Raw genomic sequence first — 57,230 nt, 5'->3', positions numbered from 1 at the left:
ACCCGCCGCACGTCGCCCGGATCGAGGAGGAGCAGCACGGAGCGGCCGGCGAGACGCATCAGCAGCGGGCCGGCGCCGTGCCGTTCACGCAGCAGGCGCACCGTCGCGACACCGCCCCGGTCGAGCTGGAGACGTTCGGCGAGTGCCATGACGCGGGGCCGCCGCTTGATCACCCCCACCGAGAGCAGCGGCAGCAGGACCTCGGTGGTGAAGCGCACCTGCTCCGCCGTACCGGCCTTCCGCGGTCCGGCGGAGACGGCGGGCTCGGGCGCGGGGGACGGCGGCATGGTGACTCCGGCTCGGTCGTGGGCGGACGGGCGGCGGTCGGTCATCGGACAGTCCGGCGGACAGTGGAACGCCGGACCGGCAGACCGAGGGCCGGCGGTCCCGCGGCTCCGCCGAAACCAGCCGAACAGACACGCGGTCAGTCAGCCGATCGGCCGAACGGGACGCCCGCCGGGCTTGTCCGGGTACCCGGCGGTTGGGCACGGAAACGACGCCGGACGAGGCCCGTCCGGTTCGAGAGGGTCCGTCCTTCCGGGCGTCTCAGCCTGCGGTCGCTCCGGCCGTGAGTCGTGCCACACGGGCCGGTTGGCCCTTCCGCGCACGACCCGCTCTGTGACCGCTCACAAAGATTCAAAAGCCCTGGTGTGCGCCTGATACGGGACCCCGTGCTCCCTTGCCCCGTGTGAGAACAGCGGGCTAGCCTGCCCACGCTCGAGACCGATCAGCAGGTTCCGCTGCCCGGATCCGCCCAGTTGGAGCCTGCCCGGCACGAAGCATTCCGGGCCCCGTCAACGACGACGTACGGCCTCCGCCAACGGACGACGCGGATCTCACCACGCACCCTTCGGCCACCCGAGTGCACCCGCACCGGGGAGGCCCGGAGGAACGTCACAGAAAGAGGTCGGATCGATGGTCCAACGGCTCGGTGTGGTCGCGGAGTCGGCCACAGGGGAGACGCGCGTCGCCGCGACCCCGGACACCGTGCGCCGGCTGATGAGCCTCGGCTTCGACGTCCTGGTCGAATCCGGCGCCGGTCAGCGGTCGGATTTCGCGGACGAATTGTACGCCGAGGCCGGCGCCAAGATCGGCAGCCGCGAGGACGCCTGGCGGTCCGATGTCGTCCTCAAGGTCGACCCGCCGACCGCGGAGGAGATCGGCCGGCTGCGGGACGACGCGACGCTGATCGGCATGATCGGCCCAGCTCTCCGCCCCGAACTCGTCGAGACGCTCACGCAGCGCTCGATCACCGTCCTGGCGATGGACGCGGTGCCCCGGATCTCCCGGGCCCAGTCGCTGGACGTGCTGAGCTCGATGGCCAACATCGCGGGCTACCGGGCGGTGATCGAGGCGGCCCACCGGTTCGGCCGGTTCTTCACCGGCCAGGTGACGGCGGCGGGCAAGGTGCCGCCGGCGAAGGTGCTGGTCGCCGGCGCGGGCGTGGCCGGCCTGGCGGCGATCGGCGCGGCGAAGGGCCTGGGCGCGATCGTCCGGGCGACCGACCCGCGTCCGGAGGTCGCCGACCAGGTGCGCTCGATGGGCGGGGAGTTCCTCGCCGTGGAGGTCGAGCAGGAGGCGAGCGCCGACGGCTACGCCAAGGCGACGTCCGAGGACTACGACCGGCGGGCCGCGGAGATCTACACCGAGCAGGCCGCCGAGGTGGACATCGTCATCACCACCGCGCTCATCCCCGGCCGCCCGGCGCCCCGGCTGATCACGGCCGAGCACGTCGCGAGCATGCGCCCCGGCAGCGTGATCGTCGACATGGCCGCCGCGCAGGGCGGCAACGTCGCGGGCTCCGTCGCCGGCGAGGTGGTCGTGACGGACAACGGCGTGACGATCATCGGCTACACGGACCTGCCGGGCCGGCTGCCCGCGCAGGCCTCGCAGCTCTACGGCACCAACCTGGTGAACCTGCTCAAGCTGCTGACGCCGGGCAAGGACGGGCAGATCGTCCTGGACTTCGACGACGTGGTGCAGCGGTCCATGACGGTGGTCCGCGCGGGCGAGAAGACCTGGCCGCCACCGCCGGTCCAGGTATCCGCCGTGCCCGCACCGCGGCAGCCGGACGCCGCCGCGCGGCCCGCGGGCGAGGGGTCCGCGGCCGGGGCCCGGGGCAAGCAGCCGATGCCGCGGAACCGCAAGCTGGCGATCGGGGGTCTGAGCGCGTTCGGCCTGTTCCTGCTGACGGCGTTCTCGCCGAGCCAGCTCGCCGGCAACTTCACGGTGTTCGTGCTGGCCATCGTGATCGGCTACTACGTCATCGGCAGCGTGCACCACGCGCTGCACACGCCGCTGATGTCGGTGACCAACGCGATCTCCGGGATCATCGTCGTGGGCGCCCTGCTGCAGATCGGGCACGGGAACACCGTCGTGACCGTGCTGTCGTTCGCCGCGGTCCTGCTGGCGAGCATCAACATCTTCGGTGGCTTCGCGGTCACCCGCCGCATGCTCGGCATGTTCTCCAAGGACTGAGGCCTCCATGACCGTCACCACGGCCGCGCAGGCCGCTTACATCATCTCCGCCGTGCTGTTCATCCTCAGCCTGGCCGGACTCTCCAAGCACGAGACCGCACGCTCCGGCGTCGTCCTGGGCATCTCGGGCATGGCGGTCGCCCTGGCCGCCACCATCGCGCTCGCCTCGCAGAGCATCTCCGGCACCGGCGCCGCCCTGCTGGCCGCCGCGATGGTGATCGGCGCGCTGATCGGGCTCTGGCGGGCCCGCATCGTCGAGATGACCGCCATGCCGGAACTCATCGCCATCCTGCACAGCTTCGTCGGCCTGGCCGCCGTACTGGTCGGCTGGAACGGCTATCTCGAGGTCGCGGGCCATTCCGCGGAGGACGGCGGGCTGACCGGGTCGCTCCTCGGCGTCCACCACGCCGAGGTGTTCATCGGCGTCTTCATCGGGGGCGTGACCTTCACCGGTTCGGTGGTCGCCTTCCTGAAGCTGTCCGCGCGGATCAAGTCCAGCCCGCTGATGCTGCCGGGCCGGAACGCGCTCAACCTCGGTGCGCTGGTGGCCTTCGCCGTCCTCACCGTCGTCTTCGTCGTCGGGCCGAACATCGGTCTGCTGATCGCCGTCACGGCGCTCGCCCTCGCCCTGGGCTGGCACCTGGTGGCCTCCATCGGCGGCGGTGACATGCCGGTGGTCGTGTCGATGCTCAACAGCTACTCGGGCTGGGCCGCCGCCGCCTCGGGCTTCCTGCTCAACAACGATCTGCTCATCGTCACCGGCGCGCTGGTCGGCTCGTCCGGCGCCTACCTCTCGTACATCATGTGCCAGGCGATGAACCGCTCCTTCCTCTCGGTGATCGCCGGAGGCTTCGGCATCGAGGCGCCCGTCGCCTCGGACGCCGAGCAGGGCGAGCACCGTGAGATCAGCGCCGAGGAGACCGCCGAACTGCTGCGCGAGGCGTCGTCGGTCATCATCACGCCGGGATACGGCATGGCCGTCGCCCAGGCGCAGCAGCGGGTGGCCGACCTCACCCGCAGCCTGCGCGACCAGGGCGTGGACGTCCGGTTCGGCATCCATCCGGTCGCCGGGCGCCTGCCGGGCCACATGAACGTGCTGCTGGCCGAGGCGAACGTGCCCTACGACATCGTCCTGGAGATGGACGAGATCAACGACGACTTCGCCGCCACCTCGGTCGTCCTCGTCATCGGCGCGAACGACACCGTCAACCCGGCGGCGCTCGAGGACGCGAACAGCCCGATCGCGGGCATGCCCGTGCTGCGGGTGTGGGAGGCGGAGAACGTCATCGTCTTCAAGCGGTCCATGGCGACGGGTTACGCCGGTGTGCAGAACCCGCTGTTCTTCCGCGAGAACAGCCGGATGCTCTTCGGCGACGCCCGGACGCGCGTGGACGAGATCGTGAACGCGCTGGGGGCTCGGGTGTAGCGGCCCCGCAGCGCACCGCGGCCGGCGGCCGGGCACCGTTCTGCACGGGCCCGGCGGCCGGCCTTCGCGCAGGCACAGCCCCTTCCCGCCGTCGCACGGCCCCGGGTTCCTCGCTCCGGCCACGGGGCGGGGTGCATTCAGCGGTCCGGGGACGAGGACCGAGCAGAGTGCGTTTTTCCTGCGGCGGAGCGCGCGCGGTGGCGCAGCAGGCGGTCGAAGCGGGTGATCAGCGGGGTGACCGAGATGCCGTGGACAACGACGGAGGCGACGATGGTGAAGGTCACCACCGCCCACAGTTCACCGGCCGTGGCACCGCCGAACTCGCCTTCCCCCAGCGCGTAGGCGAGGTAGAACAGCGAGCCGATGCCGCGGATGCCGAAGAAGGCCGTCAGGCCGCGCTCCCGGGCGCAGCTCCCGTCCCCCAGTTGTCCGAGCCAGCCGGCGGCCGGGCGGATCACCAGCAGCAGGAGCAGGCCGGTGGCGGCGCCCTGCCAGGTGAGCGGGGCCAGGCCGCCGAAGGCGACGAATCCGCCCAGCAGGAACAGCAGGATGACGGTGAAGAGCCGTTCGATCTGCTCGATGAAGTCGTGCAGGACCTTGTGATAGCCGTGGGCCCGTTCGGCGGCCCGGATGGCGCAGGCGGTGACGAAGACGGCGAGGAAACCGTAGCCGTGGAGGATCTCGGTGACGCCGTAGGAGAGGAACGTGGCGCCGAGGGCGACGAAACCCTCCTTGTGCTCGGAGAGCCGGAGGGCCTTGAAGGCGGCGCGGAAGAACATCCAGCCGAGCAGCCGCCCGACGGCCAGGCCGCAGACCACGCCGATGGCGCACTTGTAGAGAACGTCGACGAGCGCCCAGTGGCCGATCCAGTCCGCGGACCAGCCGGTGCCCGCGGCGGCGGCCAGCGCGATGGCCGCGCCGACGAAGGGGAAGGCCAGTCCGTCGTTGAGTCCGGCCTCGCTGGTGAGGCCGAAGCGCACCTCGTCCTCGTCGTGTTCGGCCTCGGTGGGCTCGCCCACCCGCACCTCGGAGGCGAGGACGGGGTCGGTGGGCGCGAGGACGGCGCCGACGAGCAGGGCCACGGCCGGCGGCCAGCCGAGCAGCAGCCATCCCGCGAGGGCGACGGCTCCGATGGTGAGCGGCATGGTGATGCCGAGCAGGCGCCAGGTGACGGCCCAGGTGCGGAGCCCGAAGGGCCGGTTGATCGCGAGCCCGGCACCCATTAGCGAGATGATCACGCAGATCTCGGCGGCGTGCTCGACCCAGCCGCGGTGCGCGACCGGGTCGAGGGCGGGGAGCGACACCGGCAGGACGTACGGGAGCAGGTAGAGCAACAGCCCTCCGCCGAGGAACACCATGGGCAGGGACAGCGGCAGGCGGGCCACGGCGCGCGGGAGGACGGCGGCGAGGAGGGCACCCAGCCCGAAGAGGGCGAAAATCCAGTCGATCAGGGTCACCGGGTGCTTGTGCCCCGTTCCGGGCTGCGGAAGACCACCGCGGCGGGTGTGACGTGCGGTGTCGCACGGTACGAGCGGCGCCGGGCGGGCCCGGCGCGGCACCGGTGAGGGCCGGTGGGCGGAACGGGCCGTGGCCCGCGCCTCACCGGACCGGCATTGATTGCCGATCCGGGCCCAAATAGGCTCCCCTTGAGACGTCCATCCGAATAGCGGCGTCAGGAGCCCCGGGGCAGGGGACAACGGGTGGCGCGCCCCCGGGGAGCGCGCCCCGGAGCGGAGCCGGGCGGACCGTGGAACTGCGGCATCTGATCTCTTTCGTGGCCGTCGCCGAGGAACTGCACTTCGGCCGTGCCGCCAAGCGGCTACGGATGGCGCAGCCGCCGCTCAGCCAGCAGATCCGGCAGCTGGAGAAGGAGCTGGGGGTGCAGCTGTTCGAGCGCAGCACCCGCTCGGTGCGGCTCACCAGCGCGGGGCAGTCCTTCCTCAAGCCGGTGCGGACGGTCCTGGACGATCTCGACATCGCGGTACGCGTCGCCAAGGCGGCCGGGGAGGGTGAGTACGGGCGGGTGACGGTCGGCTTCGCGGGCGCCTCGTCCCATGCCACGCTGCCGCTGCTGACCCGGGCGGTGCGGGCCGCGCACCCGGGCATCGAGCTCGTCATGAAGGGCCAGACCTACGCCACTGTGGCCCTCGACCGGGTCGCCGACGGCTCGCTGGACCTGGGGTTCGTCCGGCTGCCGGTGAACCGCCCCGGCATCGCCTCGCGCTTCATCGGCGAGGAGGAGTTGCTGTGCGCGCTCCCCTCGGACCATCCGCTGGCGGAGCGCGAGCGGATCGCGGTGGCCGACCTGGCCGCCGAGCCGTTCGTCACCTTCCCGGCGAACGCCGGGTCCACGCTGCGGGACGCGACCCTGCGGGTCTGCGAGGAGGCCGGTTTCCGGCCGCGCACCGTGCAGGAGGCGCCGGATTCGTACACGATCCTGGCGCTGGTGGCGGCCGGGGTCGGGGTGACCCTCACCCTCTCGTCCTGCCTGCACATCCAGCAGACGGGCCTGGTGCACCGCCCGCTGGACGGGCCGCCGGTGCGGCTGCGGTCGGCCCTGGCCTGGCGCAGGGACAACCCGTCGGCGGCCCTGCGCAGTGTGCTGGCGGTGGCGGAGGAGGCCCTGCCGACCCCGCCGACCCCGCCGGGCCCACCGGGCCCGGACGGTGGCGGTGCGGCACCGGACGGAGCTCACCACCCCACGCCGGTGTACGGACGGCCCGGCCGTCCGGGAGCGCCGAGGGATTGATACGGTCCGCGTCCGAATCTTTCCGAGATCGGATATTGGACCGGAACAGTCCGGGGTGAAAAGGTCGGGCATACGTTTGCCCTCCTCCCCGGAAAGGCCCCTGAGATGCCCGGACAGTCCTCCGACGTCGTCATCTGCGAACCCCTGCGCACCCCCATCGGGCGGTTCGGCGGCGGCCTGGCGGGTCTGCGGGCCGCCGGACTGGCCGCGCATGTCGTCGCCGAGGTCGTCCGGCGGACCGGCATCGACCCGGAGCGGGTCGACGAGGTGATCCTCGGGCACGCCTATCCGACCTCCGACGCCCCGGCGATCGGCCGGGTCGCCGCCCTCGACGCCGGGCTGCCGGTGTCGGTGACCGGCTCCCAGATCGACCGCCGCTGCGGCTCGGGCCTCCAGGCCGTCCTGGACGCGGCCATGCAGATCCGGGCCGGCTTCAGCGACGTCGTCGTCGCCGGCGGTGTCGACGTGATGAGCGCCGCGCCCTTCTACACCCACGACGCCCGCTGGGGCATCAAGGGACCGGGCCTGGAACTGCACGACTCCCTGGCGCGCGGCCGGGTCACCGCGGGCGGTGTCAACCACCCGGTGCCGGGCGGCATGATCGAGACGGCGGAGAACCTGCGCCGTGAGTACGCCATCAGCCGCGAGGACCAGGACGCCCTGGCGCTCCGCTCCCAGCGGCGGGCCGCCCGGGCGATGGAGACGGGTCTCTTCGAGGACGAGATCGTGCCGGTGCCGGTGCGGACCCGAAAGGGCGAGACGGTGGTCTCCACCGACGAGCACCCGCGCCCCGACACCACCGCCGAGCAGCTCGCCGGGCTGAAGCCGATCATGCTCAGGTCCGACCCGGAGGCGACCGTCACGGCGGGCAACGCCAGCGGCCAGAACGACGCGGCGGCGGCGTGTCTGGTGACGAGCGCGGAGACGGCGGAGCGGCTGGGCCTGACCCCGCTGGTCCGGCTGGTCTCCTTCGCCCGGGCGGGCGTTCCGGCCGGGACGATGGGCATCGGGCCGGTCCCGGCGACGCGGGCGGCGCTCGGCCGCGCCGGCCTGGAGCTCAAGGACATGGACCTGATCGAGCTGAACGAGGCCTTCGCCGCGCAGGCGCTCGCGGTCACCCGCGAGATGGGACTGACGGAGGCGGACCACGAGCAGCGCATCAACGTCAACGGCTCGGGCATCTCCCTCGGCCACCCGGTGGGCGCCACGGGCGCCCGCATCCTGGCCACCCTGGCCCACGAGATGCGCCGCCGCGAGGCCCGCTACGGCCTGGAGACGATGTGCATCGGCGGCGGCCAGGGCCTGGCGGCGGTCTTCGAGCGCGTGGGCGCCTGAGCGGGCTGACACACCGGCGCCGGAGGCGGGCCGCCGCCTCCTCCGAAGGGGCGGCCCGGCCGGGCCGGCGGGCGGGGTGTGGTGGGATGGGATGGGGCGAGGCTGCCGGGGTGAGGCCCCCACCGGCTCGCGGGCGGAGGGTTTATGCAATCCGTGTGTCCCAACCGCAGTATTTCCAGGGGCTCTTGACACTGTGCCAGGCGCCCCGTACACACTGTCCCACCCCCTCTCCACCCCCGGGATCACAGGGGCGGCATCGTTGGCCCAGTGGACGATGACAACGATGTCAGCAGCAGTAGCGGTACCGCACAGAGCGGTACCGGAACAGCACCGGGGCCCCACCACCGGTGGAGCACCGGCACAGCGGCACCACGCCCTCCCGGGGGTCCCCCACGTCAAGGAGTCGCACCATGAGCATGCGGACAGCCGCCATCGCGGCAGCCGTTCTGGGGCTGATGGCCCCCCTGGCGGTCACCGCCCAGGCCGCCACCTCCGAACCGGGCGCCCCCACCCGGGCCGCCGCCACCGGCATCCATGTCGGCGACGGCAGGATCCTGGAGCGCGACGGTTCCGACTTCGTGATGCGCGGCGTCAACCACGCGCACACCTGGTACACCTCGCAGACCACGCAGTCGCTGGCCGACATCAAGTCCCTCGGCGCCAACACCGTCCGTGTGGTGCTCAGTTCGGGCGACCGGTGGACGCGGAACGATGCACCGGACGTCCAGAACGTCGTCAGCCAGTGCAAGCAGAACAAGCTGATCTGCGTCCTGGAGGTCCATGACACCACCGGTTACGGCGAGCAGAGCGGGGCCGCCACCCTCAGCCGCGCCGCGGACTACTGGATCAGCGTCAAGAGCGCGCTGGAGGGCCAGGAGGACTACGTCATCGTCAACATCGGCAACGAGCCGCACGGCAACAACGGCTATGCCCAGTGGACGGATGACACCAAGGGCGCCATCTCCAAGCTCCGCAACGCCGGCTTCGACCACGCGCTGATGGTGGACGCACCCAACTGGGGCCAGGACTGGTCGGGCACCATGCGCGAGAACGCCCAGTCGGTCTTCGACTCCGACCCGGACCGCAACACCATCTTCTCGATCCACATGTACGGCGTCTATGACACCGCCGCCGAGATCCGGGACTACCTGAACGCCTTCACCTCCAGGCGACTGCCCATCATCGTGGGCGAGTTCGGGCACAACCACTCCGACGGCAACCCGGACGAGGACGCCATCTTCGCCGAGACCCAGTCCAGGGGCCTCGGTTACCTCGGATGGTCCTGGAGCGGCAACAGCAGCGACGTCGGCTATCTCGACATGGCCAACGGCTTCAACAAGAACTCGCTGACCAGCTGGGGCGAGCGGATCTTCAACGGCACCAACGGCATCCGGCAGACCTCCAGGGAAGCCTCGGTCTACTGATCCCGTCCACTGATTCCGCGGCGGCCCCCGGCGGCTACCGCACGGCCCGGCGCGCGGCTTCCTCCACCACCGCGCCGACGGACCGCGGAACCGGCCCCGGTACCGCCGCCCAGCGCCGCGCCCGGCACCGGCCCCGCCCGGTGCCGGGCGCACCCCTGTCCGGGCGAAAGTTCCGTCAAGCTGCGTCCAGCGCCGTCAGGCGCCACCGGCCGTCCCGGCCGCCTCCGCCGTCAGGCTCTCCAGCTCGGCCGCGAAGAGCCGCTCCGGATCGAAGCCCATCCCGCCGAACTGACCGGCGAGTTCGAGGGAGAGCACGCCGTGCAGCCGGGTCCAGAAGGCCAGGGCCCGGCGCAGCGCCGGGGCGGGGGCGGGGTGTCCGCCGTCCCACGCCCGGTGGCCCGCGAGGTGTTCCTCGAAGGACGCTGCGGCCGCGGCGGAGGCCCGGGGCTCCCCCGGCGCGCCCGCGCAGGCGTCGATCAGCACCGCCATGACCTCGGCGGCGATCTCCCTGGTGTCCTCCGGGGCCCGGTAGCCCGGCACGGGCGTGCCGTAGACGAGGAAGTAGCGCTGGGGGTCGTCCAGGGCCCACCGGCGCAGCGCGCGGGCCAGGCCCGCCAGGTCGGCGCCGTCCCCGGCGGCGCGGCGGAACGTGTCGGCGAGGCTGCGGTAGGCGTCCCGGACCAGTTCGGTGATCAGCTCGTCCCGGTTCGCGAAGTACCGGTAGAGGGCGGGGCCGCTGAGGCCCATGCGCTTGGCGATCGCGTTGAGGGAGAGCGCGGACACGCCCGCTGTGGCGATCTGCTCCCGGGCCCGCTCCTTGATCTCGGCCTTGACCTGCTTCCGGTACCGCTCACGCGGCGTTCTCTCGGCCGGGGCCATGGCCGGTCACGCTCCTCTCCCCGCTCGCCGCTCGCCGTGTCCTCGGGTGCGCGGGAGAACCGATCACCACCGGCGACGCCTGCTGACGGGAATCCTTCACCCTGCTTGACAGGAATGCAAGCCTCACTCACTTTGGTTATAGCTTCTAACGCAATCAAGCAGCTCTAACCGGAGGTCGTCATGCAGCGTGCCGCGCAACTCGTCAAGGTGGTCCTGCCGGGCCGGGTGGAGCCCGAAGGGCTCGAAGTCCGCTACGGGGCCGTCCCGTCGGCGGGGCCGGGTCAGGTCGCCATCGGCATGGAGGCGACGGGGGTGTCCTTCGCCGAGCAGCAGATGCGCCGGGGCCGGTACTTCGACCAGCCGCCGTTCCCCTTCGTCCCCGGCTACGACCTGGTCGGCACGGTGCTGGAGACCGGCGAGGGGGTGGACCACGCGCTGACCGGCAAGCGGGTGGCGGCACTGGTCAAGACCGGGGGGTGGGCCAGCCACGTCGTCGCCGACGCGGCGGATGTGGTGGAGGTGCCCCCCGGCGTCGAGGCAGCGGAGGCGGAGGCCCTGGTCGTCAACGGCCTCACCGCCTGGCAGATGCTGCACCGCACGGCACGGGTGCGCGCCGGGCAGACCGTCCTGGTGCACGGGGCGAACGGCGGCGTGGGCTCCGTACTGGTCCAGCTGGCGCGGGCCGCCGGGGCGCGGGTGCTCGGCACGGCCTCCGCCCGGCACCACGACGCGCTGCGCGAGCTCGGCGTCCTCCCCGTCGACTACCGCGCGGGGGACGTGCCGGCCCGGGTGCGGGAGCTGGCTCCGGACGGGGTGGACGCGGTGTTCGACCACGTCGGCGGGCGCAGCGTGACCGACTCGTGGCGGCTGCTCGCGCCCGGCGGCACCCTCGTCTCCTACGGCAGCGCCGCCACCCGCGACGACCAGGGCTCCAAGCAGTGGCCCGTCCTCAAGCTCCTGGGGCGGGTGCAGCTGTGGAACCTGCTGCCCAACGGACGCCGCGCGCACTTCTACAACGTCTGGGCGGGCCGGGCCTTCGGCAGGGACCGGTTCCGGGCCCGGCTGCGGGCGGACCTCACGGAGGTCTTCGCGGCTCTGCAGCGGGGCGAGGTGACTCCGCGGATCGCGGCGCGGCTGCCTCTGACCCGCGCCGCCGAGGCCCTGCGGCTGGCGGAGTCGGGCACGGTCGTCGGCAAGGTGGTGCTGATGTCGTGACAGGTGGGCCGGGACCGGGCCGGCCGGCCAGTCGGCCGGGCCGGGAGTCCCGTTCCGCGTTCCGCCCTCCCCGAGCCTCGTCTCCGCGGACCCGCGTGCGGTGTTCCGCTTCGCCGCGGGCCGTGTTCCGCGGCGGTGGGCTACCGGACCCGGGTCTCAGCGTGCGTGATGGGCCGTGCCCTGGCTGCCGGAAAACAGCACTTCGGCCAGCTCGGCGTCCAGCGACTGGCGGACCTTGTCCGTCAAGGTGCTGTCGGTCGCCTCGCCCACGACCTCCACCACGCACCGGGACTCGTGAACCGCCTTGGGATAGCCGGTGCTCGCCCGCTGCGCGACGCGTTCGAAGAACTCCTGGCTGCTCATCCGGACCCCGGTCTCCGGCTCGTCCGCCGCGTTCGCCACCCGGCGCAGATGCTCGCCGATCTCCCGGGGCAGCTGGGCCGCCAGATGCTCCGCCAGCGTCGCCGGTACGCGCTCCGCGAGCGTCTCCAGACTGGCCCGGGTGGCCGTCTCGGCGGCCCCGCGGCTGCCCAGATGGGCGCGGGCCTGAACCTGGCCGATGAACGTGTCGTGCTGCATGGGGTGCTCCTCGTGCTCATGCGCGGTGCCGCACAGCACGGGTGCGCGGCGGTGCCCGCCGACCGCACGGCTGTACCCGCCGGCCGCGCTTGTGCGTACGTGTCTGCGGTTGCAGCGTCCCCGGCCGGGTTTCCGTGCCTTTTCGGGCAAAACCTCCCCACTGCACCGGTTCCGGGCGTCGCCGTGCGACGGGGGTACGACCGGCGTGCCTCGCCGACCGGCCGGTCCGCGCGCCGGGTGTCGGGCGGCGCGGGTCCCGGCCAGCACGGCCCCCGGGTCCCGGCGTCCCGGCGTCCCGGCCCGAGGCGCGAGCCGGCACGGCCCCCGGTCCCAACCGGCACGGGCCCCGCCTGTCAGGCGTCGCGCCGGTGCACCGCTCGCAGGCCGGCCAGGAGTGCGGCGGTCGCCCACAACGCCGTCACCGCGAGACCGGCCCACGGGCCGGGGCCTCCCGCCGGATCCTGGTACAGGACTTGCTGTCCGGCCCGGTCCGGAAGCCAGGCGGCGGCGCCCTCGGCAATGTCGCCGACCACGAAGGAGACGATCAGGATGAACGGGATCAGCAGGCTCAGCACAGCGACGGCACTGCGCAGCAGGAACGTGAGCCCCGCGGCGAACAGGGCCATCAGGGCGAGGTAGAGCCCCGCGCCGACGCAGGCCCGCAGAACTCCCGGCTCCCCGAGACCGATGGCCCGCTCCCCCAGGAACGCCTGACCGGCGAAGAAGGTGGCGAACGCGGTGGCGAGCCCGGTGACGAGGGCGGCGGCGGCCACGACCGCCGTCTTGGCCCCGTAGAAGAGGCCCCGGTGCGGCACGGCCGCCAGGGAGATCCGCAGGGCGCCGCCCGTGTACTCGGACGACACGGCGGTGGCGCCAAAGGCAATGGCGGCGATCTGCGCGAAGTTGATCGCGTAGAAGGCTTCGAAGACGGGGTCCCCGCCGTTGTCCGCCTCCGCCCGGCCGACGGTCGCGTGAACGAGCACGGTGACGGCCAGCGAGGCGGCGAGGACCGCCAGAAGCGATCCGAAGCTCGCCCGGACCGACCTGATCTTGATCCACTCGGAGTGGAGCACTGCTGTGACTGACATGGTCAGGCCTCCCGCACCGCGGCCGGGGACGGGGACGGGGAAGCCGCGGCGGCGAATTCGGTCTCGTCCGTCGTGAGGGCGAGGTAGGCCTGTTCCAGGGAGGCACGTTCGTCGGTGAGCCCGGACACCGGAACGCCCGCACGGGCGGCGACGGCTCCGACTTCCTCGGCCGTGGTGTCCTCCACCATCCACCCACCGTCACCGTCTTCCGTGACGGGGTGTCCCTCGGCCAGCAGCGCGGCGCGCAGCCGGATGGGGTCGCCGGTGCGGACGCGGACGCGTGCGCGGCTGTGCCGGTCGATGAAGTCTCGCAGGGGGAGGTCGGCGAGGAGCCGGCCCCGCCCGAGGACGACGAGGTGGTCGGCGAAGGTCGCGGTCTCGTTCATCAGGTGGCTGGAGACCAGGACCGTGCGGCCCTCGCGGGCGAGCCGGCGCAGCAACTCGCGGATCCAGACGATCCCTTCGGGGTCGAGGCCGTTGGCCGGCTCGTCCAGCAGGAGAACGGGCGGGTCCCCGAGGAGCGCGGCGGCGATGCCGAGACGCTGGCGCATGCCGAGCGAGAAGGTCCTGATGCGGCGGCGTGCCGCCGTGCTGAGGCCGGTCTCCCGGAGGACCTCGTCGATGCGGCGGGCCGGAATGCGGTTGCCGGCGGCGAGAAGGCGCAGATGGTCGCGGGCCGTGCGGGAACCGTGGGCCGCTTGGGCGTCCAGCAGGGCGCCGGCCGTGCGCAGCGGCTCGTAAAGCGTCCGGTACGGGCGGCCGCCGACCGTGGCGGTGCCGGCGGTGGGGTGGTCGAGGCCGAGGACGAGACGCATGGTGGTGGACTTGCCGGCGCCGTTGGGCCCGAGGAACCCGGTGACCCGGCCCGGCGCGATGCTGCACGTCAGGCGGTCGACGGCCCGGGTGCCGCCGTACTCCTTCGTGAGGTCGGTGAGGTCGATGCTGGTCATGGCGTCAGCGTGGCCGTACGGGCGGGGGCCGGGCATCCCCCGCCGGTGGAGTCCGCCTCCCCCGCGCGGGGGAGCCGCCGTTCCGGCCGCTCTGGCACGATGACGGCGTGCCGGGCCTCCTGCTGCCGCTGACCCGCGCGGTCACGTACACGCGCTGGCTCCACCTGCTGGTGGGGTCGATCCTGCCGTTCGTCTGCGCCATGGTCTATCCGGGGCTGGACAGTCCGTCGCCGGCCGACTGGGCGCTGATCGCGCTACTGCCCGTTCCGCTCGTTGTGGCCGCCGCCGTGGTGCCCGAGGTGCGCCGGGCGGAGGGTCTGCAGGCCCAGCTGATGCTGTTCCCCGGACCGCACGCGCGGGTGAGGGGAGACGGGGACGCGGGCGTCTCCACCGTTCCGTCCGCTTCGTGGAGCGACCGGGCCCGGACCGGTGCCTGGATGGTGCTGCGGCTGGAAGCGGGGCTGGCCGTCGCGCTGGTGACGGGGCAGCTGATGGCGCTCTCGATGGAGCTCGCCGGGGCGGCGGCCGGGAATCCCGGTGTCGCCCGCCCGCTGCTGCTGCCGGTCTCCGGTACCGGCTGGGGGTACGTGCTGCTGGTGCCGGTGCCCCTCCTGGTGCTGATCGCGGTGGTCGCCGGAGCGGGAGCCCTCATGGCCGAGGCCGCCCGCCTGCTGCTCGGGCCGTCGGCCAAGGAGCGCCTGGCCGAGCTGGAGGAGCGCACCGAGCGGCTGCTGGAACGCAACCGCATCGCCGGGGAGCTGCACGATTCCATCGGCCACGCCCTGACGCTGGCCGTGGTCCAGGCGGGTGCCGCCCGGGCGACGGCCGACCCGGACTTCACCGACCGGGCGCTGGAGACCATCGAGGAGACGGGGCGGGCGGCGCTGGAGGATCTCGAACGGGTGCTGCTCGTGCTGCGCGAGACACGGCGGCCGGCCGGCGCCCGGCCGGCCCTCGACGAGGCGGGTCAACTGCTGGACTCCGCACGGTCTTCCGGCTCCCGGGTCGACGCCGAGGTGACCGGTCCGCTGGAGGACGTGCCCGGTCCGGTGTCCCGCGAGGGATACCGGATGCTCCAGGAGGCCCTCACCAATGTGCTGCGGCACGCGGGTCCCGTCCCGGTCCGGGTGCGCATCGCCGTGGCGGAGGGACGGCTGCGGCTCGAGGTGCGCAATCCGCTGGCCGCGCCACCGGTCCCGGGCGCCGGCACGGGCGGCGGCGCCCACGGCGGCGCGGGCGCGGGCGGCGGCAGCGGGCTGCGCGGGATCCGCGAGCGGGCCGCGCTGCTCGGAGGCGAGGCCCGGGCGGGCCGGGACGGCGGCCTGTGGCTGCTCCGCGTCGACCTTCCGCTGCGGTGACGGTGGTCCCGCGCGCGAGGCCCGGTCCTCGGGGCGGCGCCGGCGCGTCTTCCGCCCGCGCCCCCGTCAAGCCGCCGGGCGTCTCCGCTCCGCTCTCGACGGGCTGCCGGATGACCGGCCGCGGTGCTCCGCCGCACGACGCCGCGGAGCGGCACGGGGCCGGCGCGTGGCAGGCACCGGAGGCATCCGGCGGGTTCCCGTGCGGGCCGGCGTCCCGGACCCGCCCGCACGGGACGCCGGCTTCAGTCGTCGCGCGCGGCACCGTGATCGGGTGCGCTCATGTCCCCCGTCCGGGGCGTGCCCTCGGCGAGTCCGTAGCGCAGGTACACGGTGCCCTTCGGGCCGGCCGTGGGCGGTTCGAGGAGGGTGAGGTTCGTGGGCACCGCGCCGCCGTCGAACACCTTCTTCCCGACGCCGAGCACGATCGGGTGCACCCAGAGGTCGAGACGGTCGAAGAGCTTCTCGCGCAGCAGGGTCTGCACCAGGTTCAGGCTCCCGACGACCTTCACGTGCTCGTGCCGGTCCCGGATCTCGCGCACCGCGCCGGCCAGGTCCGGGCCGAGCAGCGTGGAGCCGGCCCACGAGAGGTCGGGCCGGCCGCGGGAGGCCACGTACTTCGGGACGCTGTTGAAGAGCGTGGCGATCTCGCTGTCCTCACCGCCCTCCTGGTGCGGCCAGTAGGCGGCGAAGATGTCGTACGTCCGCCGGCCGAGCAGGAGGGCGTCCGTGCCCTCGTACGCGGCGCCGACCTGCGCCCCGGCGACCTCGTCCAGCAGGGGGGCCTGCCAGCCGCCGAACGGGAACCCGGCCGGGTCCTCGTCGGGGCCGCCGGGCGCCTGCCCCACGAGGTCGAGGGTGGCGAACAGTTCGATGTGGATGAGGCCCATGTCCCGCTCCCGATAGGTCGTTTGTTCCAGTCGGTGGGCAGACTCGCGGGCGCCGGCGGACTCATCGCCACGGCGGCACGGGCTTCGTACTCGCCCGGCGGCAGGGCCCTGCCGAGGTGCCCGGCAGGTGTGCCGAGCGCCTCGGTCCCGGCCCGTCCGGTGTCGCGGATCCGGTGTCGCGGACAGCACATGCCAGCCGGTGGTGAACCGCGCGGCGCGGTACCCGGCTCGTTCCACCGGGCCGGGGCGCCGCACCGGCACTCCGCTCACGGTACTGCGCAAGCCGCGTCCGCGCCGGCCGGCCTGCGCCGACGTGCGTTGTCGCAGGTCACCGGCGCGAGCCACGGCTGCGGCACTAGGCTGACCGGATGCCGCTCACCGTTCTCCTGGTCGATGACGAGCCGCTCGTACGGGCGGGCCTGCGCGCCGTGCTGGAGGCCCAGCCGGACATCGAGGTGGTGGGCGAGGCGGGTGACGGGGCAGCCGTGATCCCGCTGATCCGGCGGCTGCGCCCCGACGTGGTGGCCATGGACGTGCGCATGCCCCTCATGGACGGCATCGAGGCCACCCGGGCGGTGCTGCGCACGGTGCCGGACCCGCCCAAGATCGTCGTGGTGACGACCTTCGAGAACGACGAGTACGTCTACGGGGCGCTCCGCGCCGGCGCCGACGGATTCCTGCTCAAGCGGGCGCGGCCGGCGGAGATCGTGCAGGCCATGCGGCTGGTGGTCGAGGGGGATTCCCTCCTGTTCCCGGCGGCTGTACGACAGTTGGCCGCCTCGCACGGCGGGGAGCACGGCAGCCCCGGGGCCCGGGCGGTCATGGAGCGTGCCGCGCTGACCGAGCGGGAGGGGGAGGTGCTGCGTCTCATGGCGCGTGGCCTGTCGAACGCGGAGATCGCCGCGCGCCTGGTGGTGGGAGGCGAGACCGTCAAATCCCATGTGAGTTCGGTCCTGGCGAAACTCGGGGTGCGGGACCGCACGCAGGCGGTCATCGCCGCGTACGAGTCCGGCTTCGTGGCCCCGGGCTGACCGCCGGGCGGCGGCGGACGGACCGCACCGCGCCGGGGGCCTGCCGCTCGCCCCCGGCCCGACCGGCCCCGGGGCGTCTTGTGGCCGCCGGGGCGGATGAGCAAGGCTGTCCGGCGTCCGGCCGGGCATCGTCCCCCTCACCCCCCACACCGATACGAGGTGCGCGCACCATGAGCAGCAACAGGCCCTTACCCGCCCGCCGCAGTCTTCTGGCCGCCGCCGCGGCGCTCGCCGCGGGCGCCGCGGCGAGCGGGCCGGCCGCCGCCCGCGCCCTGGCCTTCCCGCCGTCCGGCTCACCGGCCCCCGCCGCCGGTGGCGGGCCGCGGCCGTCCGCCGCCCGGCCGCTGTTCCTGGGGACGTACACCTCGCAGCCCGGCGGCGGCACGGGCATCGGCCTCGCCTCGTACGACCCCGTGAGCGGGGAGATCTTCCCGGGCGGGACGCTCTCCGGCGTCGCCGATCCCTCGTTCCTCGCTCTCTCCCCCTGCGGGCGCACCCTCTACGCCGTCAATGAGCGCCGGCCCGGCGGCGTCACCGCGATCGCCCTCGGCGAGGACGGCGGGCACGAGGTCCTCAACAGCCGCGGCACCGGTGGCGACGCGCCCTGCCATCTCTCCGTCCACCCCGGAGGGCGCTTCCTGCTGAGCGCCAACTACACCTCGGGGTCCGTCGCCGTGCATCCCATCGGGGAGGACGGCTCGCTCGGGGAGCGCACCGGCCTGGTGGAGCACACCAGTCCGCCGCCCGGCCCCGGCCAGCAGGGCCCCCACGCGCACCAGATCCTGACCACCCCCGACGGCGGGCACGTCCTCGCCGTCGACCTCGGCAATGACAGCGTCTACACCTACCGCCTCGACGAGTCGGCCGGGACGCTCGCCCAGGTGTCCGTCGCGGCTCTGCCGCCGGGCGCGGGCCCCCGGGCGCTGGCCTTCCACCCCTCGGGCCGGTACGCGTATCTCGCCAACGAGTTGAGCGACACCGTCTCGGTCTGCGCCTACGACCCGGACACCGGCCGCTTCACCCCCGGCGCCCCGCAGCCGACCGGTACCGGCGGGGTCACCAGCTACCCCGCCCAGCCGCTGGTCTCCCACGACGGCGCCCACGCCTATCTCTCCAACCGCGGGCACAACAGCGTCAGCCACTACGCCGTCGAGGACGAGGGCGCCTCGCTGCGGCTGCTCGGCACGGTCCCGGTGGGCGGTGACTGGCCGCGGCACCTCGCCCTCTCCCCGGACGGCGCCCTGATGTTCGCCTGCAACCAGCGCTCCGGGACGGTGACGGTCTTCTCGGTCGCCCCGGGCACCGGAGCCCTGTCCCTCGTGGCCACGGCCGCGGCTCCGGTCCCGGTCTTCGCCCTGCCCCTCTGAGGACCCGGCGGGCGGGCCGCGCCTCCGGGCCGGCCGTGCCGCCGACGCACGGGACCCGCCGGGCCGTTGAGCCCGGCGGGTCCTGTGTGCGTCATGCGTCGTCCCGGTTCAGCCGTTCACCGGGCCGGGGCGGGCCCGGCCGCTGCACCGGATCAGTACGTGACCTGGCCGTTGCCGCCGTCGAAGACGACGTCGGAGCAGGAGTAGAAGTTCTCCTGGCTGTCCGAACGGGTCCAGTGGATGTAGAGGATGTGCTGGCCGGACCGCTGCGGCAGGTTGAGGTTCCAGTAGTAGTGGCCGCCGTTGGAGCCCGCGCCGCCGGACTGCGGCGGGTTGGTGACGGTCTGCAGGTGCTCCAGGTCGCTCCAGGCCAGGCTCTTGGTCGGGCTGTAGCCGTTCTTGGTGATGTAGACGTCGAACTTGCCCGGGTGGTGCGCCCAGTTGCTGTGCTTGACCTGGATGCCGGCACCGGAGGTGAGGTGGGTCTTCGGCCAGTCGCTGCGGGCGGCGTTGTACGAGGAGAAGTTGTACGGGCCGCGGTCGCCGCCACTGCACAGCTTCCCGTCCGGGATGTAACCGGTCGTCCTGCCGCCGCCGTTGGAGTCCAGCACGGCGAACCAGTTGTACAGCGGCGTGGTGCTGGACTGCTGGACCGCCGCGGCGCAGGCCGGGTTGGCCGGCATCTGGTGGTTGTTCCTGATCAGGTCCTCGTAGCAGAGGTACGTACGCGAACCCGGCATCATGGTCGCGCCGTGGGCGGCCGCGGGCGAGGGCATCGACGCCGCGACGAGAGCGAACAGGCCCGCTCCGAGGAGGCTCAGCGAACGAGGGGTACGGACCGGGGACTTCTTCCGGTCCGGGTGCCGAATGGCCATGTGGGGGTCTCCTAGGGGGTCACCCGGCGGGACGGGCGCCGTACGGTCCCGGGCCGCTGGTGTGCGGCCGGGCCGGCGGTGGCCCGTCGCCGGATCGGGTCCGACTGACGTGGAGCCACTCCCGCTCCCCGCGAGTGCGGCCGGGGTGGAGGGACGGCCGCGACGGGAATGGGAGCGCTCCCACACAGATAGCACCCCGGGGATCATTCGTAAACCGTTCACACACAATTGTCTTGCGGACACCGGGATTTGACGGAGGAACCGGCCCCGGGAGGGCCGGTTTCCGCCGGTACCGTACGGCCGCCGGGACCCGTTCAGGCGCCCCGGAGCCCCGGGACCACGTCCTCGGCCAGCACCCGGGCGACATTGCGCTCGGCGAGGGCGGTGATGGTGACGAAGGGGTTCACCCCGATCGACCCCGGGATGAGCGAGCTGTCGACCGCATACAGATTGCGGTGCCCGCGCAGCCGCCCGTACCCGTCCGTCGCCACGCCCAGCGGGCAGCCGCCCAGGGGGTGGTAGCAGAAGTCGTCGGCGAACGCCCGGTCGTCGCCGAAGAGGTCGTAGCGGTATTCCGTGCGGTTGGCGCGGTTGACGCGGTCGAGGAGGGACTTGGCGGCGGTGACGGCCGGCGCGTTCTGCTCGCGCCGCCAGTCCAGCCGGAGCTCGCCGGTGGCCGGGTCGAGGGAGAAACGGCCGCGCTCCGGGTTGTCGGTGATCGCCAGGTAGAGACTGATGCCGGTCTCGATCCCGGCCGGGAGGGGGGCGATCTCGGCGAAGACCGGGTGGGTCGGGTGGTTCCAGTCGTCGATGGCGAGGACGGGGATGGACGACTGCTTGCTGCCGGTCGGATTCCAGGGGTGGTTGGCGCGGCCGGCCATGATGTTGCCGTTGGGGCCCCACCCGGTGCCGAGGTCGGGGCCGAGGCCGGGCAGGGCGCCGGTGTCACGGGCGCGGAGCAGGAGTTCGGTGGTGCCGAGGCTGCCCGCGCCGAGGAAGAGGTGCGTGCAGGAGACCTCGGTGCGGGCCACCACGGAGCCGTTCTCGTCGATCTCCTTGACCGTCAGCGTGTAGCCGCCGTCCGCCCCCTGCTCGATCCGCTCGGCCTTCCGCATCGTGCGGAGGGTGACCTTGCCGGTGCCGAGGGCCGCGGCGAGATAGGACTTGTCCAGGCTGCGCTTGCCGTGGTTGTTGCCGTAGATGACCTCACCGGCGAGGGCGGACTTGGCGGCGTCGCCGCGCTCCTCCCGCTCCATGTACCCGAAGTCGTAGACGTTCGGCACGTAGACGGTGGAGAGACCGGCGTTGTGCGCCTGGTCGCGGGCCAGCCGGGCGAAGCGGTAGTAGTCGCTGTCGCCGAAGTAGTCGGTGCCGATGCTGTTGACGCCGAGCATGGCGCGGGCCCGGGGGAAGTACGTGCCGTACATCTCGCCGGAGTCGACGCCGGGGAGCACCTTCTCGAAGTGGCCGCGGGCCGGGGTGACGGCCATGCCGCCGTTGACGAGGGAGCCGCCGCCGACGCCGCGGCCGACGTAGACGGACATCTCGCCGAAGTGGACTCGGTCGAGGACGCCCGGGTAGCGCTCGATGTCCCGGTTGACGATGTCGAGCCAGAGGAGGCTGTCGAGCGGCGCCTCGGTGCGGTCCTTGAACCACATGGAGCGGCGGTCCGGGTTGATCATGTCGCAGAAGATCCTGCCGTCCTCCGCGGCCTCGTCCCAGAGCCGGCCCATCTCCAGCACGAGGGTGTTCACACCGGCCTCGCCGAGCCGGAGGGCCGCGACGGAGGCCCCGTAGCCGGAACCGACGACGACGGCGGGGAAGGAGTCACCGGAGGCCGCCGAGCGGTCGGCGGCGGACGCGGGGGCGGAGATGCTGGTCAGTCCGGCCGCGGCGGCGGCCTGGAGCGCGGTGGCGCCGATGAAGTGACGGCGCGTCAGACGGGTGCCGGAGCGGGAGGGTGAGGGGCGCGGGGGTGTGGAGGACACGGGGCGGCTCCTGCCTGCGAGAACCATGAGAACCGGGAAGAGCACCGGCGAGGTCGGCGGGTGGCGGGACGACCTGCCGGCGGTGGGCTGCCAGTCATGCCGGCACGTACCGTTACCCCGGGTACCCCCCGGCATGGAAGTGACACCGGTTTTCCCGTCATATCGCCGCACCCGGACGGGCGTTGGGGCGCCGGGGCGGCATCCGGCGGACGGCGGGGACCGGCCGTGAACCGGTGCCGGGCAGCCGCTGACGCGGCCCGGTCGCGCCGGTCGCGCCGGTCGCGCCGGCAGTGGTCAGTCGGCGGAGCCCATGAAGTCCAGCACCCGGCGGTTGACCTCTGCCGCCATGAGAGACGGCGGCGGGCGCGGGGCGGGGCACCCAGAACCCGTCCCCCGCCGGGGCCCCGGGTGGGCCGGATCAGCCCGAACGGCGCTCTCGCCGGTCGCGGAGCACGGTCTCCGGGTCATACGGCCTGAGATTGAGGGGCGGGCCCGCCGGCGGCCTGCGGATCGCCTCGCGGATCTTCTCGTTGATCTCCGCCACGATGCGCCGGGCCTCGCGTTCGGACCGCGCCCCGAGCGCCGCCTCGTAGGCGTCCTCCGCCTCCTTGCGCAGAGCGAGCGCCGGGGGCAGGGCGGAGACGCCCTCGCGGTGCATCTTCTTCTTGATCCACCAGTTCTCGTCGTACGGGGCGTCCAGGCCGGTGAGCGGTTGGCCGGCACCCGGCAGGTTCTCGAACGCGCCGCGCTCGGCGGCTTCGCGGATCTGCCGGTCGACCCAGGACTCGAAGTCGACGCCGGGCGGTTTCCGTTCCGTCATGGCCTGCGGCCTCCCAGGGCTCCGTGTGGTCGGTCCGGTGCGGCAGTTCGCTGCGGACGGTGTGGTGCGGCCGGTTGCGACGACCGTCCCTCCACGGTACAAGGGCCGGCTTCCCCGCGGACCGCGTCCCGGGACACCGGCGGGGCATCACGGGCCCGGAGGCCGGCCCGGGTCTCCCCGGCTCCCCCGGGCCGGCAGGGCTCCGCCGTCACACGCAGGGGCGCGGCGCCTCCACGGCCACCCGGCCCTCCCCGCGTGCGTCCGGCCTGCCGCAGACTGGGCCCATGGAACTCCAGATCACCGCGACCTCCCCCGAGCACCCCGCCGACCTCCTCGACCTGCCGTGGAGCGTGCCGCTGGAGGAGTGGCCGCACAAGCATCTGGTCGCGCTGCCGCGCGGTATCTCCCGCCATGTGGTGCGGTTCGCCCGGGCGGGGGACGAGGTGGTCGCCGTCAAGGAGGTCGGCGAGTGGGCGGCCGTACGGGAGTACGAGCTGCTGCGGGACCTGGACCGGCTCGCCGTCCCCGCCGTGGACGCGCTCGCGGTGGTCACCGGGCGGAGGGACGCGCACGGCGAGCCGCTGGAGCCCGTCCTCATCACCCGGCATCTGGACGGCTCGCTGCCGTACCGCTCGATGTTCGAGACGACGATGCGGCCCGGCACCATCAACCGGCTGCTGGACGCGCTCGCCGTCCTCCTCGTCCGCCTCCACCTCAGCGGCTTCGCCTGGGGCGACTGCTCGCTCTCCAACACCCTCTTCCGGCGCGACGCGGGTGAGTACGCCGCCTACCTCGTCGACGCCGAGACGGGACAGCTCCGGCCCCAGCTGAGCCACGGGCAGCGGGAGTACGACCTGGAGATCGCCCGGGTCAACATATCCGGCGAGCTGATGGACCTGGAGGCGGGCGGCTCCCTGCACCCCTCGGTGGACCCGGTGCAGTTCGGCACGGCCATCGCCGAGCGGTACGGCGAGCTGTGGCACGAGCTGACCCGCCAGTCGGTGTACCCGCTCGCCAAGCGCCACTACATCGACCGCCGCATCCGCCGCCTCAACGACCTCGGCTTCGACGTGGCGGAGATGCAGATCCAGGCGACCCCCGAGGGCGACGCGGTCACGTTCCTCCCCAAGGTCGTCGACGCCGGCCACCACCAGCGGCAGCTGCTCCGGCTGACGGGCATGGACGCCGAGGAGAACCAGGCGCGCAGCCTGCTCCGCGATCTGGAGACCTGGATGGTCTCGCAGGACGACTACGCGCCGGGCGACCCGCTGGGCGCGCGTCCCGAGGTGCTGGCCCACCGCTGGGTGCGGGACGTGTTCCGGCCCGCCGTCCGCCTGGTCCCGCGCGAGCTGCGCGGCTCGGCCGACATCGCGCAGATCTACCACGAGCTGCTGGAGCACCGCTGGCTGATGTCGGAGCGCGCGGGGCACGACGTGGGCCTGGAGGCCACGGTGGAGGACTACATCCGCACGGTGCTCCGGCCGGGCGCGGAAGCCGGGGCCGGGGCGGCCGGGGTCGCCTACGGGCGGGTACGGGCACCGCGGCGGCGGCCGGGGCGGGTACGGGCAGTGGCCCGGAGCCCGGGGCCTGAGACGGCGGGCCGCTCGGGGGCGTTCCGGTCCGTTCCGGGCGGGATAGTCCTCCGCGCCGGTGGGTACCCGGGCCGGGCCCCGAACCGGCGAGAGGATGCGATCGCGGTGTCCCACAAGGCAGCCCACCGACCGGAACACGACGGCGGCGACATCGGACGCCGCGTCGCCCGCCAGCGCGAGCGCCTCGGCCTGAGCCGCGAGCAGCTGGCGACCCGGGCCGGGATGGCCCCCGGTTACCTGGAGTATCTGGAGGAGCACCCGGCCGACCCCAGCGGCCCGGGGCTGCTCAAGCTGGCCGGGGCGCTGGAGACGACGGTCGCGGCGCTGCGCGGCGGCCTCCCCCGCCCCCCGCCGGAGCGGGGCCGGCCCGGTGACTATCCGCGGCTGCGCGACCTCGGTCCCGAGGAGTGCCGGGACCGGCTCGCCTCGCACGGGGTGGGCCGGATCGCCGTCTCCACCGAGGAGGGCCCGGTCATCATCCCGGTGAACTACCTGGTCCGGGACGACATGATCGCGTTCCGGGCCCGGCCCGGCACCCCGCCCGCGACCGCCCCGGGGCAGGAGGTCGCCTTCGAGGTCGACGATGTGGACGAGATACTGAGCCAGGGCTGGAGCGTCCTGGTCACCGGCCGCGCCCGGGCCGCCACCGGCCACGAGGCGGCCCTGCTGGACGAGCAGGCGCCCACCGAGCCCTGGGCGGGCGACGAGCAGGACCGGTGGGTGCTCATCGCCCCCGAACACGTCTCCGGACGCCGCATGCATCTGAGCTGAGCCGGCGGAGGCACATGGCGCGCAGCTCCCGCGTCTCGGCCGGGCGCCGGGTGCGGCGCCGGCGCCCTCGGTGTCCGACGGCGGCCGACGGCGACCGGCGCCGGCCGACCACGGCCGGCGCGTGCCGGAGACGCCGTGAAGCCGCAGGCCGGGCCCGGTGCGAGGGGGCGGCGGCTCGCCCGTTACCTTCTTCGTGGCCCGGCGTCGTGCCCGGCGAGGCGACGGCACCGCCTTCCCTGCGCACCTGTGCCGGGCCCGCCGCGGCTCGGCCCCGGCCCCGGCCCCGCATCCGTACGGCCCGCAGATGACGAATCGGTGGCGTCGTGCACTCCGGGGTGGATCGGGGGCACGAGAATTGCGTTCCGTTCCGCTGATCTCTCCGAGGGAGACCGATGCCGTCCACACCGCGAGCCGCCCGCTGGCTCGTACCCGCCCTGCTGCTCGTCGTCTGGCTGGGGATCGGCGGTGCCCTCGGTCCGTACGCCGGGAAGCTCAGCGAGATCGCCACCAACGACCAGTCGGCATTCCTCCCCGAGAGCGCCGAGTCGACGAAGGTGATCGACGCTCAGAAGGCGTTCCGGCAGAGCGAGACGCTGCCCGCCATCGTCGTCTGGACGGCCGACGAGGGGAAGATCACCGGCAGTCAGCGGGAGGCGGCCACCGGCGCGCTGGCCTCGCTCTCCGACAGCCCCGGTGTCACCGGCCGGGTCTCCCCCGCCCTGCCCTCCGAGGACGGTCTCGCGCTGCAGGGCGTGGTCCAGCTCCGCGACGATCTGGGCGACGAGACCGCCGACGCCCTGGACCGCATCACCGAGGCGGCCGAACGGGTTGACGGGACATCAGTGCGGATCGCCGGCCCCGCCGCCACCCAGAACGACCTCTCCGAGGCCTTCGCGGGCATCGACGGGCTGCTGCTCGGGGTGGCGCTCAGCGTCGTGCTGCTGATCCTGCTGCTGGTCTACCGGAGTGTGCTGCTGCCGCTCGTCATCATCCTCAGCGCGGTGTTCGCGCTCTCGCTGGCCACCGGCATCGTCTACGCGCTGGCCGAGCGGGACGTGGTCCGGGTCGACGGGCAGGTGCAGGGCATTCTCTTCATCCTCGTCATCGGCGCGGCCACCGACTACGCCCTGCTGCTCTCCGCCCGCTTCCGCGAGGAACTGCCCCAGCACGAACAGCGGTTCGACGCCATGCGCGCCGCGGTGCGCCGATCCGCCGGGGCGATCACGGCCAGCGCCGCCACCGTGGCGCTGGGTCTGCTCGCCCTGCTGCTCAGCGATCTGGCGAACAACAAGGCGCTCGGCCCGGTCGGTGCCATCGGCATCGTCTGCTCCGTCCTCGCCGCGCTGACCTTCCTGCCCGCCGCCCTGCTGCTGCTGGGCCGGGCCGCGTACTGGCCGGCCCGCCCCAGGCCCGTGGTGGACCCGGAGCACCCGGAGGCCGGGCAGAGCAGCATCTGGGCCCGGGTCGCCGCGTGGGTGGACCGGGCGCCCCGGCGGATCTGGGCCGTGACGCTCGCGGTGCTCGCCCTGTTCGCCGTCTTCGCGCCCCAGCTGAAGTCGGAGGGGGTGCCGCTGAGCGAGATCTTCGTCAACGACGCGCCGTCGGTCGCCGCGCAGCGCACGCTGAGCGAGCACTTCCCCGGCGGCACGGGCAATCCCGCGGTGATCATCGCCGACGCCGACCGGGTCCGCGAGGTGACGCGGGCCGCGAACGGCACCGACGGCGTCTCCTCGGCGGCGCCCGTCACCGAGTCCGGGCGGCCCGGCGGGGGCGAGCCCCTGGTCGTGGACGGGCGGGTGCGGATCGACGCCGTGCTGGAGGACGACGCCGACAGCAACGCCGCCCGGGCGACCGTGCAGCGGCTCCGGGACGCGGTGCACGGGGTGTCCGGAGCGGACGCCCTCGTCGGCGGCTACACCGCACAGCAGTACGACAGCCAGACCACCGCCCAGCGGGATCTGAAGGTGATCGTCCCGGTGGTGCTGGCCATCATCCTGGTGATCCTGGTGGCGCTGCTCCGCTCGCTGCTGCTGCCGGTGCTGCTGGTCCTCACCGTCGCCCTCAACTACGGGGCGACGATCGGGGTCGCCGCCCTCGTCTTCGAGCACGTCTTCGGCTTCGGCGGAGTCGATCCGTCCGTGCCGCTGTACGGATTCGTCTTCCTGGTGGCCCTCGGCGTGGACTACAACATCTTCCTGATGACGCGGGTCCGGGAGGAGGCACAGCTCCGGGGCACCCGCCTGGGCGTCCTCAAGGGGCTGACGGCGACCGGCGGGGTGATCACCTCGGCCGGGGTGGTGCTGGCAGCGACGTTCGCCGCGCTGGTCGTCATCCCGCTGGCGTTCCTCGTCCAGATCGCCTTCATCGTGGCTTTCGGCGTCCTGCTGGACACCCTGGTGGTGCGGTCGCTGCTGGTGCCCGCGCTCACCCGGGACATCGGGCCGGCGGTGTGGTGGCCCAGCGCCCTGCGCCACGACCCGGCCGCCGCCCCGGCCGCCGCCGCCGCCCCGGGCGCCGCGGGCCGGGCGCCACGGCGGCGCCCAGGGCTGAGTCCGCCAACCCGTTCTCGGGAAAGGACAGTTGGGGCGTTACACGGACGTGCTGAACGGTGACACGGCAGTGCAACCGTTCAGCGCGGCGAGCCGTCGTCACAGATGTGCCGAACGTGTTCACCGCGCCAACACGCGCTTGCGGCCCGGTGAACACACGGCACTCCCCGCTCGTGTGACGACTTCTCCGGAGGCCTTCTGTGCGTCGCCGTATCCGCCCGTCCCTCGTCGCGCGCTGCGCGGTCGTGGCCGCCCTCGCGACCGTGCCGTCGCTCCTGGCGCTCCCCGCGAGCGCCGGAGAGAGCGCGCCGGCCGCCCGTCCGGCCGGGCTCGCGCCGCAGCCCGACTTCGACGGGGACGGGCACGCCGACGTCGCCTCCTCGGCCCCCGGCGCCACCATCGGCGGCCTGGCGGAGGCCGGGTACGTCGTCGTGGTGTACAGCTCCTCCGGTGGGGTGGAGACCGAGCGGCGGCATGTCATCAGCCAGGCCACGGCCGGGGTCCCCGGCTCGCCGGCCGCCGGCGGGCGGTTCGGCCACCGCACGGTCGCCCGCGACCTCGACGGCGACGGCTACACCGACCTCGCCGTGGAGACCCCGGGGACCGCCTCCGTCACCGTCCTCTGGGGTTCCCGGTTCGGCCTGGACGGCGGCACGGTGCTGCCCGTCTCCGCCGGGACGAGCGGCGACAGCCTGACCGGCGGGGACTTCAACGGCGACGGCCACGCCGACCTGGTGGGGGTCAGCTCGGTCTCCGAGGAGTGGGGCGACCTGCGGATCCTCTACGGCCCGTTCACGCGCGCCGCCGCCCCGGCCGGCACGGCGGACGTCCCCACCGGCAGGGTGTTCGAGCCCCGGGACCTGATCGCGGGTGACATCACCGGTGACGGCCGGGACGACCTCGTCAGCCTGCACGACTTCGAGGAGATGACCGAACCGGCCATCTTCTGGCGGGGCACCGCCACCGGCCTCGCCCGCGGCAGTGCCTCCCCCGGGCGCGGCGCCTCCGCGGCGATCGGTGACGTGGACGGCGACGGTCACGGCGATCTGGTGATGCGGACGGTGCCCGGCGGCGTCAACGAGGACCTGCCGACCGACCCGGGGTCGGTCGAGGTCGTGTACGGCACGGCGGACGGCCCCGGCACCCGCACCGCGGTCATCGACCAGGACACGGCGGGCGTCCCGGGTGTGAGCGAGGCGGGTGACCAGTTCGGCGCCGCCCTCGTCGCCGGGGACGTCACCGGCGACGGCCGCGCGGACATCGCCGTCGGCGTCCCCCACGAGGATCTGCCGGCGGGCGCGGACGCCGGTGCCGTCGTCCTGCTCAAGGGTGCCGCGGGCGGGCTGTCCGGCACCGGTGCCCGCGCCTTCCACCAGGACACGGCGGGCGTCCCGGGGATCGCCGAGGCCGGTGACCGTTTCGGCGCGGCCCTCGCCCTGCAGGACACCGACGGCGACGGACTGGACGACCTGGCCGCCGGCGCTCCCCTGGAGGACGGCTCGTTCCGCGACTCGGGCGCGGTGTGGGTCCTGCGCGGCGCCGCCGCCTCGCTGACCACGACCGGCGTCGTCTCGTTCGGCCCCTCGGCCTTCGGCGCCCCGGAGGCCGGCGCCCGCCTGGGCCAGGCGCTGCCGCGCTGAACCACGGCGACGGCCCGCCGGGCGCCCGGGTTCCCCCGGGTCCGGCGGGCCGCTCCGCCCTCAGTGGTGCCGGGGGCCCTGGCGGGGGCCGGTGCCGGGCATCCTCCGCGGGTGTTCGAGCTCCTCCTCGACGGGGGGCTTGTCGGCGTCGCGCAGGTGCTGGGACAGATGCCGCTTGGCGCCCTTGCGCGCCTGCTCGCCCTGCTGGCCGCGGCTGTGGCCGAGGTCGGAGTCCGGGTCGACCCGCACGGAGTGGGCCACCTGGTCGCGGTTCTCGTACCGCTCGGCCGGGATACCGCGCAGCGCGGCCACGGCCGCCTCGGAGGCGCCGCCCACCTTCGCGGCGCGGATGAGCTCGTCCTTGCCGGCCGGGAAGTCGACGTCCTTGATCGCGTGCAGAACCTGGGGGACGCTCGTGTGCGCCATGGCTCTCTCCTTGCCGCTGCTGGGGTCCGTGCGCCGGGCTGCCGCTGCGGCGCGGCGCACCGGGGCCGGCGGCCGGCCGGGAGGCGGCCGTTGCCCCGCCTGCCGGGTTCCCGGGCGAGAAGGATGAAACCTCGCATACCGGGCGGGGCGGGGCGGCCGGGTGGGGGCCCGGGCTCCTCCCGATCGGGCCCGGGCCGGGGTCCGGGCTCAGGCGGTCAGCAGGCCACGGGCTTGGGGACGTCCTCGCCCCGGTCCGCGAGGGAGCAGAGCGTGCGGAACGAGATCTTCCAGTCGCCGTCCTGCCGCACGGACTCCCCCGGCTTCTCCGGCCGGATCGTCTCGTCGCCGCGCAGGAGGGTGTAGCCGACCTCGGCGTCCCGCGAGGAGGTGAAGTCGACGGAGTCCACGCGCACCCGCAGCTCACGGGCCCGCTTGTCCTCGGCGAAACCCTGGATCATCAGCTCGTACTGGACGCCGTCCTCGACGAGAGCGGTCTTCTTCTCCACCGGCACGTCCGGGTCGAAGAAGCCCCGCCAGGCCTTCCGGATCTCGTCCTCGGCGCGGTCCGGGTCGGCCGGGGCGGTCGCCGTGGGGCTCGGCGAGGAGGGCGTGGGCGACCGGTCCGGCGTGCCGGTGTCCGCCGTCCCGGCGGTGGCCGACGGCTTCGTGGTCTTCTCGTCACCCCCGTCGTCGCCGGAACCGCACGCGGCCGTGAACAGGAGGGCCGCGGCGGCCAGGAGTGCGGCCGGTCCCCGTCGAGCAGGAGTCATGGTTGTCACCTTCCGGTTCCGCTTCTGGAGGGGCCTACCCGCCGCCGGACGGCTCATCCCCGTTCCGGGGAAGGCCAGTTGAACGCGGAACCGGGCCCGGCCGCGCACGACGGAAGAGGCACGCTACCCGCCGCCCCGGGCACCGACCGGGAACCGCGCCGATCAGCACACTTCTCTCACCGGTCCTGCCCTCCCGGCAGGTTCTCCCGCCGCTTCCTCCCGCCGCTTCCTCCCGCCTCCGTGCCCGCGCACCCGGCCGCGCCGGGGCCGGGCTCGGGCCATGCCGCTCCCCCGCCCGGGCGGGCCGGCGGTCCGGAACCCCTGCCCGACCGGACCGCCGGTCCGGAACCCGGTGCCGGCCCCCCGGTGCCGGACCCCCGGTCCGGATGCCCCGGCTCCGAGGGCGGGCGCGAGCGCCGGCAGCCGGCGGTGACGCCGCTCCGCCAACCGAGGCAGAACCGGTCCGGCCGCTCCCCGCGGCCCGGGAAAAGGGGTACGAAGGGAGGGCGGCACAGCAGCGCCTCTCGTCACTCTCCCTGGAGGATGGCCATGGCTCCCCATCCCGGCGCCCGGCGGGGCGCCCGCCCCGTGCGGGCGGAGCGGCGGGACACCCGGCCCGGGCAGCCGCGGCCCGCCTTCCCCGGCGCCGGCCGATGCCCGTGACCCCGTCCCGCGTCACCGCCCCGGGCGGTGACGGCACTCCGGGCGCCCCGGAGGCCGCCGGCCCCGCTCTGGAGGCGCTGCCGCCCGGCGAGGTCCACGGCGCCCTGGGCTCCTCCCCGCGCGGCCTCTCCCCGGACGCCGCCGGGGAGCGCCGGGAGCGGTACGGCGCCAACGAGCTGCCCCGCGCCGCGCGGGCCGGCCCGGGGCGGCAGATCCTGGCGCAGCTCACCGACCTCTTCGCCGTCGTCCTGCTCCTCGCCTCGGCGATCACCTTCCTCGCCTACTGGCTGAGCGAACCCCGGGACGCGGGCCGGCTCCAGCTGGCCGTGGCGATCCTCTGCGTGGTGGCGCTCAACGCCGTCATCGGCTTCACCCAGGAGTACTCGGCGGAGCGCACGGCGGAGTCGCTGCAGGCCATGGTCCCGCACACCTGCCGCGTCCTCCGGGACGGCCGGCGGCAGGAGTTGCCGGCGCGGGACCTGGTCCCGGGCGACGTGGTGGCGCTGGAGGCCGGTGACGCGGTGCCGGCGGACTGCCGCCTCGTGGAGGCGCACGAGCTGTCGGTGAACAACGCGGCCCTGACCGGGGAGAGCGATCCGGTGCGCCGCGACAGCGCGCCGATGGCCGTCCCCGGTCCGCTGACGGACGCGCGCAACTGCCTCTTCATGGGGACCGACGTGGTGGCCGGTGCGGGAAAGGCGGTGGTGTTCGCCACCGGGGCGGCCACCGAGTTCGGCCGCATCTACCGGCTGACGGCCTCCGCGTCCCGGCAGAGGACGCCGTTGCAGCTCCAGGTGGCGGCCATGGCGCGGCGGGTGGCGGGGACCGCGCTGGCCATCGGTGCCCTTCTGTTCGCCGTCCGGCTTCCCGGTGACGACACGGTCGAGGCGTTCGTCTTCGCCCTCGGGGTGATGGTGGCCCTCGTCCCCGAAGGGCTGCCCGCGACGCTCTCGGTGTCGCTGGCCATCGGCGTGCGGCGGATGGCCCGCCGCAACGCCCTGGTGAAGCGGCTGCTGGCGGTGGAGGCGCTGGGCTCGACCACCGTCATCCTCACCGACAAGACCGGGACGCTGACGCAGGCGGAGATGACCGTCACCCGGGTGTGGGCCGACGGGGCCCTCCACCCGGTGTCCGGCGTGGGGTACGCCCCGGAGGGCAAGGTGGCGGACCCGGCGCCGCGGGTGCGGGAGCTGCTGCGGGTCGCCGCGCTCTGCTGCGACGCCAAGCTCGTACCGCCCGGCGGGGACGGCGGACGGGACGGCCCCGGAAGCGGCGGCGGGCCGGGCGGGCACCACGGGAACTGGCGGGTGCTCGGCGACACCACCGAGGGGGCCCTGCTCGTCGCGGCGGCCAAGGCCGGGATCGACCCGCACGCCGAGGAGGCCGCATCCCCCCGGGTGGCGGAGCACCCCTTCGACCCGGGCCGCAAGCTCATGAGCACCGTGCACCGCGCGCCGGGCGGCGGCTTCCTCGTCCACGCCAAGGGCGCCCCGCAGGAGCTGCTGGCCCGCTGCACGCACATCGACCGGGCCGACGGGGCCCGGTCGCTCACCGAGGAGTCCCGGGCCGCTGTCGTCGCCGTCAACGACGAACTGGCGGCCCAGGGGCTGCGGGTCCTCGCGGTCGCCGCCCGGCGGGCGGAGGGACCCGGCGGGGACCGCGACACCGCCGAGTCGGGGCTGACCCTGCTCGGCCTCACCGGCATGCTCGACCCGCCCCGGGCCGAGGTCAGCGAGGCCGTGGACGCCTGCCGGCGGGCGGGCATCCGCATCGTCATGGCGACCGGCGACCATCCGCTCACCGCCGAGGCCGTGGCGCGCAGGGTGGGGATCGTCCGCGGGCGCGAGCCGCTCGTCGTCACCGGCAAGCGTCTGGACACGCTCGACGACGCGGCGCTGGACGAACTGATGGCCGCCGGGCCGGAGCTGCTGCTGTGCCGGGTGAGCCCCGAGCACAAGACGCGGGCCGTGACCGCCCTGCGGCGGCGCGGCGAGGTGGTGGCCGTCACCGGGGACGGCGCCAACGACGCCCCGGCGCTCAAGCACGCCGACATCGGGGTGGCGATGGGCGCCTCCGGCACCGACGTGGCCCGGGAGGCCGCGGTCATGGTGCTGCTGGACGACTCCTTCGCCTCCATCGCCACCGCCGTGCGGCTGGGCCGCTCCGTCTACCAGAACATCCGCAGGTTCCTGGTCTACGTCTTCAGCAGCAACATCGGCGAGCTGGGCCCCATCGTCGCGGCGACGTTCACCGGCTTCCCGCTCGTCCCGATCAGCGCGGTGCAGATCCTCGCCATCGACCTCGGCTCGGACGTGCTGCCCGCCCTGGCGCTCGGCGCGGAGCCGCCGGAGTCCGACGTCATGGACCGGCCGCCGCGGGCCCGCGGGGAACGCCTGTTCTCGATGGCGGTGATGCGCCGGATCCTCTTCCTCGGCGGTATCCAGGCGCTCGGCGTGACCGCCGTCTTCTTCTGGCACATCCACGCCTCCGGCATCCCGTTCGCCCGGTTCACCGAGGACCACCCGGTGTACCGGGAGGCGGTGACGATGGTCCAGGCGGGCATCGTGCTCAGCCAGTTCTTCGTGGGCCTGGCCGTCCGCACCGACCGGCAGAGCCTGCTGCGGGCGGGCCTGTTCTCCAATCCGTGGCTGCTGGGCGCCGGTGGCATCGGCATCGCCCTGATGGCCTGTATCAGCTATGTGCCGGTGCTCCAGGGGGTGTTCAACACCGCCCCGCTCGCCGCGGCCGACTGGGCGGTGCTGACCGGTCTCGGGGCGCTTCCGCTGGCCGCCGACGAGCTCCGCAAGGCGTGGCTGCGCCGCCGCCGTCCGGAGAGCGGCGAACGGGCCGCCCCGGGCGGCGGGCGGGCGAACGGCGGGCGGGCGGACGGCGGCGAGCCGGCCGGACACGAGCCGGCGGACGACGGGCCGGGCCCCGCCCGGATCCCGGGAAGAGATGAGGACCGATGAGAGTGATCATCGCGGGCTGCGGCCGGACGGGCTCCGCGCTCGCCGCGCAGCTCGCCGCCGAGGGCCACGACGTACGGATCATCGACCCGCTCCCGGGGGCGCGGCGGCTGCTGCCCGCCGGCTTCTCCGGCGCGTTCCACTCCGGCAGCGGCTTCAGCCGTACGGCGCTGGAGGCGGCCGGGATCGAGCACGCCGACGCATTCGTCGCCCTGACCTCCGGGGACAACCGGAACCTGGTCAGCGCGCGCACGGCCAAGGAGACCTACCGGGTCCCCGTCGTCGTCGCCCGCCTCCACGACCCGCACCGCAAGGAGCTGTACCGCGGCTTCGGCATCCCCACCGTGGCCGCCATCCGCTGGACCGTCCAGCAGATCCACCGCACGCTGCTCCACCGCCACCTCGACCCCGAACTGGCCTTCGGCAACGGCGAGACCCTGCTCGTCCGCTCCGAGCTGCCCGGCTACCTCACCGGGCGGCGGCTGGCGGAGTTCGACGTGGACGGGGAGATCCGGGTGGTGGAGGTGACCCGGGGCGGCCACTCCCTCGTCCCCGCCCACAACACCGCGGCCGAACCGTCCGATGTCGTCACCTTCGCCGTCGCCGCCACCGCCCTCGGCACGCTGCGCGGCTTCCTCGGCAAGGAGCTGGGCACATGAGAGCGATCATCGCGGGCGCCGGGCGGCTGGGCAGCCGGATCGCGCGGGTCCTCGCCGCCGAGCAACACGACGTCACCCTCGTCGACCTGGACGAGCGGCGGCCCGCCGGCCCGGCGGGCGGGGCGGGCCCGGACTTCGTCCCCGGGGACGCCTGCGAGCCCGCCGTGCTCGAACACGCCGGGGCCCTCACCGCCGACGTCCTCGTCGCCGCCACCGACCGGGACGAGGACAACCTCGTCATCAGCCATCTCGCCAAGACGCGGTTCGCCGTCCCCCGGGTCGCCGCCCGCGTCAACGACCCCGAGAACACCTGGCTGTTCGACGAGCACTGGGGCGTGGACATCGCGGTGCCCGCCGACATGCCGCTGGTCGCCCTGGTCGAGGAGGTCGCCGGGGCGGTGGACACCGTGTCCCTGCTCCGGCTGGGGCAGACCGGGATCGGTGTCATCGAGACGCTGGTCTCCGCCGGCTCCCGCGCGGACGGCCGCCGGATCGACGACCTGCGGCTCCCCGCCGGCACGCTCGTCGCCGCCGTCATCCGCGGCGGCGAACCGGTGTTCCCCACCCGCGATCTGCCGCTGCGGCCGGGGGACATCCTCTTCCTCGTCTCCCACACCGCCACCGAGCGGGAGATCCGCTCGGCCGTCCAGTGACAACCCGGGGAGCCGGCGAGGTCCGCCCGGTGTGCCTGCCTCCGTCCCGTCGGCGGAGTCCCGCTGGCGGACGGTGCGGCGCGGTGCTGTTCTGGTACCGGGTCCCGGCGGGCAGCCGGCCGGACGCCGCCGCGGGGCCCCGGCCACACGGCGGACGGGCGGACGGAGAGAGGAGCGGGACGATGCGCCACCGCACGGTCGGAGAACTGATGACCCGGGACGTCGTGTCCGTCCGGCCGGACACCCCGTTCAAGGAACTCGCCGGGCTTCTCGCCGAACACCGGGTCACCGCCGTGCCGGTCGTCGACGCCGCGGGCCGCCCGGTCGGTGTCGTCTCCGAGAACGACCTGCTGCGGAAGGCCACCGACCGGCTGGAGACCGGGGACCGTGTCTCCCCCATGCCGCATCTGGAGGCGTGGGAGCGCGCCAAGGCGGAGGGCGCCCGGGCCGAGGAGATCATGTCGGCGCCCGCCGTGTGCGTCCGCCCGGACTGGACGGTCGTGGAGGCGGCCCGGCTGATGGAGATCCACGGCATCAAACGGCTCCCCGTCGTGGACGCCTCCGACCGGCTCCTGGGCATCATCAGCCGCCGCGACCTGCTGCGGGTCTTCCTCCGCACGGACGAGGCGATCCGCGAGGAGATCCTCCACGACGTCCTGGCGGAGACCGTCGGGGACGCCGCCCGGGGGGTGACGGCCGAGGTGACGGACGGACAGGTCCGGCTGGGCGGCACGGTGCCGTCGCGGCGGCTGGTGCCGGTACTCGTCCGGCTGTGCCGGGGGGTGGACGGCGTCGTGGGCGTGCGCGAGCACATCGACCGCAACGGCGCGGGGCCGGTCCGGGAGAGCCCCCTCATCTGACGGGCCGGGCCGGCACGGGCGCTCGCCCGTACGGACGGCCGCCGGTACGGCCCCGGGCCTCGCCCCGACCGCCCGGCCGCGCTGCGCCGTTCGCGCGGGCACCCCGGGCGCCCCGAGCTCCCCGCGCACCCGCCGGGCCGTCTCAGCGGCCGGCCGCCCGCTCCCGGTCCTCCGGCACCCCCGGCGTCTCCGGATCTCCGGTGACCTCCGGGACCTCCTCTCCGGCGGACCGCCCCGCACGCGCCGACAGCCGCACCTGAAGGCGCATCGCGGCGTAGCCGACCGCCGAGAGGGCGCAGCCGATGAGCAGGTCGCCCGCGCTCAGGGCCTCCGTGCCGAGCAGCTTCTGCAGCGGCGGCAGGTAGACGCCCGCGATCTGCAGCGCCAGCGCGGCCGCGATCCCGACCAGCAGGAACGGGTTGGTGAAGGTGCCCGGCCGCGCCCGGGAGGCCAGGCCCACCCCGAGCTGCGTGGCGCCCAGCACCAGGAAGACCATGGTCTGCCACGGCCGCCCGGTCTCGTGGGCCCAGATCCCCACCCCCAGCGAGGCCCCGGCGATCACCAGGCCCATGGCGAGGATGCGCGGCCACAGTCCCGCGCCGAGCACGCTCTCCTCCGGCGGCCTCGGCGGCTGCCGCATCGTGTCGGGCGCCACCGGCTCCGCGCCGAGCGCCACCCCGGGCAGGCCGTGGGTCAGCAGGTTGATCCAGAGGATCTGGGCGGGCAGCAGCGGCAGCGGCATGCCGAGGAACGGGCCGAACAGCATCACCAGGATCTCCGCCGCCCCGCCCGCCAGCCCGTACAGCAGGAACCGCCGCACGTTGGCGTAGACCCGGCGGCCCTCCTCGACGGCGGCGACCACCGTGCCCAGGTCGTCGTCGGCCAGCACCAGGTCGGCGGCCTGCCGGGCCACCTCGGTGCCGCGGCGGCCCATGGCCACGCCGATGTCCGCCCGGTGCAGCGCCGGCCCGTCGTTGACGCCGTCACCCGTCATGGCCACGACGTGCCCGGCGCCCCGCCAGGCCTGGACGATGTCGAGCTTCTGCTCGGGGCTGGTGCGGGCGAAGACCCGCGGCCTGGTCAGATCACCGGCGGAGCCGTCGCGGATGCGGTCGCCGGTGGTGACCTCCTCCGCCGCGTCCGCCGCCTCCACCACGCCGAGGCGCCGCGCCACCACTCCGGCGGTCAGCGGGTGGTCGCCGGTGATGAGGACGGGGATGATCCCGGCCCGGCGGCAGGCCGCCACCGTCTCGGCGGCCGCCTCCCGCGGCGGGTCGAGGATGCCGATCAGCCCCAGCAGGTTCAGCCCGGACTCCCAGTCCCCGCCGTCCTCCGGCGGTTCCGCGCGGTCGGCGACGGCGACGGCCAGCACCCGGTAGCCCTCCCCGGCCAGTTGACCGGCGGCCTCCGCGGCCTCGGCGAGCGTCCCGGCGCCGTCGGCGAGCACCTCCGGTACGAGCACCACCTCCGGCGCGCCCTTGCAGACGACGCGCAGCCCGCCGCCGGGTCGGCGGTGGACGGTGGTCATCCGGGCCCGGTCGCTGGTGAACGGGACCTCCTCCGTCCGCGGCCACTCCCGGGCCAGCGCCTCCCGGTCGAGGCCGAGCCGGGCCCCGGCGGTGAGCAGGGCGGCCTCCGTCGGGTCGCCCAGGGCGTGCCAGTCGGCCTCGTCGCCCTGGGCGCTCGAACGGGCCTCGCCGCTCCGGCCGTCCTCGCCGTCCGTGGCGTCCGGGGCCTGCAGGGCGGCGTCGTTGCAGAGGACGGCGGCGGTGAGGAGTTCCGTGACGTCCGGTGCCGTGTCCGGCCGCAGTTCGGTGTCCTCGCGCTCGACCCGCCCCTCGGGGGCGTAGCCGGTGCCCGAGACGGCCGCCGTGCCGTGCCGGGTCCACAGCCGCTGGGCGGACATCCGGCCCTCGGTGAGGGTGCCCGTCTTGTCGGTGGCGATGACCGTGACGGAGCCGAGGGTCTCCACGGCCGGCAGGCGCCGCACGATCGCGTTGCGCTCCGCCATCCGCCGGGCGCCCAGCGCCAGTCCGAGCGTGACCACGGCCGGCAGCGACTCGGGGACGGCGGCGACCACCAGGCTGATCGCCGTCACCGCCATCAGCTCCGGGTCCTGCCCGCGCAGCAGCCCGATGACCAGCACCACGAGGCAGAGCACCACGGCGACGGCCGCCAGCACCCGGCCGAACGCGGCGAGGCGGCGCTGGAGCGGTGTGGCGGCGGGCTTCGTCGTCATCAGCGCCGCGATCCGGCCGGTGGCGCTGTCCGCGCCGGTGGCGGTGACGACGAAGCGGGCGCGGCCCCGTACGACCACGGTGCCGGCCGACACGACGGGCCGCTGCTCCCCGTCCGCGGGCAGCGGCTTGCCCACCGGTTCCGCCTCGCCCGTCAGCGAGGACTCGTCGACGAGCAGCGCGGCCTCCTCCAGCAGCTCCCCGTCCGCGGGCACGATGTCGCCCTCGCCGAGCAGCACCAGGTCACCCGGCACCACCTCCGAGGACGGCACATGGCGCTCCTCGCCGCCCCGCACCACCCGGGCGCCGGGTGCGCTGAGCTCGCGCAGCGCCAGGACGGCCCGCTCCGCGCGGACCTCCTGGGTCACGCCCACGGCCGTGTTGACCACGACGACGAAGGAGATGATCGAGGTGTCGAGGTAGTCGCCGGTCGCGATGGTCAGCGCGATGGCCACCAGCAGCACGAGGATCAGCGGATCGCGCAGCTGCGTGCCGATCCGGTGCCACAACGGCGTGGGGCGGGCCGTGCTGACGATGTTCGGACCGTACCGTTCCAGCCGCGCGGCGGCCTCCGCCACGGACAGACCGGCAGCGGGCGGTGCCGCCACCGGAGCCTCCTCGTCCCTCACCATGCTCGCAGCCTTCCCGCAACGGACAGGCGCTGCAACAGGGCCCAGGGGGTACGGGCGGGGCCCATGGGCCCTTGTGCGGCACGGGCCGGCGGGCCACTGTCCGGATCACCCGCCCGGTTGCCGGCGAGGGTGCGGGGCCACATCGTGGGAGGGAGGCCGGGGCCCCTGGGCGAGGCGGTGCGCACGGCGGGCCCGCCCCGGCCCGGGTCCCCACGGACCCGCACCGATCCCCGCGGACCACTGAGCGGCCGGTCCGCGGGGCCCCCTGCCGGCGCCGCGGGGCAGGAGCGGCGGGGTGCCCGGGCCTCCTGCCGGGCCCCGGCGCAGGGACACCGTCCCCTCCGGGCGCGGCGAAGGCCGCCGCGCCACCCCTCAGGGCCGGTGGGCCCCGCCAAGTGGCCCGCCGGACCCTGCCGTCCGGGCCCCCGCGGTGGTGTGCTGGGAGGAGACCGGGACACCGCCCGGTACAGGCCGCCCCGCGCCGCCCCGGCCCGCCGGAGCGGCCCGGCCGGCCCTGCGGACGCCCTCGCGGCTTGCGCATCCGGCCCGGGGACACAGAGCGAGTGGAGAGGTGACCGGTGATGGCGAGGAACGGTCCTGTGGTGGTGGGGGTGGACGGATCACCGTCCGGTCTGGAAGCCGTCGAGGTCGCGGCCCGGGAGGCGGCGTACCGCAACCGCCCGTTGCGGGTGGTGCACGCCTTCGTGTGGCCCTCGACGCACATGCCGCTGGGGGCGGTCGAGGGCGACCTGCGGTACGAGGCGAAGCGCATCGTGGCGGAGGCGGAGGAGCGGGCGCGGGCGACCGCGCCGGAGGTGGAGGCCGGCGGGGAGGTCGTCACCGGCGAGGCGCTGACCGTGCTGGAGGAGGAGTCCCGCTCGGCCGCCCTGATGGTGGTCGGCAGCCGGGGCCTGGGCGGTTTCACCCGGCTGCTGATCGGTTCGGTGGCGGGGCAGCTCGCGGCGCACAGCCACTGCCCCGTGCTGGTGGTCCGCGGCAGGACGGACGGCACCGGGCCGGTGCTGGTCGGTGTCGACGGCTCCCCGGCGGGCGAGGCGGCGCTCGACTTCGCGTTCGAGGCGGCCGCGGCCCGGGAGACGGGTGTGGTCGCCCTGCACGCCTGGTCCGAGTGGAGCGTGCCGGTGCCGCCGCCCGAGGACAAGTCGGCCCCCTACGCCTACGAGCCGGGGATGCTCAAGGCCGATGAGGAGCGGCTGCTGGCCGAGTCGCTGGCCGGCTGGCGCGACCGCTACCCGGATGTGCCGGTCGAGCACCGGCTGGTCCGAGGCCGTGCCCGGGAGGCCCTGGTCGAGGCGAGTGAGGAGGCCCGGCTGCTGGTCGTCGGCAAGCGGGGCCGCGGCGGCTTCGCCGGGCTGCTGCTCGGCTCGGTGAGCCAGGCCGCCACCCAGCACGCCCACTGCCCCGTCGTGGTCGTCCCCCACGCCTGAGGGTCCCGGGGCGGTACCGGCCGGACGCCGGTGCCGTCCCCGGCGGAGGGAGCCGCCGTCCCGGGCGTGCGGGCCGGTGAACGGCCCGCACGGGCCCGCGGGCACCGGGATGAAAGTGATCAACGGCAGGTCTCCCGGCCCTCCGTACCGGGACCGATGGGCCCTGGGTCCGGCGGAGCCCCGGCAGAAGACTGGGGCCGTCGGGAAGAGCTACGAGGGAGTGGTCGGAATGACTGCCAGGGAAACCGGAGTCCGCGGCGCCGAGGCCGTGCGCGTGCGCGCCGAGGGCAACGTCGAGGAGGGGGTGCTGGAGTACCTCCGGGCGAAGATCGGCGCGGTGCTGGACCGGCAGGGGCTGCCCCCGGTGACCGGCGGCGTGCGGATCGCCAAGGCCAACGCCCACCACGCCGAGCACCCCTGGACCGCCGCGGCCGAACTCCGGGTGGGCCCGGACCTGGTGGTCGCCCACGCCCGGGAGGCCACCAGCCAGGAGGCCACCGACCGCCTGCAGGACCGGCTGCGCCGCCGGGTGGAGCGGGCCCTCGACAGCCGGCAGACCGCCCGCCGTTCGGCCGCTCCGCCGCCGTGGCGCGGCGGGACGGCGGAGGACGGTCCGCGCGCCGCAGCGGAACCCGCCGGGGACCGGCCCGCCTGAACCGCGGGTCCGCCCGGAGCCCGGCGGCACCAGTGCCACCCGCGCCCCGGGCACCGGGCGGTTCTCCCGGCCGCGCCCGCCGGCCCGTGGCACGGCTGGCGGACGCGGCCCCCGCTGCGGTCCGGACCGCCGGCGGCTTCCCGGGACCGTCCGGACCGGCCCGGGCCCCGGCCGGGCGGCCGTCCCGGACGGGCGGACGGCGGCGTGCCGGGCGAACCTGGTGACGGAGCCCCGAGCTGTGACGGAAGGAACGTGGCCGTGTCGGAAACGGAGAACGGAAAGGCCCACAGGACTCCGGACCCGGGTGACATCGGGCGCCGGATCACCCTCCAGCGCGAGCGGCTCGGGCTCACCCGCGAGGAGGCCGCGGCCCGGGCCGGTATGGCGCCGGGCTATCTGGCGTATCTGGAGGAGCACTCCGCCGACCCCAGCGCGCCGGGCATCGCCCGGCTGGCCGGCGCGCTGGGGACCTCCGTCGACGCGCTGCGCGGCGCCGGTGCGGCCAGGCCGGCCGGCCGGAGCAGGGCCGCGGCCCATCCCCGGCTGGTGCCTCTCGGCGCCGAGGAGTGCTGGTCCCTGCTCTCCTCGCACGGCGTGGGGCGCGTCGGCCTGTCGCTCGCCGACGACCCCGTGATCGTCCCGGTGAACTACGTGGTGGAGGCCGGCCGGATCGCGTACCGGACCGCGCCCGGCACCGCGCCCGCCGGCGCGGCGGGCCACCGCGTCGCCTTCGAGGTCGACGCGGTCGACGACGCCATGAGCCGCGGCTGGAGCGTGCTCGTCATCGGGCGGGCCCGGCACGTCACGGAGCCGGACATGGTCGGCCGTCTGGCGGAACTCACGCATGCGGAACCCTGGGCGGGCGGCGTGCGCGACTTCTGGGTGCTCATCGATCCCGAGCGCCTGTCCGGCCGCCGCATCGAGACGGACTGACGCCGGCCCGGACTCCGGCCGGACGGACCGTCGTGCCGCTTCCCCGGGACGCCGCGCCGCTCCGCCCGATCCTTCCTCCGGCGCCGGCGCCCCGGCATGCGGGCGGACGGAGGGCGGGTCCCGCGCCGGCACCTCCCCTGACATGGGCATACTCGTGGTCCAATGAACTCTGCCGGGCCCACGGGCCGCGTTCGCGGCCCGTACGGGACCGGTGGCAGCCGGCGCACGATCGGAAGCACGGACCAGTGGACCACGAGAACCAGCAGGCCCTCGGAACCCACCCGCAGCAGGAGGACCTCCACGGGATCTCCGACCAGCTGCGGCAGCTCGCGGAGGCCCAGAGCCGCCTCCGGGGCCTCCTGGACGCGGTCCTCGACGTCAGCCGCGAGCTGGACCTGCCCGTGGTCCTGCGGAAGATCGTCACCACGGCCATGGAGCTCGTCGGCGCGCACTACGGCGCCCTGGGTGTCCTGGACGAGAAGGGGGAAGGGCTGGCGCAGTTCATCACCCTCGGTCTGGACGACGAGGAGTACCGCGCCCTGGAGGGGGTCGAACTGCCGCACGGCCACGGGCTGCTGGGGCATCTCATCCACCACCCCGAACCGCTCCGGGTGGACGACATCCCGAGTCACCCGGAGTCCGTCGGCTTCCCCGCCGGGCACCCGCCGATGCGCACGCTGCTCGGGGTGGCCATCACCGTCCGGGGCCGGGTCTACGGCAACCTCTATCTCTGTGACCGGCGCGACGGGCGGCCCTTCGACGACCACGACGAGGCGGTGGTCGTCGCCCTGGCCGGGGCCGCGGGCGTGGCCATCGAGAACGCCCGTCTCTTCGAGCGGACCCGCGGCACGGCGGAGCGCTTCCAGCGCATGCTCCTCCCCCGGCTGCCCGACCTGACCCCGTTCACCGGCGCCGCGGTCTACCGCCCCTCCACCGAGCAGGACCTCCACCCGGGGCAGGTCGGCGGCGACTGGTACGACGCGCTGCTGCTGCCGGACGGCTCCTGCGCCATGGTCATCGGCGATGTCGTCGGCCACGACCTCATCGCGGCGGCCGCCATGGCGCAGACCCGCAATATGCTCCGCGCCCTGCTGTACGACCGGTGGACCCCGCCCAGCGGGATCCTCACACAGCTCGACCACACCCTGCACGCCATCACGGACAACCCCGTGACCACCGCCTGCCTCGCCCGGATCGAACCGGAGCCCGGCGGGGCCGGGACGTGGTCCCTGCACTGGTCCGTGGCGGGCCATCCGCCGCCGATGATCCTCGGGCACGACGGCACGGCCCGCCTGCTGCACGGCGAGCCGGGGCTGCCGCTCGGGGTCGACCCCCGGCTCACCCGGCCGGACCACAGGTTCCCGCTGCCGCCCGGCACCACGGTGGTCCTCTTCACCGACGGACTGGTCGAGCACCGCGACCACCCCCTCGACCGGGGCCTGGACGCCCTCGCCCGGCTCGCCGCCGCCCACGCCGCCGCGCCGCTGGACGACCTCTGCCGGGCCCTGGCCGACGGGCATCCCGGGGACGGCCACGACGACATGGCCGTGCTGGTGGTCCGCACCCCCTGACGGCGGCGGTGCGGCCGGTGTTACGGGCCGGAGGAGCGGGAACCAAATCACAAGGAACGGTGCGGGACCGGCCGGCCGCTTTCCGCGCCACCCGGACGCGGTGTCCGGACCCCCTGTCCGGCCCGCTCGGGACGCTGGGCGATCTACCGTGGAGGGGAGGGACCCGTCTCCCTCGCCCGGCCGGGGACCGCCGGAGAGGGCCGGGCCCGCACGCCACCCGAGGAGGTGCGGTATGCCAGGACGACCGCTCGACACCACACTCGTCACGGATCTGGTCCGCGAGGCCACGGCCGCACCGTCCATGCACAACGCGCAGCCCTGGCGGTTCCGCCACCGCCCCGGCAGCCGCACCGTCGAGCTGCGCGGGGATCCGGAGCGGGCCATGCCGCACGCCGACCCGGACCACCGGGCGCTGCACCTCGGCTGCGGCGCCGCGCTCTTCAACCTCCGGGTGGCGGCGGCCGGTGAAGGGCTGCGGCCCGGGGTCCGGCTGCTGCCGGACCCGTCCGACCCCGGTCTGCTGGCTTCCGTGCACCTGACGGGGACGGATGGCGCAGGCCCGGAGGAAGGCGGCCGCGCGCGGCCGGGCACGGACCCCGGCCTGGCGGAGCTGCGGCCCGCCATTCCGCTCCGGCACACCAGCCGTTCCCCGTTCACCGACCGGCGCATCCCGGAGGACCTCAGGGCCCGGCTGGCGGAGGCCGCCCGTGCCGAAGGGGCCGACCTCGCCTTTCCCGGCATCTGGCATCTGCGGTCGGTGCTCTCCCTCGTCCAGGACGCCGAGGGCCGCTCCGGAACGGACCCCGGCCTCCGCGCCGAACTCGAACGCTGGATCCGCACCGGTGCCGACGTCTCCGCGCGGGCCGGTGACGGCGTCCCGGACTACGCCTTCGGGCCGCGCCCGTACGGCGGGCGGGCCACGGTCCGCGATTTCGCGGGCCGTGACGCCCCGCCCGACCGGGAGCAGGCCGTGTTCGAGACCTCTCCGCAGCTGGCCCTGCTCGGCACGGCGGAGGACCGTCCCGCCGACTGGCTGCGGGCGGGCCAGGCCATGGAGCGCGTCCTGCTGCTGGCCACCCGGGACGGGCTGGTCTCGTCGCTGACCTCGCAGGCGCTGGAGTGGCCGGATCTGCGCTGGCTGGTGCGGGACCCGCAGACGTCCATGGGTGTGGTGCAGATGGTGATCCGCCTCGGCTACGGACCGACGGGCCCGCAGACCCCGCGCCGCCCGGTGGAGGAGGTCCTCGACCTGGTCTGAGAGCCAGGCTCGGGCCACTCGCTGTCAGGCCGCCGGGCCGCCGTCCCGGTCGCCGTCCGGCTCGCCGTCGTGGGGGACGACGGCCACCGGGCAGGCGGCATGGTGCAGGACTCCGTGGGTGACATGGCCGATGCGCGAACTGTGCCCCGGGTGATCGAGCTGGTGTCCGGTGACCAGCAGGCCGGCGCCGCCGGCGGCCTCGATCAGCACCCGGCCCGCGGACCCGGCCGCCACCCGCCCCGTGACGGCGACCTCCGGGTACTTGGCCCGCCACGGACCGAGAACCCCGGTCAGGGAGCGTTCCTCCCGCTCCTGGAGCTCCGCGGTCAGCTCCTCGTCCAGCGGGGCCGAGGCGTAGCCGTAGACAAGCTGGGGGTTCCAGGCGTGGACGACGAGGAGTGACGTGCCCCGGGCCGCCGCCGCGCGGAAGGCGAAGTCGATGGGCGCGTTGCCGTAGTGCCGCAGGTCGAGCCCGAGGACGACGGTGCCGGAATCCTCCGCCCGCCCGTCGAAGTCGGCCCGTACCAGCACCACCGGCCGCGCCGTGCGGGCGATGACGGACAGGCTCACCGAGCCCAGCAGATGCCCCGACATCCCGGACAGTCCGCGGGAGCCGAGGACCAGCAGCTCCGCCTCCTCCGCGAGGAGCACCTTCACGGGTGCCTCCGCGACCCGCTCGACCTCGATCCGCAGACCGGGTAGGCGCTCGGCGAGCGTCTGGTGGACCGCGCTCAGCCGGTTCTCCACCCAGCGGTGGCGGGATTCGGCGTGGAGGGGGTAGTCGGCGTCGGTGGCCAGCGGGTGCCAGGCGTGGACGAGGCGCAGCGGGCGGCCGGTCCGCCGGGCTTCCAGGGCGGCCCAGTCCGCCGCCGCCATGCTCTGCGGGGAGCCGTCGATTCCCACGACGACCATGTGACTCGACATCACGCCCTCCTCCTGGGCCGCTTTCCCTTCCCGGCTCCGGTTCCCGGGCCGGTGCGGGGTGCCGGGCCGCCGGTCCCCGGTCGGTCCGGTTGCGGCCCGGTGGGGCCGTGCCCGGCCGGAGCGGCGGGGTGCGCCGGGTTCCCCCGGTGCTCCCTCCAGCACATCACCGGGTCCGCGCCACGGACAGGGCCTGCCGGGCTCGATCCCGGGCCGACCGTCCCCCGGTTCCGTCCGCCGGCCCGTCCGCGTGGCCCACTCCGCCGGGGCATCCGCTCAGGCCTGCGGGACCACGGCCACCGGGCAGGGAGAGTGGTGCAGCACGGCATGGTTCACCAGGCCGAGCTGCAGGCCGAAGTGGCCGTGGCGGGCGTGGGCGCCGACCACCAGCAGACTCGCCTCACGGGCCGCGTTCAGCAGGGCCTGCCGGGCCGGTCCTCCGGTGGCCCGCCGCCGGACGACGACGTCCGGGTACCGCTCCCGGGCCGGCCCGACCGCCTCGTCGATCACCTTCCCGGCCCGCGCCCGGCCCTGTTCGGCCGCGTCCCCCTCCTCCGGAGTCCCGGAGTCCGGCTCGCCGCCGGAAGTCCGCCAGGCGTGCAGGGCGATCAGTTCGCAGCCCCGGCGCTGGGCCTCGCGGAAGGCGAACTCGGCCGCGCTCCGCCCCTCCGCGGTGTCCTCGATACCCGGCGCCCGGCCGGTGGCCTCCTCGGCGTCCTCGTCCTGGACGCCGAGGACGACGGGTTCCGTGCCGCTGTCCGGCTCGCCGCGGACGACGACGACCGGGCAGTCGGCGCGCCCCGCGACGGCCAGGCCGACGGAGCCCAGCAGCATGCCCGTCACCCCGCCGCGCCCGCGGCTGCCGACGACCAGGGTGAAGGCGTTGCGGCCCGCGGAGAGCAGGGCGTCGGCGGCGTTCTCCGGCACGATCTCGCCGGTCACCTCCACCGACGGGACGCGCTTCCGCGCGTGTTCGACGGCCAGGTCCCGGATGCGCTCGGCGTTCTCCCTCAGGTCCGGTACGGGGGTGCCGAGGGCGGGGCCGGTCGCGCACAGCACCCGCAGCGGGGCCTCGTGGCGCACGGCCGCGTCGGCGGCCCAGTCCACGGCCCGCAGGCTGGAATCCGAGCCGTCCACACCGGCCACGACGGGGAGCACCATGGGCTGACCACCTCTTCTCTCCGGACGCGGACCAGCCAGGATCAAAGCGTGGCATACGCCCATGAACGCCGCATGTGCGGTCGGAGCGCACCCCGCGGGCGGGCGCCCGCCGCCCGGGGCGCGCCCGGGCCCCGGGCCCCGGGCCCCGGGCGCCGGGTCCTACGCGGCCTGCGCCTCCGGGAGACGGTGTGCGATCTCGTCGGCCCAGGCCTCGATCCGCTCCCAGTCGCGATAGTCGCCGTAGTGGCCGCCCATCGCCTTGAAGGCGGCGTGGCCCGCGGGCGGGAGGTCCCCGCGCCGCACGGCACCCGAGAACACGCGGGTCCCCACCGGGTGGATCTCGTCGCGCAGTGCGGGCACGTTCTTGGGCTCGTGCTGCGACGCCAGGCTCCGCAGCGGCCGGCCGAGGGCCGCGCCCATGCCCACGCTGAACAGCCACACCGGGCGGTTCCCCAGCTCCGCGCGGTGGCGCCGGACGTAGCCGGACGCCTCGGGCATCCACTGCTGGTTGTGCACCGCGCTGCCGACGACCACCGCGTCGTAGCGGCCGGGGTCCGGGTCCACCGCCCCGTCCACCGGGCGGGCCTCGGCGCGGTGTCCGGCCCGGGTCAGCCGGCCGGCTATCCGCTCCGCGATCTCGCGGGTGGAACCGTGCTCGCTGGCGTACGCCACGAGGACGGCGGCGCCGTTCTCCCTGGTACTCGGGGGCATGTCGCGTTCCTCCTGGAACTCCGGCCGCTTCCGGGCCGCGGCGGGTACCCGCCCTGCGAGGGCGCAGTCTCCGGCCGCCGCCCGGTTCCGCCGGCCGGGTGATGTGGATGGTTCGGAGGAGCGCGGACCGGCCCGCCCCCTCACGGGTTCCCGGGGCCGGGAGTACCCGGCCCCTCGTTCGCGTCCGGTCAGCTCTCCTCGGCGGGGCTCGGGACCACGACCACCGAACAGTGCGCGTGGTGCAGCAACGCCCGTGTCACATGGCCGAGTTGGAAGCCGTACCGGCCCTCGCCGGGGCGGCGGTGGGAGGCTATGACGACGACATCGGCCGTGCGGGTCGCGTTCAGCAGGGCGTGCACCGGGCCGGAGCGGACCGTGCGGGTCTCGATGCCGACCCGCGGGTGCTTCTCCCGCAGCCCCGCCACGGTGAAGCCGGGCACGGCCTCCTCGGCGGCGGCCTGCCGGTTGATGTCCTCCTGCACGGAGGTGGCGGGCACGGGGACCAGGGCGTCGGGCACCGAGTAGCGGTAGGTCCAGGCGTGCACGATGCGCAGCCGGGCGTGGCGGCGCTCGGCCTCCTCGAAGGCGTACGCCGAGGCGTCGGCGTCCTCGTCGCTCTCGATGCCGAGCAGCACCTCGCCGTACTCGGCCGGGTGGGAGTCCCGCCGGACGACGAGCAGCGGGCTCTCCGTGTACGCGGCGAGCCGCAGGCTGACGGAGCCGAGCAGCAGCCCGGCGAAGCCGCCGAAGCCGCGGCTGCCGACGACGGTGAGGGCCGCGTCCCGGCCCAGGTCGGCGAGGGCGCGGGCCGGCTCGCCGGTGAGCGGTACGGCGGTGACCTCGAGCCCGGGGTGGCGGGCCCGGGCCCGCGAGACGGCGGTCTGCAGGACCGGCCCGGCCACGTCGGGATCGGGCACCGCGTAGCCGATCTCCAGGGCGGCGCCGCGCAGCGCCGCCTCTTCCGCGGCCCGGTCCAGCGCCCGTACGGCGAGGAGCGAGCCGTCCACACCGACGACCACGCGACGGGTTGTCATGACGAGTCCTTCCCTGACTTCCTAGTCCTGCTGTGGACTTGCTGTGTTCCGCTGGTACTGCTCACTGCTCACTGCTCACTGCCCGACCGCGCCGCTCGCCTCCCCGGTCCGTTCCCCCTCTCCGTCAGAGCGCCCGCAGCCCGTGCTCGCGGAACTGCTCCCGCACCCGGTCGGTGAGCTCCGGGTCCGGTACCGGGTTGTCCCGGAGCGGGAACGGGATGCCGAGGGCCTCGTACTTGCCGGCGCCCATCTTGTGGAACGGCAGGACGTCGACCCGGTCGACGTTGCCGAGCCCGGAGAGGAACTCCCCGAGCCCGTCGACGGAGTTCTTGTCGTCGGTCCAGCCGGGGACGAGGACGTAGCGGACCCACACCGGGACGCCGAGCCGGTCCAGCCGGGTGGCGAAGCTGAGGGTGGGGGCCAGCCGGCCGCCGGTCAGGCTGCGGTAGGTGCCGACGTCGAACGCCTTGATGTCGAGCAGCACCAGATCCGTGTCCGCGAGCATCTCGTCGGAGGCGCGGGATCCGAGCAGCCCGGAGGTGTCCAGGGCGGTGTGGAGTCCGCGTTCCTTGCTGCGGCGCAGGATCTCGCCGGTGAAGGCCGGCTGGAGCAGCGGCTCGCCCCCGGTTACGGTCACCCCGCCGCGGGCGGCGGTGATGAACGCCCGGTGCCTGTCGATCTGTTCCACGACCTCGTCGGCGGTGACCAGCCGCCCGTCGCGCATGCGCCAGGTGTCCGGGTTGGCGCAGTAGAGGCAGCGCAGCGGGCAGCCGTTCACGAAGAGGACGAACCGGGTCCCGGGCCCGTCCACGCCGGTGGACAGGTCCCAGGAGTGAATCCGGCCCATGCTGCTCACGGTGCTCACATCGCCCCGTGGAAGGTGCGGCTGATGACGTCGAGCTGCTGCTCGCGGGTGAGCCGCACGAAGTTGACGGCGTATCCGGAGACGCGGATGGTCAGCTCGGGGTAGTTCTCCGGGTGTTCCATCGCGTCTTCGAGGGTGGCCCGGTCGAGGACGTTGACGTTCATGTGGAAGCCGCCGGACGCGGTGTAGGCGTCGAGGATTCCGGCCAGGTTCCCCGCCCGTTCGGCCGGGTCGTGGCCCAGGCCCTCCGGGGTGACCGTGGAGGTCAGGGAGATGCCGTCCCGCGCCGCCTCGTAGGGGATCTTGGCGACGGAGAGGGCCGAGGCGGCCATGCCGTGCTTGTCGCGGCCGTTCATCGGGTTGGCGCCGGGGGCGAAGGGCTGTCCGGCGCGGCGGCCGTCCGGGGTGTTGCCGGTGTGCTTGCCGTACACCACGTTGGAGGTGATGGTGAGCACCGACTGGGTGTGCTCGGCGTCCCGGTAGGTGGGGTGCCGGCGCACCTTCTCCATGAAGGAGCGGACGAGGTCCGCGGCGATGGTGTCGGCGCGGTCGTCGTTGTTGCCGTAGGCCGGGTACTCGCCCTCGACCTCGTAGTCGACGGCCAGCCCGTCGGCGTTCCGGACGACCTTCACCCGGGCGTTCCGTACCGCGGACAGGCTGTCGGTGGCGACGGACAGGCCGGCGATGCCGCAGGCCATGGTGCGGTGCACGGGGTGGTCGTGGAGCGCCATCTCCAGGCGCTCGTAGGCGTACTTGTCGTGCATGTAGTGGATGACGTTGAGCGCGTCCACGTAGGTGGCGGCCAGCCAGTCCAGCGTCCGGTCGTACGCCTTGCAGAGCTCGTCGTAATCCAGGTACTCGCCGGTCAGCGGCTCGGACTCGGGGGCGATCTGCTCGCCCGTCATCTCGTCGCGGCCGCCGTTGACGGCGTAGAGCATGGCCTTGGCGAGGTTGACGCGGGCGCCGAAGAACTGCATCTGCTCGCCGACCGTCATCGCGGAGACGCAGCAGGCGATGGCGGTGTCGTCGCCGGTGCAGGGGCGCAGCAGCTCGTCCGACTCGTACTGCAGGGAGCTGGTGTCGATGGAGACCTGGGCGCAGAACGTCTTGAATCCCTCGGGCAGTCGCGGCGACCAGAGCACGGTGAGGTTGGGCTCGGGGGCCGGGCCGAGGTTGTAGAGGGTCTGCAGGTAGCGGAAGGAGGTGCGGGTGACGAGCGGGCGCCCGTCCCGGCCGATGCCGCCGATGGCCTCGGTGACCCAGGTGGGGTCGCCGGAGAACAGCGCGTCGTACTCGGGGGTGCGCAGGAAGCGCACGATCCGCAGCTTGATGACGAAGTCGTCGATGAGTTCCTGGGCGCGGGCCTCGTCGACGCGGCCCTCGGCGAGGTCCCGTTCGAGGTAGACGTCGAGGAAGGTGGAGGTGCGGCCGAGGGACATCGCGGCGCCGTTCTGCTCCTTCACCGCGGCCAGGTAGCCCAGGTAGAGCCACTGCACGGCCTCGTGGGCGGTGGCGGCGGGGCGGGTGACGTCGCAGCCGTAGCCGGCGGCCATCTCCTCCAGTTCGCCCAGTGCCCGGATCTGCTCGGCGAGTTCCTCGCGGTCCCGGATGACGTCCGGGGTGGAGGGCCGGTGGTCGAGCAGGGAGCGCTCGGCCTTCTTCTCCTTGATCAGGATCGCGGTGCCGTAGAGCGGAACGCGCCGGTAGTCGCCGATGATCCGGCCGCGGCCGTAGGAGTCGGGCAGGCCGGTGATGATGCCGGCCTTGCGGGCCCGGCGCATCTCGGGGGTGTAGGCGTCGAAGACGCCCGCGTTGTGGGTCTTGCGGTAGGTGCCGAAGACCTTGGTGACGAACGGGTCGGGTTCGTAGCCGTAGGCGCGCAGCCCGTTCTCGACCATCCGCAGCCCGCCGTTCGGCATGATCGCCCGCTTCAGCGGGGCGTCGGTCTGCAGGCCGACGATCAGCTCGCGGTCGCGGTCGATGTAGCCGGGCGCGTGCGAGGTGATCGTGGAGGGGACCGCCGTGTCGACGTCGAGGATTCCCTTGCGGCGCTCCTCCGGGAAGAGGCCGCTGACCTTCTCCCAGACGGTGCGGGTGCGCTCGGTCGGGCCGGTCAGGAAGGCTCCGTCCCCCTCGTAGGGGGTGTAGTTGGCCTGGATGAAGCCCCGGACGTCCACTCGGCGGCGCCAGTGCTCGCCCGTGAACCCGCGCCACGCCGCTCCGGGCGCCTCTGTGCCGGTCGGTGTCACCACCGTCATCACTGCCTCCGCATGTCTTCGCGGCGCCGCTCGGGGGGTGTCCCTGCGGGCGCCTCTCATCGGTGTCCATCCTCCGGCCCGGGCCCTCCCCCCGGACAGGGCCGACGGGAGTCCCCGGGCACGCCGTACGGCCCCTGCCCGGGGGCGGTTCGGGGACCGAGCGGCCCGGGCCCGGTGAGGCCGTTCGGCCCTGCTCGCGGGGCGGGTCCCGGGCCGGGTTCCGGGGCCCGGCCGGCGGCGGCGCACCGGGGCCGAACGGCCCTGCCGCCCTGCCCCCACCAGCCCCTGCGGGCGTCCCGGCACCGCCGGATGCTGGAGAGAAGCCGAGGCAGCCCCAGGGGAGTGGACACCATGACGACGGACATCGCGCACCGCGCCGAGATGACGCACGCACTGCTGGCCGACGGCAGGACGGTGGAGATCCGTCAGGCACGCCCGGAGGACATCCAGCAGGTGCTGTGGCTGTACGAGGAGATGTCGCCGGAGAACCTGCGGTTCCGCTTCTTCGGCGCGAGCCGGCTGTCGGGGCGGATGGCCGCCGAACGGTTCTGCGGTCCACCACGCCCCGGGTTCCTGCCGCTGATCGCCTTCTGCGAGGACCAGATCGTGGGCGTCGCCGAGTACGAGACCGGCCCCGCCGACCCCGCCACGGCGGAGGTCGCCCTGGCCGTCGCCGACGACTTCCACCACCGCGGCGTCGGCACCCTGCTGCTGGAGCACCTGGTGCACGCGGCCCGCGCGAACGGTGTCGCCACCTTCACCGCCGACGCCCTCGCCGACAACCACGCGATGCTCCAGGTCTTCGCCGACCTCGGCCTGAGCACCGCCCGCCGGTTCGAGAACTCCGAGGTGCACTGCACCGTCGGCCTGGAACCGGACGAGCGCTACCTCGCCGCCTGCGACGAGCGCGGCCGGACCGCCGACGCCGCCAGCCTGCGGCCGCTGCTGCGGCCCCGTTCCATCGCCGTCGTCGGGGCGGGCACCAAGCCCGGTTCCGTGGGCCGCGCCGTGCTGCGCAACATCCGCCGGGCCGGCTTCACCGGCGCGCTGCACGCCGTCAACCCGCACATCCACACCGTCGAACACACCCCCTGCTACCCGTCCGTGACGACGATTCCCGAACCGCCCGAGCTGGCCGTGCTCGCCGTTCCGGCGCGCGCCGTGCCCCAAGTGGCCGAGGAGTGCGGCAAGTCCGGGGTCCGCGCCCTGGTGGTGCTGACCTCCGGGCTGGACGACGCCGAGGCGGAGGCGCTGCTGGTGACCGTCCGCCGCTACGGGATGCGGCTCGTCGGCCCGAACTGCCTGGGCATCGCCAACACCGAGGAGCCCGTGCGGCTGGACGCCACCTTCGCCGCGCACCGGCCGCTGCCGGGCACCGCCGGGGTCGCCGTGCAGTCCGGCGGGGTGGGCATCGCGCTGCTGGGCGGGCTGTCCCGGCTCGGCGTCGGCGTCTCCAGCTTCGTCTCGCTCGGCGACAAGTACGACGTCAGCGGCAACGACCTGCTGCAGTGGTGGGAGGAGGACGGCCGCACCGACATGGCCCTGCTGCACCTGGAGTCCTTCGGCAACCCGCGCGCCTTCTCCCGCACCGCCCGCCGGGTCACCCGGAAGATGCCGCTGCTGACCGTCGACGCGGGCCGCTCCGACGCCGGCCGCCGCGCCGCCGCCTCGCACACCGCCGCGGCCGCGACGCCGACCATGACCCGGCAGGCCCTCTTCACCCAGGCCGGGATCATCGCCACCCGCACGGTCGGTGAACTCCTCGACACCGCCGCCCTGCTGCACGCCCAGCCGCTGCCCACCGGGTCGCGGGTGGCCGTGGTGTCGAACGCGGGCGGCGCGGGCGTCCTCGCCGCCGACGCCTGCGTCGAGGCGGGCCTGAGCGTGCCGGAGCTTCCCGCCGACCTGGTCGGGGAGCTGCTGGAGTGGCTGCCGCCGGGCGCGAGCGCGGCGAACCCCGTGGACGCCACCGCGGCCGTCGGCGACCAGTCGCTGAGCGCCGTCCTGGACCGGCTGTCCGCGCACGAGGCCGTGGACGCGGTGCTGCTCGCCCTCGTCCCCACCGCGCTGGCCGCGGCCACGGGCGACGACCCGCTGCGGGCCCTCACCCACGCGGCCCCCGAGCGCCGCCGGCCCCGCACGGTCGCGGCGGTCCTGCTGGACCAGGCCGAGTCCGTGCGGCTGCTGCACACCCGGGGCGGCGCCGCCGTCCCCGCGTACGCGGACCCGCAGGCCGCCGCCCGCGCCCTGGCCCACGCCGCGGAGCGGGCCCGGTTCCTGGCCCGGCCGACGGGCACCTTCCCCGAGCTGCACGGCACCGACGCCGACGGCGCCCGCGCGCTCGTGGACGCCTTCCTCGCCGAGCACCCGGACGGCGGCTGGCTCGACCCGCGCCGCAGCGCCGAACTGCTGGACCACTACCGCATCCCGCAGCTCCCCTGGGCCTGGGCCGGGGACGAGCAGAGCGCGGTCGACGCCGCCGCCCGCCTCGCCCCCGGGCCGGAGGGCCGCGTCGTGCTGAAGGCGTACTGGCCCGGCCTGGTGCACAAGACCGACGAGGGCGCGGTGCTGCTCGATCTGGCCGGCGAGGAGAGGGTGCGGCGGGCGTACCGCTCGCTGGCCGGGCGCTTCGGGGAGGTGATGACCGGGGTGCTGGTCCAGCCGATGGCGGAGCGCGGCACCGAGCTGGTCGCCGGAGTCGTCCAGGACCAGGTCTTCGGGCCGCTGGTGCTCTTCGGCCTCGGCGGCACCGCCACGGAACTGCTGGCCGACCACGCGGCACGGCTGGCGCCGCTGACCGACCGCGACGTGCACGACCTGATCACCGCGCCGCGCTCCGCACCGCTGCTCTTCGGCTACCGCGGCGGCGGCCCGGTCGACCTCGAAGGGCTCGAACAACTGCTGCTGCGGGTCTCGCGGATGGCGTGCGACCTGCCGCAGCTCGCCGAGGCCGACCTCAACCCGGTCGTCGCCCGGCCCGACGGCGTCACCGCACTCGACGTCCGTATCCGCCTGCTGCCCCGGCAGGCGCGCGACCCCTATCTGCGCCGGCTGCGCTGAGCCCCGCCGCCCCCGAGGAGGAGAGAACCATGAAGCACCGCAAGGTCGGCACCGCGATGACGATCGACGTGGTCCGCGCAGTCGCCACCACCCCCTTCAAGGACATCGTGACGTGGCTGGACGAGCACGGGATCAGCGGGATGCCGGTGGTGGACGACGACGAGAAGGTCATCGGGGTGGTCTCCGTCTCCGACCTGATGAGCAGTCGGGCCGGACGGGACGGAGCCGGCGGCCGGGAGACAGGCCCCGGGGCGGGGCCCGAGGCCGGAACCGGCGGACTGCGCCTGCCCCGGCTCGGCCACACCGCCCGGCGGGCCGCCGGGGAGGACGGCCGCGCGCCCACGGCGGGGGAACTGATGACCTCGCCGGCCGTCACCGTCCGCGCCGTGACCTCCATCGCGCACGCGGCCCGCACCATGGCGCGGCACCAGGTGGAACGGCTGCCGGTGGTGGACGAGGAGGACCGGCTGGTCGGCATCGTCACCCGGCGGGACCTGCTCCAGATCTTCCTGCGGCCGGACGCCGACATCCGCCGGGAGATCATCGACGAGGTACTGGTGGACGCGCTGTGGCTGCCCCCGCACGCCATCGGCGTCACGGTCGTGGGCGGCGTGGTCGTCCTGGAGGGCTGTCTGGAACGGCGCAGCGAGGTGCCGATCGCCGAGCACATGGCCGGGCAGGTGGACGGTGTGGTGAGCGTGGTCAGCCATCTCACCCACCGCTACGACGACTCGAAGATCCGCCCGGTGGAACCGGCCCTGCACGGCCTCGCCGACGGCTGGCTCCGCCGGTTCTGACGGCCGGCCCCGCCCGGCGGCCCGAGCTCGCCGGCAGAACCGAACGACACGGGAACAGAAGGACGGTGAACAGACATGCTCACAGCACAGCGCGTACTCGTCACCTACGGAAGCAAGCACGGTTCCACCGCCGACATCGCCCAGTGGATCGGGGACGTGCTGCGCGCCCGGGAGATCGACGTCGTCGTCCTCCCGGCCTCCGGCGTCCAGGACCTCGAACCGTACGACGCCGTGGTGATCGGCGGCGGCCTCTACGCCGGCCGCTGGCAGAAGGACGCGGCCCGTTTCGCCCGCCGGAACCGCAGCGAACTCGACCGGCGCCCCGTCTGGCTCTTCAGCAGCGGCCCGCTCGACTCCTCCGCCTCCGAGGGCGAGATCCCGCCGCCGAAAGCGGTGGCCCGTATCGCCGAACGGGTCCACGCCCGCGGCCACATGACCTTCGGGGGCCGGCTCGCGGAGGACTCCGACGGCTTTCTCACCCGCCGGCTCGTCGCGGAGGGCAGGGGCGGCGACTTCCGCGACCGCGAGCAGGTACGGGCCTGGGGCGAGCGCATCGCGGCGGAGGTGGGCGACACCGAGCCGCCCGGCTGACGCCAGTCCTCCGCACCGTCCCCGCCGGGAGCGTGCCGGCGCGGCGTTCGGCGTCATGCCGTCTCCGGGCGGGGCAGGCCGAACCGGGCGCGGTCCTGTGCGGGGACGAGATCGAGGTGGGCGTCGGCGTGCTCGGCGATGTACTCCCGGACGTAGGAGCAGAACGGCAGGACGGCGAGTCCGCGGCGGCGGGCGTCGTCGAGTCCTCCGGCGACCAGCCGCCCGGCCAGACCCCGTCCCCGGAACTCCGGCAGCGTCTCGGTGTGGGTGAAGGCGATCCTCCGGCCGGTGAGCCGGTAGGCGGAGAAACCTGCCAGCCGTTCACCCTCGTGGATCTCGTAGCGGTTCTCGGCGGGGTTGTCGCGGACGGCCGTGCTCATGCGGTGCTCCTCCTCCGATGCCGCCGGTCGATCCGCACCCGGGAGGCGCTCACCGCTCCCCTCCGGCCCGCTGCCAGTGCGGGGCGGCGGCCGGGATTCGCGGCAGCGCGGACTCCACGCGGCCGAACCGGTCGTCCTGCCGCTGCCAGGACGCGTGGGCGGCATCGATCTCCGCCCGGGTGCGGCCCACGAAGTTCCACCACATCAGAATCGGCTCCTCGAACGGCGTGCCGCCCAGGAGCATCGCCCGGGCCGGCTCGCGCACCTCCAGCCGGAGTTCGTCGCGGCCCTCGCCGAGGTAGCCCAGCCGGCCCGGGTGCAAGGGCTTCCCGTGGACGGCGACGGCTCCTTCGAGGACCACCAGGGCGTACTCGAAACCGGTGCGCAGCGGCACGGTGGCGGAGGCGCGCAGGTCGAGGTCGACGCCGACCAGGGGGGTGTCGCGCCGGGCGGGGCTGACGGCGCCGCCGAAGTCCCCGATCAGCACGGTGGCTGCGCCCGCGCCCCCGTCGAGGTCGGCCTGCGGCAGCCCGGCGTGGTGCTCGAAGCCGGCCGGCCCGTGCCGGGTGGCCTCCGGCAGGGCCACCCACAGCTGGATGCCCTCCAGGGTGCCGCGGTAGTGGCCGGTGGCCTCCTCGGCGTGCGAGACGCCGCCGCCGGCGGTCATCAGGTTGAGCTGCCCGGGTTCGATGACCTGCTCGGAGCCGAGGCTGTCGCGGT

Annotated in this window: 44 protein-coding genes and 2 pseudogenes (2 of these 46 cut by a window edge); 25 read left to right on the top strand and 21 right to left on the bottom strand. The window is 74.5% G+C overall.

Annotation, left to right across the window (positions count from 1 at the left end; genetic code table 11):
* Positions 1-332 carry the 5' end (the start) of a cytochrome P450 gene (locus E4N63_RS28585; protein WP_230242055.1) on the bottom strand. Its footprint begins 1,069 nt before the window's first position, so only the first 332 of its 1,401 coding nucleotides appear in the window; its start codon is at positions 330-332; its stop codon lies beyond the left edge, outside the window.
* A 583-nt stretch (positions 333-915) separates the two neighbouring features.
* Between E4N63_RS28585 and E4N63_RS28580 the strand changes: the two genes are divergently transcribed.
* A complete protein-coding gene (locus tag E4N63_RS28580; RefSeq protein ID WP_230242054.1) occupies positions 916-2,478 on the top strand; it encodes a Re/Si-specific NAD(P)(+) transhydrogenase subunit alpha in 1,563 nt (520 codons plus the stop codon).
* Positions 2,479-2,485: 7 nt separating this feature from the next.
* Positions 2,486-3,904, top strand: coding sequence for a Re/Si-specific NAD(P)(+) transhydrogenase subunit beta (pntB, locus tag E4N63_RS28575; RefSeq protein WP_125625823.1), 1,419 nt, complete (start codon positions 2,486-2,488; stop codon positions 3,902-3,904).
* 137 nt (positions 3,905-4,041) lie between these two features.
* Here pntB and E4N63_RS28570 read toward each other — a convergent pair whose 3' ends face one another.
* On the bottom strand, positions 4,042-5,361 hold the full coding sequence (locus E4N63_RS28570; protein ID WP_230242053.1) for a sodium:proton antiporter: 1,320 nt from the start codon (positions 5,359-5,361) through the stop codon (positions 4,042-4,044).
* 290 nt (positions 5,362-5,651) lie between these two features.
* Here E4N63_RS28570 and E4N63_RS28565 point away from each other — a divergent pair, with 290 nt between their 5' ends.
* The 3 genes from E4N63_RS28565 (at position 5,652) to E4N63_RS28555 (ending at position 9,412) form a co-directional block, all read left to right on the top strand.
* Positions 5,652-6,653, top strand: coding sequence for a LysR family transcriptional regulator (locus E4N63_RS28565; protein ID WP_230242052.1), 1,002 nt, complete (start codon positions 5,652-5,654; stop codon positions 6,651-6,653).
* A 105-nt stretch (positions 6,654-6,758) separates the two neighbouring features.
* Positions 6,759-7,988 (top strand): acetyl-CoA C-acetyltransferase, encoded by a 1,230-nt coding sequence (locus E4N63_RS28560; RefSeq protein WP_125625820.1) that lies wholly within the window; start codon positions 6,759-6,761, stop codon positions 7,986-7,988.
* 410 nt (positions 7,989-8,398) lie between these two features.
* A complete protein-coding gene (locus E4N63_RS28555) occupies positions 8,399-9,412 on the top strand; it encodes a glycoside hydrolase family 5 protein (protein WP_308188755.1) in 1,014 nt (337 codons plus the stop codon).
* Between the two features lie 195 nt (positions 9,413-9,607).
* On the opposite strand, the gene E4N63_RS28550 is transcribed toward E4N63_RS28555, so the two are convergent.
* On the bottom strand, positions 9,608-10,291 hold the full coding sequence (locus E4N63_RS28550; RefSeq protein WP_230242051.1) for a TetR/AcrR family transcriptional regulator: 684 nt from the start codon (positions 10,289-10,291) through the stop codon (positions 9,608-9,610).
* A gap of 180 nt (positions 10,292-10,471) precedes the next feature.
* Here E4N63_RS28550 and E4N63_RS28545 point away from each other — a divergent pair, with 180 nt between their 5' ends.
* The gene (locus E4N63_RS28545; protein ID WP_230242050.1) at positions 10,472-11,506 is read left to right on the top strand and encodes a medium chain dehydrogenase/reductase family protein; all 1,035 of its coding nucleotides are present in this window, start codon (positions 10,472-10,474) and stop codon (positions 11,504-11,506) included.
* Between the two features lie 156 nt (positions 11,507-11,662).
* Here E4N63_RS28545 and E4N63_RS28540 read toward each other — a convergent pair whose 3' ends face one another.
* The 3 genes from E4N63_RS28540 to E4N63_RS28530 all read right to left on the bottom strand — a co-directional run bounded on the left by E4N63_RS28540 (position 11,663) and on the right by E4N63_RS28530 (position 14,123).
* On the bottom strand, positions 11,663-12,085 hold the full coding sequence (locus E4N63_RS28540; protein ID WP_125626205.1) for a DUF2267 domain-containing protein: 423 nt from the start codon (positions 12,083-12,085) through the stop codon (positions 11,663-11,665).
* A gap of 353 nt (positions 12,086-12,438) precedes the next feature.
* Positions 12,439-13,173, bottom strand: coding sequence for an ABC transporter permease (locus E4N63_RS28535; RefSeq protein ID WP_230242048.1), 735 nt, complete (start codon positions 13,171-13,173; stop codon positions 12,439-12,441).
* 2 nt (positions 13,174-13,175) lie between these two features.
* Positions 13,176-14,123 carry an ATP-binding cassette domain-containing protein gene (locus E4N63_RS28530; RefSeq protein ID WP_230242047.1) on the bottom strand — a complete coding sequence of 316 codons (948 nt, stop codon included), beginning with the start codon at positions 14,121-14,123 and terminating at the stop codon, positions 13,176-13,178.
* A gap of 107 nt (positions 14,124-14,230) precedes the next feature.
* On the opposite strand from E4N63_RS28530, the gene E4N63_RS28525 reads away from it, so the two are divergent.
* Entirely contained in the window at positions 14,231-15,481 is a 1,251-nt protein-coding gene (locus E4N63_RS28525) for a sensor histidine kinase (protein ID WP_230242046.1), read from the top strand.
* A gap of 242 nt (positions 15,482-15,723) precedes the next feature.
* Here E4N63_RS28525 and E4N63_RS28520 read toward each other — a convergent pair whose 3' ends face one another.
* Positions 15,724-16,368, bottom strand: coding sequence for a dihydrofolate reductase family protein (locus E4N63_RS28520; RefSeq protein ID WP_230242045.1), 645 nt, complete (start codon positions 16,366-16,368; stop codon positions 15,724-15,726).
* A gap of 368 nt (positions 16,369-16,736) precedes the next feature.
* On the opposite strand from E4N63_RS28520, the gene E4N63_RS28515 reads away from it, so the two are divergent.
* Entirely contained in the window at positions 16,737-17,399 is a 663-nt protein-coding gene (locus tag E4N63_RS28515) for a response regulator transcription factor (protein ID WP_230242044.1), read from the top strand.
* A 170-nt stretch (positions 17,400-17,569) separates the two neighbouring features.
* On the top strand, positions 17,570-18,766 hold the full coding sequence (locus E4N63_RS28510) for a lactonase family protein (RefSeq protein ID WP_230242043.1): 1,197 nt from the start codon (positions 17,570-17,572) through the stop codon (positions 18,764-18,766).
* 158 nt (positions 18,767-18,924) lie between these two features.
* Here E4N63_RS28510 and E4N63_RS28505 read toward each other — a convergent pair.
* From E4N63_RS28505 to E4N63_RS28495, 3 genes and pseudogenes are all read right to left on the bottom strand, one after another.
* A pseudogene (locus E4N63_RS28505) lies at positions 18,925-19,542 on the bottom strand (lytic polysaccharide monooxygenase); the annotation flags it as partial.
* A gap of 413 nt (positions 19,543-19,955) precedes the next feature.
* Positions 19,956-21,629, bottom strand: coding sequence for a GMC oxidoreductase (locus E4N63_RS28500; RefSeq protein WP_230242041.1), 1,674 nt, complete (start codon positions 21,627-21,629; stop codon positions 19,956-19,958).
* Between the two features lie 418 nt (positions 21,630-22,047).
* Positions 22,048-22,449 carry a DUF1992 domain-containing protein gene (locus tag E4N63_RS28495; RefSeq protein WP_230242040.1) on the bottom strand — a complete coding sequence of 134 codons (402 nt, stop codon included), beginning with the start codon at positions 22,447-22,449 and terminating at the stop codon, positions 22,048-22,050.
* A 284-nt stretch (positions 22,450-22,733) separates the two neighbouring features.
* On the opposite strand from E4N63_RS28495, the pseudogene E4N63_RS28490 reads away from it, so the two are divergent.
* From E4N63_RS28490 to E4N63_RS28475, 4 genes and pseudogenes are all read left to right on the top strand, one after another.
* Positions 22,734-23,942: pseudogene (locus tag E4N63_RS28490) on the top strand (DUF4032 domain-containing protein); the annotation flags it as partial.
* Entirely contained in the window at positions 23,922-24,812 is an 891-nt protein-coding gene (locus E4N63_RS31315; protein ID WP_374112899.1) for a helix-turn-helix domain-containing protein, read from the top strand. The pseudogene E4N63_RS28490 and the gene E4N63_RS31315, both read left to right, overlap by 21 nt.
* A 392-nt stretch (positions 24,813-25,204) precedes the next feature.
* Positions 25,205-27,424 carry an MMPL family transporter gene (locus E4N63_RS28480; protein WP_230242039.1) on the top strand — a complete coding sequence of 740 codons (2,220 nt, stop codon included), beginning with the start codon at positions 25,205-25,207 and terminating at the stop codon, positions 27,422-27,424.
* Positions 27,425-27,561: 137 nt separating this feature from the next.
* On the top strand, positions 27,562-29,001 hold the full coding sequence (locus tag E4N63_RS28475) for an FG-GAP and VCBS repeat-containing protein (RefSeq protein ID WP_230242038.1): 1,440 nt from the start codon (positions 27,562-27,564) through the stop codon (positions 28,999-29,001).
* A gap of 60 nt (positions 29,002-29,061) precedes the next feature.
* Here the strand turns inward: E4N63_RS28475 and E4N63_RS28470 are convergent, their stop codons facing one another.
* Both E4N63_RS28470 and E4N63_RS28465 read right to left on the bottom strand, forming a co-directional pair.
* The gene (locus E4N63_RS28470) at positions 29,062-29,427 is read right to left on the bottom strand and encodes a DUF2795 domain-containing protein (RefSeq protein WP_019708604.1); all 366 of its coding nucleotides are present in this window, start codon (positions 29,425-29,427) and stop codon (positions 29,062-29,064) included.
* Positions 29,428-29,642: 215 nt separating this feature from the next.
* Positions 29,643-30,197: a hypothetical protein gene (locus tag E4N63_RS28465; protein WP_125622595.1), complete on the bottom strand. Its 555-nt coding sequence runs from the start codon at positions 30,195-30,197 to the stop codon at positions 29,643-29,645.
* Between the two features lie 653 nt (positions 30,198-30,850).
* Here E4N63_RS28465 and E4N63_RS28460 point away from each other — a divergent pair.
* The 4 genes from E4N63_RS28460 (at position 30,851) to E4N63_RS28445 (ending at position 35,998) form a co-directional block, all read left to right on the top strand.
* Positions 30,851-33,829 (top strand): cation-transporting P-type ATPase, encoded by a 2,979-nt coding sequence (locus E4N63_RS28460; RefSeq protein WP_230242037.1) that lies wholly within the window; start codon positions 30,851-30,853, stop codon positions 33,827-33,829.
* A complete protein-coding gene (locus tag E4N63_RS28455; protein WP_095757710.1) occupies positions 33,826-34,485 on the top strand; it encodes a TrkA family potassium uptake protein in 660 nt (219 codons plus the stop codon). The genes E4N63_RS28460 and E4N63_RS28455 overlap by 4 nt, the downstream gene beginning before the upstream one ends.
* Positions 34,482-35,138, top strand: coding sequence for a TrkA family potassium uptake protein (locus tag E4N63_RS28450; protein ID WP_125622597.1), 657 nt, complete (start codon positions 34,482-34,484; stop codon positions 35,136-35,138). Before E4N63_RS28455 ends, E4N63_RS28450 begins: the two co-directional genes overlap by 4 nt.
* A 182-nt stretch (positions 35,139-35,320) precedes the next feature.
* Complete coding sequence (locus E4N63_RS28445) at positions 35,321-35,998, top strand: CBS domain-containing protein (RefSeq protein WP_125622598.1); 678 nt, start codon at positions 35,321-35,323, stop codon at positions 35,996-35,998.
* Between the two features lie 142 nt (positions 35,999-36,140).
* Here the strand turns inward: E4N63_RS28445 and E4N63_RS28440 are convergent, their stop codons facing one another.
* Complete coding sequence (locus E4N63_RS28440) at positions 36,141-38,867, bottom strand: cation-transporting P-type ATPase (RefSeq protein ID WP_230242036.1); 2,727 nt, start codon at positions 38,865-38,867, stop codon at positions 36,141-36,143.
* A 581-nt stretch (positions 38,868-39,448) separates the two neighbouring features.
* Here E4N63_RS28440 and E4N63_RS28435 point away from each other — a divergent pair.
* The 5 genes from E4N63_RS28435 to E4N63_RS28415 all read left to right on the top strand — a co-directional run bounded on the left by E4N63_RS28435 (position 39,449) and on the right by E4N63_RS28415 (position 44,732).
* Positions 39,449-40,315, top strand: coding sequence for a universal stress protein (locus E4N63_RS28435; protein ID WP_125622600.1), 867 nt, complete (start codon positions 39,449-39,451; stop codon positions 40,313-40,315).
* A gap of 229 nt (positions 40,316-40,544) precedes the next feature.
* Complete coding sequence (locus tag E4N63_RS28430; RefSeq protein ID WP_125622601.1) at positions 40,545-40,970, top strand: hypothetical protein; 426 nt, start codon at positions 40,545-40,547, stop codon at positions 40,968-40,970.
* Positions 40,971-41,228: 258 nt separating this feature from the next.
* On the top strand, positions 41,229-41,903 hold the full coding sequence (locus E4N63_RS28425) for a pyridoxamine 5'-phosphate oxidase family protein (RefSeq protein ID WP_228429665.1): 675 nt from the start codon (positions 41,229-41,231) through the stop codon (positions 41,901-41,903).
* Between the two features lie 245 nt (positions 41,904-42,148).
* Positions 42,149-43,474: a PP2C family protein-serine/threonine phosphatase gene (locus tag E4N63_RS28420; protein ID WP_230242035.1), complete on the top strand. Its 1,326-nt coding sequence runs from the start codon at positions 42,149-42,151 to the stop codon at positions 43,472-43,474.
* A 232-nt stretch (positions 43,475-43,706) separates the two neighbouring features.
* The gene (locus tag E4N63_RS28415; protein WP_230242034.1) at positions 43,707-44,732 is read left to right on the top strand and encodes a nitroreductase family protein; all 1,026 of its coding nucleotides are present in this window, start codon (positions 43,707-43,709) and stop codon (positions 44,730-44,732) included.
* A 24-nt stretch (positions 44,733-44,756) separates the two neighbouring features.
* On the opposite strand, the gene E4N63_RS28410 is transcribed toward E4N63_RS28415, so the two are convergent.
* From E4N63_RS28410 to pflB, 6 genes are all read right to left on the bottom strand, one after another.
* Positions 44,757-45,656 (bottom strand): universal stress protein, encoded by a 900-nt coding sequence (locus E4N63_RS28410; protein ID WP_230242032.1) that lies wholly within the window; start codon positions 45,654-45,656, stop codon positions 44,757-44,759.
* 273 nt (positions 45,657-45,929) lie between these two features.
* Positions 45,930-46,814 (bottom strand): universal stress protein, encoded by an 885-nt coding sequence (locus E4N63_RS28405; protein ID WP_230242030.1) that lies wholly within the window; start codon positions 46,812-46,814, stop codon positions 45,930-45,932.
* A 159-nt stretch (positions 46,815-46,973) separates the two neighbouring features.
* Positions 46,974-47,525, bottom strand: a complete 552-nt coding sequence (locus E4N63_RS28400) for a flavodoxin domain-containing protein (protein ID WP_125622605.1) — start codon at positions 47,523-47,525, stop codon at positions 46,974-46,976.
* A gap of 188 nt (positions 47,526-47,713) precedes the next feature.
* Positions 47,714-48,559 carry a universal stress protein gene (locus E4N63_RS28395; protein ID WP_230242029.1) on the bottom strand — a complete coding sequence of 282 codons (846 nt, stop codon included), beginning with the start codon at positions 48,557-48,559 and terminating at the stop codon, positions 47,714-47,716.
* Between the two features lie 124 nt (positions 48,560-48,683).
* Positions 48,684-49,406, bottom strand: a complete 723-nt coding sequence (gene pflA, locus E4N63_RS28390) for a pyruvate formate-lyase-activating protein (protein ID WP_125622606.1) — start codon at positions 49,404-49,406, stop codon at positions 48,684-48,686.
* Between the two features lie 14 nt (positions 49,407-49,420).
* Positions 49,421-51,682, bottom strand: a complete 2,262-nt coding sequence (gene pflB / locus E4N63_RS28385) for a formate C-acetyltransferase (protein ID WP_125622607.1) — start codon at positions 51,680-51,682, stop codon at positions 49,421-49,423.
* Positions 51,683-52,033: 351 nt separating this feature from the next.
* Between pflB and E4N63_RS28380 the strand changes: the two genes are divergently transcribed.
* The 3 genes from E4N63_RS28380 to E4N63_RS28370 all read left to right on the top strand — a co-directional run bounded on the left by E4N63_RS28380 (position 52,034) and on the right by E4N63_RS28370 (position 56,130).
* Positions 52,034-54,742: a bifunctional GNAT family N-acetyltransferase/acetate--CoA ligase family protein gene (locus E4N63_RS28380; protein ID WP_230242028.1), complete on the top strand. Its 2,709-nt coding sequence runs from the start codon at positions 52,034-52,036 to the stop codon at positions 54,740-54,742.
* Between the two features lie 29 nt (positions 54,743-54,771).
* Entirely contained in the window at positions 54,772-55,539 is a 768-nt protein-coding gene (locus tag E4N63_RS28375) for a CBS domain-containing protein (RefSeq protein WP_125622609.1), read from the top strand.
* Between the two features lie 75 nt (positions 55,540-55,614).
* Positions 55,615-56,130: a flavodoxin domain-containing protein gene (locus E4N63_RS28370; protein WP_125622610.1), complete on the top strand. Its 516-nt coding sequence runs from the start codon at positions 55,615-55,617 to the stop codon at positions 56,128-56,130.
* Positions 56,131-56,183: 53 nt separating this feature from the next.
* On the opposite strand, the gene E4N63_RS28365 is transcribed toward E4N63_RS28370, so the two are convergent.
* Both E4N63_RS28365 and E4N63_RS28360 read right to left on the bottom strand, forming a co-directional pair.
* Positions 56,184-56,510 carry a GNAT family N-acetyltransferase gene (locus E4N63_RS28365; RefSeq protein WP_125622611.1) on the bottom strand — a complete coding sequence of 109 codons (327 nt, stop codon included), beginning with the start codon at positions 56,508-56,510 and terminating at the stop codon, positions 56,184-56,186.
* Between the two features lie 49 nt (positions 56,511-56,559).
* Positions 56,560-57,230: the 3' portion of a pirin family protein gene (locus E4N63_RS28360; RefSeq protein WP_125622612.1), read on the bottom strand. Its footprint extends 283 nt past the window's final position; the window shows 671 of its 954 coding nt (coding positions 284-954); its start codon lies off the right edge, out of view; the stop codon is at positions 56,560-56,562.

It is taken from the genome of Streptomyces sp. MNU89, from assembly GCF_020982505.1.
Lineage (GTDB): Bacteria > Actinomycetota > Actinomycetes > Streptomycetales > Streptomycetaceae > Streptomyces > Streptomyces xinghaiensis.
This window is presented reverse-complemented; position numbering and strand designations above follow the sequence as displayed.

What these genes read in the sequence shown, in the direction of transcription:
- E4N63_RS28480 (WP_230242039.1), top strand. Translation starts at nt 25,205, where the DNA reads ATGCCGTCCACACCGCGAGCCGCCCGCTGGCTCGTACCCGCCCTGCTG.
- E4N63_RS28435 (WP_125622600.1), top strand. Translation starts at nt 39,449, where the DNA reads ATGGCGAGGAACGGTCCTGTGGTGGTGGGGGTGGACGGATCACCGTCC.
- E4N63_RS28520 (WP_230242045.1), bottom strand. Translation starts at nt 16,368, where the DNA reads ATGGGCCTCATCCACATCGAACTGTTCGCCACCCTCGACCTCGTGGGG.
- E4N63_RS28545 (WP_230242050.1), top strand. Translation starts at nt 10,472, where the DNA reads ATGCAGCGTGCCGCGCAACTCGTCAAGGTGGTCCTGCCGGGCCGGGTG.
- E4N63_RS28540 (WP_125626205.1), bottom strand. Translation starts at nt 12,085, where the DNA reads ATGCAGCACGACACGTTCATCGGCCAGGTTCAGGCCCGCGCCCATCTG.
- E4N63_RS28410 (WP_230242032.1), bottom strand. Translation starts at nt 45,656, where the DNA reads ATGTCGAGTCACATGGTCGTCGTGGGAATCGACGGCTCCCCGCAGAGC.
- E4N63_RS28405 (WP_230242030.1), bottom strand. Translation starts at nt 46,814, where the DNA reads ATGGTGCTCCCCGTCGTGGCCGGTGTGGACGGCTCGGATTCCAGCCTG.
- E4N63_RS28445 (WP_125622598.1), top strand. Translation starts at nt 35,321, where the DNA reads ATGCGCCACCGCACGGTCGGAGAACTGATGACCCGGGACGTCGTGTCC.
- E4N63_RS28380 (WP_230242028.1), top strand. Translation starts at nt 52,034, where the DNA reads ATGACGACGGACATCGCGCACCGCGCCGAGATGACGCACGCACTGCTG.
- E4N63_RS28470 (WP_019708604.1), bottom strand. Translation starts at nt 29,427, where the DNA reads ATGGCGCACACGAGCGTCCCCCAGGTTCTGCACGCGATCAAGGACGTC.
- E4N63_RS28365 (WP_125622611.1), bottom strand. Translation starts at nt 56,510, where the DNA reads ATGAGCACGGCCGTCCGCGACAACCCCGCCGAGAACCGCTACGAGATC.
- E4N63_RS28430 (WP_125622601.1), top strand. Translation starts at nt 40,545, where the DNA reads ATGACTGCCAGGGAAACCGGAGTCCGCGGCGCCGAGGCCGTGCGCGTG.
- E4N63_RS28375 (WP_125622609.1), top strand. Translation starts at nt 54,772, where the DNA reads ATGAAGCACCGCAAGGTCGGCACCGCGATGACGATCGACGTGGTCCGC.
- pflA (WP_125622606.1), bottom strand. Translation starts at nt 49,406, where the DNA reads ATGGGCCGGATTCACTCCTGGGACCTGTCCACCGGCGTGGACGGGCCC.
- E4N63_RS28495 (WP_230242040.1), bottom strand. Translation starts at nt 22,449, where the DNA reads ATGACGGAACGGAAACCGCCCGGCGTCGACTTCGAGTCCTGGGTCGAC.
- E4N63_RS28400 (WP_125622605.1), bottom strand. Translation starts at nt 47,525, where the DNA reads ATGCCCCCGAGTACCAGGGAGAACGGCGCCGCCGTCCTCGTGGCGTAC.
- pflB (WP_125622607.1), bottom strand. Translation starts at nt 51,682, where the DNA reads ATGACGGTGGTGACACCGACCGGCACAGAGGCGCCCGGAGCGGCGTGG.
- E4N63_RS28580 (WP_230242054.1), top strand. Translation starts at nt 916, where the DNA reads ATGGTCCAACGGCTCGGTGTGGTCGCGGAGTCGGCCACAGGGGAGACG.
- E4N63_RS28555 (WP_308188755.1), top strand. Translation starts at nt 8,399, where the DNA reads ATGAGCATGCGGACAGCCGCCATCGCGGCAGCCGTTCTGGGGCTGATG.
- E4N63_RS28415 (WP_230242034.1), top strand. Translation starts at nt 43,707, where the DNA reads ATGCCAGGACGACCGCTCGACACCACACTCGTCACGGATCTGGTCCGC.
- E4N63_RS28550 (WP_230242051.1), bottom strand. Translation starts at nt 10,291, where the DNA reads ATGGCCCCGGCCGAGAGAACGCCGCGTGAGCGGTACCGGAAGCAGGTC.
- E4N63_RS28395 (WP_230242029.1), bottom strand. Translation starts at nt 48,559, where the DNA reads ATGACAACCCGTCGCGTGGTCGTCGGTGTGGACGGCTCGCTCCTCGCC.
- E4N63_RS28450 (WP_125622597.1), top strand. Translation starts at nt 34,482, where the DNA reads ATGAGAGCGATCATCGCGGGCGCCGGGCGGCTGGGCAGCCGGATCGCG.
- E4N63_RS28510 (WP_230242043.1), top strand. Translation starts at nt 17,570, where the DNA reads ATGAGCAGCAACAGGCCCTTACCCGCCCGCCGCAGTCTTCTGGCCGCC.
- E4N63_RS28530 (WP_230242047.1), bottom strand. Translation starts at nt 14,123, where the DNA reads ATGACCAGCATCGACCTCACCGACCTCACGAAGGAGTACGGCGGCACC.
- E4N63_RS28515 (WP_230242044.1), top strand. Translation starts at nt 16,737, where the DNA reads ATGCCGCTCACCGTTCTCCTGGTCGATGACGAGCCGCTCGTACGGGCG.
- E4N63_RS28370 (WP_125622610.1), top strand. Translation starts at nt 55,615, where the DNA reads ATGCTCACAGCACAGCGCGTACTCGTCACCTACGGAAGCAAGCACGGT.
- E4N63_RS28455 (WP_095757710.1), top strand. Translation starts at nt 33,826, where the DNA reads ATGAGAGTGATCATCGCGGGCTGCGGCCGGACGGGCTCCGCGCTCGCC.
- E4N63_RS28440 (WP_230242036.1), bottom strand. Translation starts at nt 38,867, where the DNA reads ATGGTGAGGGACGAGGAGGCTCCGGTGGCGGCACCGCCCGCTGCCGGT.
- E4N63_RS28460 (WP_230242037.1), top strand. Translation starts at nt 30,851, where the DNA reads ATGCCCGTGACCCCGTCCCGCGTCACCGCCCCGGGCGGTGACGGCACT.
- pntB (WP_125625823.1), top strand. Translation starts at nt 2,486, where the DNA reads ATGACCGTCACCACGGCCGCGCAGGCCGCTTACATCATCTCCGCCGTG.
- E4N63_RS28535 (WP_230242048.1), bottom strand. Translation starts at nt 13,173, where the DNA reads ATGTCAGTCACAGCAGTGCTCCACTCCGAGTGGATCAAGATCAGGTCG.
- E4N63_RS28465 (WP_125622595.1), bottom strand. Translation starts at nt 30,197, where the DNA reads ATGACTCCTGCTCGACGGGGACCGGCCGCACTCCTGGCCGCCGCGGCC.
- E4N63_RS28560 (WP_125625820.1), top strand. Translation starts at nt 6,759, where the DNA reads ATGCCCGGACAGTCCTCCGACGTCGTCATCTGCGAACCCCTGCGCACC.